The following is a 46,067-nucleotide window of genomic DNA, read 5'->3' as shown; positions in this document are numbered from 1 at the left end:
GTCTTCTCGCTGCGGGATCTTTTTCCCGAGTGGCTCCGCCACGAGGGAAAAAGCTGTCCTCGCGAGAAGACGACTGAGAACCCGCTGCGGTGCCGGTTGCGTGCTGGGTCGCTGCTCAGCGGCTTCGCCGCTGACAGGACGAGGGTTGCGGGGGTTGTTCGGGCGGGGCGGTGAGTTCACGGGTTTGGGTTCGCGTTGATGAGGGACGGATACGAGGGACGCCATGCGAGATCTAGTGAGCGGGGGCGCGATGGGGCTGGACTTCAACCGGCGGCTCAAGACTGCTCTGACCGGGGATTCGGGGACGCCGCTGGTGTTCCTGGGGAACTTCGAGGTCGAACAGCGGTGGGCTCTCGGTGAGCTCGGGCTGCCCCGGTTCTCGGCGCCCGGCGGGACCGCGGTGGTCAACCGCATGGACGAGTTCGCGCTGCTGCCGGCGAGCGCCGCGGACCACGTGCTGGTCAAAGCGCCGCCGGACCCGGACCACCTGGACCACCTGCGCGAGCTGGGATTGCCGGTGCCGACGGTGCACGCGGTCGCGCGGCAGGACGCGCAGCGGATCGTCACCGAGGACGTGCTCGACGACCCGGCGCTGCTGGACGTGCTGCGCGAGCTCGCGGCTGCAGGCGCGCGGCTCGCCCCGCACGGCGTCTCCGAACTTGAAGAACGGCTCTGCGACGTGACCGGGCTGCCGCTGGCGGCCCCGGGAGCGGCGTTGTGCAAAGCGGTGAACAGCAAGGTCTACAGCCGGATCGCCGCCGACGAGCTCGGCCTGCGCCAGCCGCGCGGCTGGACCTGCGAGACCGTCGCCGAACTGGACGCTGCCGTCGCCGCGGCCCGTGAACTGGTCGAAGCGGGCACCAAGGTCGTGGTGAAGGAAGCCTTCGGCGTCTCCGGCAAGGGGATCGCGGTGGTGGACTCGGTCCGCCGCCTGGACCGGCTGCACCGGATGCTCGCCGAGAAGGCCGGGAACTCCGGGGGCCGGATGGCCTTCGTGATCGAGCAGTGGGTCGCCAAGCGCGCCGACCTGAACTACCAGTTCACCGTGCACCGCGACGCAACGGTGCGGTTCGACTTCGTCAAGGAAGCGCTCACCGACGGTGGAGTCCACAAAGGACACCGATTCCCGGCCGCGCTGGACGCCGACCAGCTCGCGGTCGTGGAGAAGTCCGCCGCGCTGATCGGCTCCCGGCTCGCCGCCGACGGCTACTACGGGGTGGTCGGAGTGGACGCGCTGGTCGAGCCGAACGGCGAGCTGTTCCCGCTGCTGGAGATCAACGCCCGGAACAACATGTCCACCTACCAGCTGCCGCTGCAGGAGCGGTTCACCGGCGCCGGCCAGGTCGCGCTCGCCCGGCACCACGCGCTGCGGCTCACCCGGCCGCTGCCGTTCGCCGAGGTCCGGGCCGCGCTCGACGACCTGCTCTGGAAGGACGGCACCGGGCTGGTGGTGGACAACTTCGCCACAGCCAACGCCGCCGCCGGATCCGGTGAGCCCTTCGACGGCAGGCTCTACGGCTTCCTGGTGGCGGACTCGACCGACCGGCTCGGCGCGCTCGACGCCGAGATCAGCGCCCGCCTGGCGGGGATGGAGGCGACCGCATGAGCGAGTTCACCGTGCAGGGCAACGGGATCACCGAACTGGCGGCCGAATTCGGCACGCCGATGTACCTCTACGACGGCGACGAGCTGGCGGGCGGCCTGACCGCGCTGCGCGAGCGGCTGCACCCGGCGCTGGAAGTGTTCTTCTCGCTCAAGGCGAACCCGAACGTCGCGATCTGCCGGTTGCTGCACGAGAACGGGGCGCGCGCCGAGGTCTCCTCGATGGCGGAGCTGCTCACCGCCCGCCGAGCCGGGGTCGAACCCCGCGACATCCTGTTCCTCGGGCCGGGCAAGAGCCGCGCGGAGATCGAAGCCTGCCTGGACGAGGACATCTGCGCGATCATCTGCGAGTCCTTCCCGGAACTCGCGGTCATCGACGAGCTCGCCGCGCGGCGCGGCCGGGCCGCGCGGGTCGTGCTGCGGGTGAACCCGAACTTCTCGGTGAAGGGCTCCGGCCTGACGATGGGCGGCAAACCCCGCCAGTTCGGCTTCGACGAGGACCAGCTGCTCGCCGACCCGGAACTGGCCGCCCGCCACCCGCACGTGCGGCTGATGGGGGTCCAGGTCTACATGGGCACCCGGATCCTGTCCGAGGACAGCGTCGCGGAGAACACCCGGCAGATCCTGGAGGTCGCCGACCGGCTCACCGCGCACCTGGGGTTCGCACCCGAACTGGTGGACGTCGGCGGCGGACTCGGCGTTGCCTACTTCGACAACGAGTCCGACCTGGACGTGGACGTGCTCACCGGGCTGGTGAACCCGCTCATCGACGACTTCGCCGCGCGGCACCCCGGGACCAGGCTGGTGATGGAGCTGGGCCGGTTCCTCACCGCGAACGCCGGTACCTACGTCACCCGCGTGCAGTACGTGAAGACCTCGCACGGGGAGCGATTCGCCGTCGCCGACGGCGGCACCAACCACCACATGGCCGCGGTGGGCATCGGGTCCTTCGTGAAGCGGAACTTCCCGATCCGGGTGCTGGACCGCTGGGACGAGCCCGCGAGCGAGACCTGGAACATCACCGGACCGCTGTGCACCCCGAACGACGTGATCGGCAAGAAGGTCGAGCTGCCGCCGCTGCGGGCGGGCGACCTGATCGGGGTGCTGCGCTCCGGCGCCTACGGGCCCAGCGCCTCCCCGGTGCTGTTCCTCAGCCACGGCCACCCGGCCGAAGTGCTCGTCCACGACGGTCGCGCGCGGCTGGTGCGCCGCCGCGACGAGCCCGCGGACCTGCTGCGGGCGCAGGAACCGGAGGACGCGCCCGCCGAGCCGGTGCGCTCCTGACCGACGACAACCCACCTGGAGAGGGCGATCCCATGCCGCAGAACACCACCACCCCCGACCGCGCGACGACGGTGACGAGCGTGATCACCGAGCTCAAGGCGGTGCTGGACTACGAGCTGCCCGAGCTCACCGAGCAGTCGAAGATCTTCGAGGAACTGGGCCTGGACTCCACCGGCGTCTTCGAACTGATGATGCGGCTGGAGGAGGCGCTGGACATCGAGTTCGACACCGACAGCCTGGAGATGGGCCACTTCGAGACGGTGGGCACGCTGACCGATTTCGTCCTGGGCGAGTCGGGGAGCTGACCGTGTACCGGACTTCGGCGGCGCCCGCGCCGCACGGGACCAGCTCCCCGGTGCTGGGGCTGCGCAGCATCGTGCACCGCCGCTTCCCGGCCGGGGAGCACCGGATCGACGACGAGTTCTCGCTGCGCCACTTCCAAGACCTCACCGCCGCCTACGGGGTGGCGCACCGGCCGGACCTGGCCGACCGCGGCAACCCGTTCGCGGCGATGGCCGCCGCGCTGATCACCGAGCACGACCTGGTGGCCGAGCCGGTGCAGCTGGGCGTCGTCGCGCACGCGACGCCGGACCTGGACTGCCGGCTCGCGGCGCCGACCTACCTGTCCGAGGTGCTGGTGCCGGACGGGCTGACGTTCACGCTCACCGACAACGGGGTGTGCGCCCCGTTCGCCGCGCTGCGGCTGGCGTCCTGCTACGCGCAGCGGCACGGCTACGAGCGCGTGCTGGTGGTGCTGGCCGACCAGGCCGCGCTGCCCTACGAACCGGAGTGCACCCCGGCGGCGGCCGCCCGCGGCGACGCCGCGGTGGTGCTGCTGCTGGAACGCGACCGGGGACGGCCGCCGCTCGCGGTGCGGGAGCAGCCCGGCGTGGCGCGCGCGGACGTGCCCGCCGTCGCCGAATCCCTGCTCGCCGAGCTGTGCGGCCCGCAGCGGCCGGTGATCGTGGCCGGTCCGGCGCTCGATCCGGAGCGCGACCTGCCCGGCCGCGAGGTGCGGAGGGTGGCACCGGGCCTGCCGTGCACCGGCGTGTGGGCGGAGCTGGCCGACGGCACCGGCCCGCTGGCGCTGGTGGACTACGACGAGACCACCCGCGACCTGGGGGTCTGCGTGCTCGCGGGGCCGCGATGACGGGCCGGATCCGGGAGCTCGGCCCGCTGCTGCGCGGGCGCGCGCGGCAGGAGGGCCTGGTCCCGGCTCTGGCCGGGCTGCACGCGGCGCTGAGCCCGCGAGCGCCGCACCACGGGCCCACCGGGTTCGCGGTGGCGCCCGCGGAACTCGCCGACGGCGGCGCGGAGCGCACCGAGCGGTTGCCCGGCGGCGAGGTCGTGGTGCTGCGCGGGGAACCCGGCGCCGAACCGGAGGACTGGGGCGAGGCCGTGGTGTGGCTGCGGCTCGGGTGCTCCGAAGCGCTGCGCGAGACCGCCGTCGGCCACCTCGGCGAGCGCGTCTCCGGGGGTTCCGCGCTGCTGCACCGGCAACTGGTGCGGGCGCAGCTCGCCGACGCGCTCACCGGGCAGCTGGAGGTCCGGGCCGTGCTGGACCGGCCCGAGCCGCGCACCGCCGCCGACCTCGCCCACGCGCACGACCGGCTCAGCGCCGCCGACCGCGGCTTGGCGCGGCTGCTCGGCGCGAGCGGCTACCTGCTCGGCGGGCCGGGGCACGTCGCGGACGTCTCCGCGCTGCTCGCCGCCGCTTACGCGCACCCGGAGGAGCCATGACCGACCGCTGGTACCGGGAGCTGCGGCAGCGCTTCCGGGAGCTGGGCGCGGACCTGCGCCCGCACGCGCTGGAGCTGGACCGCGATCCGGAGGCGATCCGGGCGCACTTCGACCTGCCCGCCGTGCGCTACCTGGCCGCGATGGGCGTTCCGGCGGAGTACGGCCACGATCCGGAGCCGATCGCGGGCAGGCCCTGCCACGGCGCGCTGGCCCGCGAACGCGTCGTGATCATGGAGGAGCTGGCCGCCGCCGACGCCGGCATGCTGGTGGCCGCGCCGGGTCCGCTGCTGGCCGGGGTGCTGGTCGGCCTGGTCGCCGACGAGCGGCAGCGCGAGCTGTTCTACGGCCGGATGCTGCAACGTCCGCTGTGGACGTTCTTCGCGCTCACCGAACCGGACCGCGGCTCCGACGCCGCCGGGCTCACCACCTCGTTGCGGCCCGCCGACGACGGCGGATACCTGCTCACCGGGGCGAAGCGCTACGTCGGCAACGCGTGCCGCGCGCAGCTCGGCGTGGTCTTCGCCCGCACCGGGCCCGGCCCGCTGGGCATCGTGCCGGTGCTGCTGGAGACCCCGGCCGAGGGCTTCACCGCCGAACCGCTGCCCAGCATCGGGTTGCGCGGGGCGCGGATCAGCGCCATCGAGCTCGACGAGGTGCGGGTGCCGGAGGAGAACGTGCTCGGGCGGCACCTGTCGCCGACCCGGCGCGGCATGTGGGCGTTCGTGCAGACCTTCAACCTGCTGCGCCCCGGCGTCGCGGCGATCGGCGTGGGCATGGCGCGCGCCGCCCACGAGTACGTGCTCGCGCACCGCCGCGCACCGTCCAAGGACGAGCGGCACCGGATCGACGCGCTGGGCAGGCGCATCGACGGCGCCCGCGCGCTGACCGAGCGGGCGGCCGAGGCGGTGGACGCGCGCACCTCCGACGGGCACCTCGCCTCGGCCGCGAAGCTGCGCGCCGGGAACCTCGCCGAGGAGGCCGCGCTGCTGGCCTGCGAGTTCTTCGGCCCCGCGGCCCGGCTGGAGCACCCGCTGCTGGACAAGCTGGTGCGGGACGCGAAGTCCCTGGAGTTCATCGAGGGCACCACCCACGTGCAGCAGCTCAACCTCGCCCAAGGACTCGTCTCGGGGAAGGTCGACGGCACCCGGCGTTCCGCGTAGCGGGCGCGGCCGTGCTTTCCCGTGCGGCGGCCCTGGAACCGCGGGGGCTCGTCAGCTCGAAGTCAGCCTGGTGTCAGCGGGCAGGAGCAGCATCGGGAGAGCCGGTGCGGGACGGCGGTCGCGAGACCGGAATTCCGCGTCGCAGCGGGAGATCCCCGGCACCGGCGGAGCGCGCCGCGAGGCCGCCCGCAGCCACGCCGGCCCAGCCGGGCCGCCCGAGCAGCAACGGAGACCCCATGCCCGAGAGACCGACGTTCGCGGTGGTGCCCGGCGCGCAGGTGCACGAGGTGCTCAGCGGCCGGGAGCGCGAGCTGGTGGACCTGGTCGCCGACACCTACCGGCTGCACGGCGCCGGGGACACGGTGAACCCGCCGTCCTACTTCCTGCGCTTCCCGGACCGGCCGGAGTCGCGGATCATCGCGCTGCCGGCCTCGGTCGGCGGAGCCGTCGCGGTGGACGGCATCAAGTGGATCTCCAGCTTCCCGCGCAACATCGACTCCGGGCTGCCGCGCGCCTCGGCGGTGCTGGTGCTCAACGATCCGGCCACCGGATATCCGCTGGCGTGCCTGGAGAGCTCCATCATCAGCGCCGTGCGCACCGCGGCCTCGGCGGCGCTGGCCGCCGACCGGCTCAGCGCGCAGGGCCGCAGGCCGCGCCGGGTCGGGTTCGTGGGCACCGGCCTGATCGCCCGCTACATCCACACCTACCTGCTCGGCTCGGGATGGGACTTCGACGAGGTCGGGGTGCACGACCTCGACGCCGAGCACGCCGAGGGGTTCCGGTCCTACCTGGAGACCACCGGTTCCGCGGGCCGGGTCAAGGTGCACGGCGGCTGCGAGGACCTGGTGCGCGCCAGCGACCTCGTCGTGTTCGCCACCGTCGCCGGGACCCCGCACGTGTCCGAGCCCGCCTGGTTCGAGCACGCGCCGCTGGTGCTGCACGTGTCGCTGCGCGACCTGTCGCCGGAAGTGGTGCTGGCCGCGCAGAACGTGGTGGACGACGTGGAGCACTGCCTCAAGGCGAACACCTCGGTGCACCTGGCCGAGCAGCGCACCGGCGGGCGCGACTTCCTCGACGGCACCCTCGCCGAGGTGATGGACGGCCGCGTCCGGCTGGACGCCGAGCGGCCGGTGGTGTTCTCGCCGTTCGGGCTGGGCGTGCTGGACCTCGCGGTGGGCAAGTACGTCCACGACGAGCTGGCCCGCGGCGGCGAGTTGCGGGTGGTCGAGGACTTCTTCTACGAGCTGGATCGCTACGGGAAGCGCTGAGCCTCGGCTCGGCGTGGGCGGGAGACGTCGCGTGCCTGTCATCACGAGACCGCACGAGTTCAACGTGGACGACCTCTACGTGGACCTGCTGCGGGCGACCGGCCACAGGTTGTTCCTCAAGTGCGAGGGGTTCAACTTCGCCGGTTCCATCAAGCTGAAGGCGGCCGCCGAGATGATCGCCGCGGCCGAACGAGCGGGGCAGCTGACCCCCGGGACGATGCTGGTCGAGAGCTCGTCCGGGAACCTCGGCGTCGCGCTGAGCGTGGTCGCCGCCAGCCGCGGCTACCGGTTCGTCTGCGTCACCGACGCGCGCTGCAACCTGGGCGCCCGGCAGCTGATGCAGTCGCTGGGCGCCGAGGTGCAGGTGATCGGCGAACCGGACGCGGAGGGCGGTCTGCTCGGCGCGCGGCTGCGTCGGGTGAAGCGGATCTGCGCGGAGAACGAGGGCAGCGTCTGGCTCAACCAGTACGCGAACCCGGCGAACTGGCTCGCGCACTACCGCGCGACCGGTCCCGAGGTGCTGCGCGACTTCCCCGACCTGGACGTGCTGTTCGTCGGCGCCGGCACCACCGGGACGTTGATGGGCTGCGCGCGCTACCTGCGCGAGGTGCGGCCCGCGGTGCGGGTGGTGGCGATCGACTCGGAAGGTTCGGTCACCTTCGGCACCCCGCCCGCGCCGCGCATGATCCCCGGGCTGGGCACCGGGGTCCGCCCGCAGCTGCTCGACGAGTCCTTCGTGGACGACGTGGTGCACGTGGCGGAGGTGGACACGGTGCGCACGGCGCGGCGGCTGGTGGCCGACGGATTCGTGTTCGGCGGCTCCACCGGAACCGTGGTGTGCGGCGCGGCCCGCTGGCTGGAGCGCAACGGCGCCGGGCCGGAGACGACCGCCGTGGCGCTCGCCCCGGACCTGGGGGAGCGGTACCTGGACACGGTGCACAACGAGCAGTGGGTCAGCGACATCTACGGCGCGGACGCGATCGCCTCGGCCGATCTCGGCGGAGGGGTGACCGGGGCGTGAGGTCTTCGAGGAGAGTGCGATGACGGCGGTCGAGACACCGAGCCTGCCGCTTTCGGCGGGACAGCGCGACATCTGGTTCGACGAGGTGGCGGCGGCGAGCGCCCCGGGCGAGTCCGGCGGGAGCGACTCCGGCGGGAGCGCCGCGTGCAACTCCGGCGGGAGCGCCGCTTACAACACCGCCGGGTACCTGGACATCTCCGGGCCGTTGGACGTGGAGCTGTTCACCCGCGCGGTCGCCGGGCTGGTGGCCGAAGCCGAGTGCATGCGCTGCCGCTTCACCGAGGTCGACGGCGAACCCCGGCAGTGCGTGGAACCGCTGCCCGAGCCGCCGCTGCAGCTGCGCGACTTCAGCGGCGAGACCGACCCGGCCGCCGCCGCGCGGGACTGGATCACCGAGGAGCTGGGCCGTCCCTTCGCGCTCACCGAGTTCCCGCTGTTCCGGCTGGCCCTGGTGCGGGTCGGGCCGGATCGGGTGTTCTTCTCGATGTGCATCCACCACCTGCTGTGCGACGGGTTCAGCCAGGTGGTGTTCTGGCGCAGGCTGGGCGAGCTCTACGACGCGCTGCGCACCGGTGAGTCCGCTGTGGACGGTGCGCTGCCGCCGCTGCGCGAGCTGATCGACGCCGAGGCCTCCTACGCGGTGTCCGGGCAGGCCGGCCGGGACCGCGAGTTCTGGGCGAAGCGCTTCCCGCGGACTCCCGACCTGGTCACGCTCTCCCGCACGGACGCCGCGCCCGCGCAGCGCTTCCACCGCGCCACCGAGGTGGTGGGCCACCGCGTGCTGGAACGGGTGCGGGCCGCCGCGCGCGAGGCGAAGGTGACCGTGCCGACCGTGCTGCTGGCCGCTTTCGGCCTCTACACCCAGCGGATGACCGGCGGCCCGGACGTGCTGCTGTCGATGCCGGTGACCGCGCGGGTGAACCGCCGGATGCGCGCGATCCCCGGCATGGTGAACAACTACGTGCCGCTGCGGCTGCGGGTGCACCCCGAGATGTCCCGCGCGGAACTGCTCAAGCAGCTCTCCGGCGAGCTCGCCGGGGCGATCAAGCACCAGCGGCACCGGGTCAGCCGCATCCGGCAGGGCATGGGCCTGGCCAGCGACGACAACCGGCCGTTCGGCCCGTTCGTGAACGTGCTGCCGCAGGAGACCCGGCCGAGCCTCGGCGACTGCGAGGTCGTCGTGCACAACCTGTCCACCGGGCTCGTCGACGACGTGGAGGTCACCGTCGTCGACGCCCCCGACGGCGGGGTGGAGGTGCACCTGAGCGCGAACCGCGCCCGGTACTCCGAGCAGGAGACCCGGGAGCACTCGGCCCGGTTCTGCGCGTTCCTGCGCCGGTTCGCCGAGCTGGACCCGGGTGGCAGGCTCGCGCAGCTGGAGCTGGTCGGCGAGCACGAGCGGCAGCGGCTGCTGCGCGCCGGCACCGGGCCGGACGGACCGGTGGACCCGGTGGACGTCGTCGTCCGGGTGCGCGAGCGCGCCGCGCGCACCCCGGACGCGGTCGCGGTCGCCGACGACGCGGGCGAGGTGAGCTACGCGGAGCTGGTGGCTCGGGCGAGCGCAGTCTCCCGCCGGGTGCCGTCGGGCGTGGTCGGGGTGCTGGCCGCGCCGGGCACCGGGTTCGTCACGGCGGTGCTGGGCGTGCTCGGTTCGGGCGCGGCGTTCCTGCCGCTGGACGTGCACGCGCCCGCGGGGCGCACCGCGGGGCTGATCGCGGACGCGGGCTGCGCCTGCCTGATCACCGATGCCGCGCACCGCGAGCTCGCCGCCGAGGTGGCCGGCTCGGCGGACGTGCTGGTGCTGGACGGCGCCGCCGACGCGGAGCTGCTGCCCGTGGCGGGCGCGGACGACGACCTCGGGTACGTGATCTTCACGTCGGGCTCCACCGGTCGCCCGAAGGGCGCGATGGTGCACCGCCGCGGCATGACCAACCACCTGCTCGCGAAGGTGGAGGACCTGTCCTTGGTCGAGGGCGATGTGCTCGTGCACAACGCGCCGGTGACCTTCGACATCGCGGTGTGGCAAATGCTCGCGGGCCTGCTCACCGGCGCTCGGGTCCGGGTGGTGCGGCGGGACGTGGCCGCCGACCCGGACTCGCTGTTCCCGCTGGCGGCGGCGGAATCCGTGACGGTGCTGGAGGTGGTGCCCTCGCTGCTGCGGGCCGCGCTGGACGGCTGGGACGCCGGGCTCGCGGTGCCCGCGCTGAGCGCGCTGCGCCTGCTGGTCGTCACCGGCGAACCGCTGCCGCCGGACCTGTGCACCCGCTGGTTCGCCCGGTTCCCGGGCATCCCGCTGGTGAACGCCTACGGGCCCACCGAGTGCTCCGACGACGTCACCCACGGCAGGTTCGCCGCCGGGGAGCAGGAGTTCGGCGTGCGGGTGCCGATCGGGCGTCCGGTGCGCCGCACCAGCCTCTACGTGCTCGGCGACCAGCTGCGCCCGGTGCCGGAGGGCGTGCCGGGGGAGCTCTACGTCGGTGGCACCGGCGTCGGCCGCGGTTACCTCGGTGATCCGGCGAAGACGGCGCTCGCGTTCCTGCCGGACCCGTTCGCCGCCGACGGCTCCCGGATGTACCGCACCGGGGACCGCGTGGTGCTGCGCCCCGACGGGCAGCTGGAGTTCCTGGAGCGCCGCGACTTCCAGGTGAAGATCCGCGGCCACCGCATCGAGCTCGGCGAGATCGAAGTCGCCCTGCGCCAGGTCGAAGGCGTGGCCGACGCCGCCGTCGCGGTGGTGCCGGACCAGGCCGGGCACAAGCGGCTCGTCGCCCACCTGGTGCCGACCGAGCCGGGAACGCCGCTGGACACCGCGCGGGTGCGCGCGGATCTCGGCGCCGCGCTGCCGTCGTACATGGTCCCGGCGGTGGCGATGACCTTGGACCGGTTGCCGTTGACGGGGAATGGAAAAGTGGATCGCACAGCGCTGCCCAAGCCGGAACTCACCGCCGCCTCGGCCACCCGCTCGCGGACGCCGCAGGAGGAGGTGCTGTGCACCGTGCTCGCCGAGGTGCTGGGCCTGCCCTCGGTGGACGTGGACGACAACTTCTTCGCCATCGGCGGCGACAGCATCAGCTCCATCCAGGTGGTCGCCCGCGCCCGCGGCGCCGGACTGGCGCTCACCCCGCGCGAGATCTTCCGCTGCAAGACGGTCGCCGAGCTGGCGAAGGTCGTGCAGCCGATCGGCGCCCGCGCGCTGCCGAGCGCGGCCGACGGCGTCGGCGCGGTCGAGCTGACCCCGATCGCCGAGCAGCTGCGCGAGGACGCGGGCACCCGCACCGAGCAGGTCCGCGAGTTCAGCCAGCACGTGGTGCTCGCGCTGCCGGACGGGGTGACCGCCGACTCGCTGGTCCCCGCGCTGCAGGCCGTGCTCGACCACCACGACGCGCTGCGCCTGGTGCTGCACGTGCCCGCCGAGGGCTTCTGGGCGCTGGAGACCGCGCCCGCCGGCTCGGTCGACGCGGCCGAGCTGCTGCGCACCGCCGACGCCGCCGGGGACGCGGACGCCGAGTGCGCCCGGCTGGTCCGCGAGGCCCGCGCCGAGCTCGCCCCGCAGGACGGGAAGGTGCTGCGCGCGGTCCTGGTGCGCACCGGTGCGGGCCGCCGCGACCGGCTGGTGCTGGTGGTGCACCACCTCGCCGTGGACGGGGTGTCCTGGCGGGTGCTGGTGCCGGACCTGGCCGCCGCCTGGCGGGCGGTGGACTCCGGCGATCCCGTGGAGCTGGGCGCGGTGGGCACCTCGCTGCGCCGCTGGGCGCAGGTCCTCGGGGAGCAGGCCCGTTCCACGGCGCGGATGCGGGAGCTGCCGGTGTGGACCGAGCAGCTGCGCGACTGCGGTCCGCTGGGGGATCGCCCGCTGGACCCGGCCCGCGACGTGCGCGGCACCGCCCGCTCGCTGCGGGTGGAGCTGTCGGCGGAGACCACCGGCGCGCTGCTCACCGAGGTGCCCGCCGCGTTCCACGCCGAGATCAACCCGGTGCTGCTGACCGGGCTCGCGATCGCGCTGGCCGACCGGCGCCACCGGCGCGGGCTCGCGGGCACCGCCTCCCGGATCGAGCTGGAGGGCCACGGCCGCACCGGTCTGTCCGAGGACCTGGACCCGAGCCGGACGGTGGGCTGGTTCGCCTCCGCGTTCCCGGTGCGGCTGGACCCCGGCGAGCTCGACGCGGCGGAGGTCTTCGCCGGTGGACCGGCGATCGCCGAGGCGTTCAAGCCGGTGAAGGAGCAACTGCGCGCGCTGCCGGACGACGGGCTGGGCTACGGCCTGCTGCGCTACGTCAACCCGCAGACCCGCGCCGCGCTCGCCGCCGCCGGGCGGCCCGAGATCGGCTTCAACTACCTCGGCCGCTTCGGCGTGGACGAGGAGGCGGAGTGGTCGTTCACCGGCGGCGGGGAGGCCGTCGGCGTGGGCGAGCACCCGGACATGCCGCTGCGCTACGCGGTGGAGTTCGCCTCGCTCACGGAGGACCGCGCCGACGGGCCGCACCTGGTGGTGGACTGCACCTGGGCGGGCGAGCTGCTGTCCGAACAGGACGCTCGCGAACTCACCGAGGGCTGGTTGCGGGCGCTGGAGGCGCTGGCCCGCCACGCCGCCACCCCCGGCGCCGGCGGTCGCACGCCCTCGGACTTCCCGCTGCTGGCGTTGCCGCAGCAGGAGATCACCGGTCTGGAGCGCGAGCTCGGCCCGATCGAGGACCTGCTGCCGCCGACCCCGCTGCAGAAGGGGCTGCTGCTGCAGGCCGAGCGGGACCAGGACGGCCTGGACGTCTACACGCTCCAGGTGACCGTGGACCTGGAAGGTCCGCTGGACACCGACGCCGTCCGCGCCGCCGGGCAGGCCCTGCTGCGCAGGCATCCCGCGCTGCGCTCCGGTTTCCGCCACCTCCGCTCCGGCGAGCCGGTGCAGGTGGTGCTGCCGGAGGTCGAGCTGCCCTGGCAGGAGACCGACCTGTCGCACCTGCCCGCGGACGAGCGCGCCGCTGAACTGGAACGGCTCACCGAGCAGGAGTGGGCCCGCCGCTTCGACCTCGCCCGGCCGCCGCTGGTGCGCCTAGGTGTGGTGCGCACCGGGCCCGACCGCTTCCGTCTCATGTGGACGGTGCACCACGTGGTGCTGGACGGCTGGTCCAACCCGATCTTCGGCCGGGAGCTGTTCGAGCTCACCGCCAACGGCGGGGACGCGGGCGCGCTGCCCGAGGTGGCGCGCTACTCCGGCTACCTGGAATGGCTGGCCCGCCAGGACGTCGAGGCCGCCCGGGAGGCGTGGAGCGCGGCGCTGGGCACCGCGGACGAGCCGACGCTGCTGGCCCCCGGCGCGGCCGGGCACGCCCCGGAACTGCCCGAGGCGCTGGTGGTGGACCTGCCGGACGGGCTCACCGGGCGGCTCGACGAGTTCGCCCGCGCCCACCGGCTCACGCCGAACACCGTGGTCCAGGGCGTGTGGGCGATCCTGCTGGGTCAGCTCACCGGCCGCCGCGACGTCGTGTTCGGCGCGGTGCACTCCGGCCGCCCGGCGGAGCTGCCCGGCGTGGAGGCGGTGCTGGGCTCGTTCCTGACCACGCTGCCCGTCCGGGTCGACGCCACGCCGGGCCGCCCGGTCGCCGCGCTGCTCGCCGAGCTCCAGGAGCAGCAGTTCGCGCTGGACCCGCACCGGCACCTGGGCCTGCCCGAGGTGCAGCGGACCGCGGGCACGAGCGCCGCCCTGTTCGACACGGTGCTGAGCTTCCACAACTACCCGATGTCCGACGCCCGCGAGCTCAGCGGCATCGTCCCCGGCGTGCGGGCCCTCGGCGGCCTCGCCAGGGTCGTCGCCGAATACCCGCTCGCGCTGGGCGTCTACCCCGGCGAACCGATGCGGCTGGAGGCGCAGTTCCAGCCCGCGCTGCTGGACGCCGCCACCGCCGCCGGGATCGTGGACCGCTTCGTGCGGCTGCTGCGCGCCGTGCTCGCCGAGCCCGACGTGCGGGTGGGAGCGCTGGAGTCGCTCACCCCGCAGCAGCGGCTGGAGGTCGAGCGCTTCGGTGGCACCATCACCGAGGCCCCGCGCGCGGTCGCCCCGGACCTGCTGGCCGAGCAGGCCCGCGCGCGCCCGGAGCACGAGGCCGTGGTGTTCGGCGCGGACTCCCGCAGCTACGGCGAGCTGGCCGGGCGCGCGAACCGGCTGGCCCGCTGGCTCATCGCGCGCGGCGCCGAGCCGGAAGGCCTGGTCGCGCTGGTGCTGCCGCGCTCGCACCTGATGGTGGAGGCGGTGGCCGGCGTGCTGGCCAGCGGCGCGGCCTACCTGCCGGTGGACCCGAAGCTGCCCGCCGAGCGCATCGAGCACATGCTCGCCGACGCCCGCCCCGCGCTCGTGCTGGGCACCGGCGGCACCCTCGCCGGGCTGTCCGATGTGGACGTTCCGGTGGTGGCGCTGGACGGCGTGCGGGACGAGCTCGCCGCGTTCGACGACGCCCCGGTGACCGACGCGGAGCGGGCCCGGCCGCTGCTGCCCGAGCACCCGGCCTACGTCATCTACACCTCCGGCTCCACCGGCCGCCCCAAGGGCGTCGTGGTCCCGCACGGGTCGCTGTGCGCGATGATCGCCAGCCACGGCGAGCGGTTCGGCCTGGACCGCGACAGCCGGATGCTGCTGTTCGCCTCGTTCAGCTTCGACGCCTCCGTGTGGGAGATCGGCCTCGCGCTGCTGCGCGGCGGCACCCTGGTGCTCACCGACGACGAGACCCGGATGCCGGGCGAGCCGCTGGTGGACCTGATCTCCGCCGCGGGCATCACGCACCTCGGCATCCCGCCGGTGGTCGCCGCCTCGCTGCCCGCGGGCAGCGCACTGCCCGCCGGGCTCACCGTGGTGGTCGCGGGCGAGGCCTGCTCCGCCGAAGTGGTGGCCCGCTGGGCCGACCGGGTCCGGCTGTTCAACGGCTACGGGCCCACCGAGGCCGTGGTCGGCGCCACGATCAGCGGACCGCTCTCAGGCGACCAGCGCCCGCCGATCGGCGAACCCACCACCGCGCACCAGGTGCACGTGCTCGACGCGGCGCTGCGGCCCGTTCCGGTCGGCGCCGTCGGCGAGATCTACCTCAGCGGCGGGCTCGCCCGCGGCTACCTGGACCGGCCGGGCCTCACCGCCGAGCGGTTCGTGGCCGACCCGTTCCGGGACGGTGGCGAACGGATGTACCGCACCGGCGACCTCGGGCGATGGCGCCCGGACGGGCAGCTGGACTACGCGGGCCGCTCCGACGACCAGGTGCAGCTGCGCGGATTCCGCATCGAACTCGGCGAAGTCGAATCGGTGCTCGGGGCGCACCCCGAGGTGGAGCAGGCCGTGGTCGTGGTCCGCGAAGACGACTCGGGCGACAAGCGGCTCATCGGCTACGCCGTCACCGCCGGCGGCGACGGCGTGCTCCCGCGCGGCCTGCGCGAGCACCTCGCCGACTCGCTGCCGGACTACATGGTCCCGGCCGCGCTGGTGGCGCTCGGCTCCTTCCCGCTGACCTCGCAGGGCAAGGTCGACCGGGCCGCGCTGCCGGAACCCGAGTCCGCGCCGCAGGCGGGCCGCGCACCGCGCACCCCGGTGGAGGAGATCCTCTGCCACGTCTTCGCCGACGTGCTCGGCGTCCCGCAGGTGAGCATCGACGACGACTTCTTCGCCGCAGGCGGGCATTCGCTGCTGGCGACCCGCGTGGTGGGCCGGGCGCGCTCGGCGCTGAACGTGGAGCTGCCGATCAAGGACCTGTTCGAGGCGCGCACCGTCGCCGCGCTCGCCGAGCGGGTCGGCGGGGCCGAGCGCGCGCGGCGGTCGCTGGAACCGGCCGACCGCTCGGGCCGGCTCCCGCTGTCCTACGCGCAGCGCAGGCTCTGGTTCCTCAACCGGCTGGAAGCGGCGAGCACCGGCACCTACACCGTGCCGCTCGCGCTGCGGCTGACCGGGGAGCTCGACGTGGCGGCGATGCGCGCGGCGCTCGGCGACCTCGTCGACCGGCACGAGAGCCTGCGCACCGTCATCCCGGACGACGACGGCCTGCCGCACCAGCGGGTGCTGCCCGCGGCCGTCGCACGACCGGACCTGCCGGTGCGCGACCTCGACGAGGCCGAGCTGGGTGCGCGGCTGACCGCGGAGGCCGACCGCGGCTTCGACCTGAGCGCCGAAGCGCCGCTGCGCGCCCAGGTGTTCCGGCTCGACGCCCGCGAGCACGTGCTGCTGCTGGTGCTGCACCACACCGCGTTCGACGGCTGGTCCATCGCGCCGCTGACCCGCGACCTCACGTCGGCCTACCGGGCGCGCTGCGCGGGGAAGGCGCCGCGCTGGACACCGCTCCCGGTGCAGTACACCGACTACGCGGTCTGGCAGCGCGACGTGCTGGGCGCCCCGGACGACCCGGACAGCGCGCTCGCACGGCAGCTGGAGCACTGGACCCGTGCGCTCGCCGGGCTGCCCGAGGAACTGGCGCTGCCCACCGACTTCCCGCGTCCCGCCGTCGGCGGCAACCACGGCGACGAGGTCGAGTTCGTCGTGGAACCCGAGCTGTACGGGGGGCTGCTGGCGGTCGCGCGGGAAACCGGGGTCACCGCGTTCATGGTGTTCCAGGCCGCGCTGGCGGTGCTGCTGACCAAGCTCGGCGCCGGGACGGACATCCCGGTGGGCAGCCCGATCGCGGGCCGCACCGACGAGGCCACCGACGACCTGGTGGGCTTCTTCGTCAACACCATCGTGCTGCGCACCGACACCTCCGGGGACCCGGAGTTCGGCGAGCTGCTGCACCGGGTGCGGGAGGCCGACCTCGGCGCCTACGCCCACCAGGAGGTGCCGTTCGAGCAGGTCGTGGAGGCGTTGAACCCGCGCCGCTCGCTGTCCCGGCACCCGCTGTTCCAGGTGATGCTGGTGCTGCAGAACGACCAGGACGAGCCGGCCGCGCTGCCGGGCCTGGACGCGCGGGTGCAGCCGGTGGTCTCGCCGCGCGCCAAGTTCGACCTCACGGTGCAGCTCGACGAGCTGCACGCGGGCGGCGCGCCGGACCGCGTGCGGGGCGCGCTGGAGTACAGCACCGACCTGTTCCGTCGGGAGACGGTGGCCGCGCTGGCGCAGCGGTTCCTGCGGGTGCTCGCCGCGATCGCCGAGGACCCGTACCGGCGGCTCAGCGAGCTGGACGTGCTGCTGCCCGGCGAGGAAGCGGAGCTGCGCGGCACCGGCACCGGAGCGGTCGTCGCCGACGCCGCGGACGGCGTGGTGGAGCGGGTGCGCGAGCGCGCCGCCCGCACCCCGGACGCGATCGCCGTCGCCGACGACACCGGCGAGGTGAGCTACGCGGCGCTGGTCGCGCGGGCGAGCGCGCTGTCCCGGCGATTGCCGGGCGCGGGCCCGGTCGGCGTGCTGGCCGCGCCCGGAGCCGGTTTCGTCACCAGCGTGCTGGGCGTGCTCGGCGCCGGTGGCGCGTTCGTCCCGCTCGACGTGCACGCCCCGCGTCCGCGCCTCGCCGCGCTGCTCACCGACAGCGGCGCCCGGCACGTGGTGGCGGACGCGGCGCACGCGGAGCTCGCCGGGGAGGTCGTCGCGGACTCCGGCACGGCGGTCGAGGTGGTGGTGCTCGACGGCGTGGAGGACGCGGAGCTCGCCCCACCGCTGGGCTCCGATCCGGACCTCGGCTACGTGATCTTCACATCGGGTTCGACGGGTCGTCCGAAGGGCGCGATGGTGCACCGGCGCGGCATGGTCAACCACCTGCTGGCGAAGGTGGAGGACCTGGCGCTGGTGGAGGGCGACGTGCTGGTGCACAACGCGCCGGTGACCTTCGACATCGCGGTGTGGCAGATGCTCGCGGGCCTGCTCACCGGCGCCCGGACCCGGGTCGTTGCCCGCGAGGTCGCCGCGAACCCGGACGCGCTGTTCGCGCTGATCGGCTCCGACGGCGTGAGCGTGCTGGAGGTGGTGCCCACGCTGCTGCGGGCCGCCCTCGACTCCTGGGACACCGGGACGGCACCGGACCTGGCGGGGCTGCGCTGGCTCGTCGTCACCGGCGAAGCGCTGCCACCGGACCTGTGCGCCCGCTGGTTCGCCCGCTTCCCGGAGATCCCGCTGCTCAACGCCTACGGGCCCACCGAGTGCTCCGACGACGTCACGCACGCGGTGCTCACCGCCTCCGACGTGATCGGCGGCAGCCGCGCCCCGATCGGCCGGCCGGTGCGCAACACCCGGCTGCACGTGCTCGACGACCACCTGCGGCCGGTGCCCGCCGGGATCGTCGGGGAGCTCTACGTCGGCGGCACCGGAGTCGGCCGCGGCTACCTGGACGACCCGGCCAAGACCGCGCAGACCTTCCTGCCCGACCCGTTCGCGGCCGACGGATCGCGGATGTACCGCACCGGCGACCGGGTGCTGCAGCGGCCCGACGGGCAGCTGGAGTTCCTGGAACGGCGGGACTTCCAGGTGAAGATCCGCGGCCACCGCATCGAGCTCGGCGAGATCGAGGTCGCCCTGCGCGACCTGGACCGGGTCGGCGACGCCGTGGTGGACGTGGTCGTCGACCCCGGCGGGCACAAGCGGCTCGTCGGCTACCTGGTCGCCGCCGACGCGGACGGCGTCGAGGTCGAGCAGGTCCGCGACCGGCTCGCCCGCGTGCTCCCCGAGTACATGGTGCCGTCGGCGTGGGCAGTGCTCGCGGCGATGCCGACCACCGCGCACGGCAAGGTCGACCGCGCCGCGCTGCCCGCCCCCGAGATCACCGGCGAGGCCCGCGGCAGAGAACCGAGCGGCCCGGTGGAGGAAGCGCTGTGCGGCATCCTCGCCGACGTGCTCGGGCTGCCCGGAGTCGGCGCGGAGGAGAACTTCTTCGCCGTCGGCGGCGACAGCATCACCTCGATCCAGGTGGTCAGCCGCGCCCGCGCGGCCGGAATCCCGCTGGTGGTGGCCGACCTGTTCGTGCACCAGAACGTCGCCGCGCTCGCCCTCATCGCGCGGCAGCGCGAGCAGGAAGCGGGCGAGGACGCGGTCGAGGCGATGGGCCGGGTCTTCGACGAGGTCCGCGACACCGAAGGCACCGACCCGTTCGGCACCGTGCTCGCGATGCGCCCGGACCGCCCGCTCACGCCGGTGTTCTGCCTGCACAGCGGGGTCGGATTCAGCCTCCCGTACGTGGGCCTGACCGCGCACCTGGGCGACCGCCCGATCTACGGCCTGCAAGCGCCGGGGATCACCGAGCTCGCCGAGATCCCGGAGACGCTGCCCGAACTGGCCGCCGACTACGCCCGCCGGATCCGGGACATCCACCCGGACGGCCCGTACCACCTGCTCGGCTGGTCCTTCGGCGGCGTGCTCGCGCACGAGATCGCGGTGCGGCTGCAGGCCGACGGCGCCGAAGTCGGCGTGGTCGCCGACCTCGACGCCTACCCGCCGGAACCCGACGAGGGCGACGACGACGAGCAGGCGATGCTCGGCTGGGTCTGGGAGCTGATCGGGCACGAGCGGGCCGAGCTCACCGGCGACCGGCTCACCGACGACCGCATCGCCGACACCCTGGAGCAGGACGGCAACCCGCTCGCCGAGATGGGCCGCGACCGGGTGCTGGCGATGCTGCGGGTGATGCGCGCCCACTCGCGGATGTCGGTGCGCCACCGGCCCGGAGTGCTGCGCGGCTCGATGCTGCTGTTCACCGCCACCGGCGGGCTCTCCGAGCAGGAGATCGAGGCGAAGGCCCTGCGATGGGCGCCGCACGTGGACGGTGCCGTGCGCGCGCACCGGATCGACTGCGGGCACGACGACATGATGGACGCGGAACCGCTGGCCCGGATCGGTGTCGTGGTGGCCGCCGAGCTCGACCGGGTGGACCGGTCGCAGTCGGGAGGGGAACGATCGTGAGCGCAACAGCCGGCATCGCGGTGCCGGGCGGACCCGGTGCCGTGCTCATCGAAGTGGCCGCGGTGGCCGGCCGGAGGCTGCGCCACCTGCGCCGAGCCCCCGGCCGGTTCATCGGGATCACGCTGAACCCGCTGGTGTCGATCCTGGTGCTGGGCTACCTGTTCCAGAGCTCGATCACCATCCCGGGCGGCGGCGACTACCAGGAGTACCTGTTCGCGGGAGCCGCGCTGCAGGTCGGTCTGGCGGGGGTGGGGCCGACCGCGATCGCGGTCGCCTCGGACCGGCAGGGCGGGCTGATCGACCGGTTCCGCTCGCTGCCGATCTCCCGCGCGTCCGTCCTGTTCGGACACACCTGCGCGGACTTCCTGGTGGGGCTGGTCGGTCTGGTGGTCGTCACCGCGGTGGGCCTGCTGCTGGGCTGGCGCCCGCACGCCGGACCGCTGCAGGTGCTCGCCGGATTCGGGCTGCTGGCGGCGTTCCTCTACGTGATGCTCTGGGTCGGCGTGCTGCTGGGCATGGTGCTGCACAGCCTGGAGTCCATCGACTCGCTCGCACCGCTGATCGCCGTGGTGTTCCCGTTCCTGTCCAACGCCTTCCTGTCCGAGCAGAACCTGCCGGGCTGGCTGGTGCCGGTGGCCGCGTGGAACCCGATCAGCGCCGTCGCCACCGCGTGCAGGCAGCTGTGGGGCAATCCGGTCACCACCGGCACCGGATTTCCCTCCGAGCACCCGGGAATCGTGGTGCTGGTGACCCTGGCAGCCCTGTTCGCAGCGACCACCTGGATCAGCCTGCGCCGCTATCGCGATGCTTCTTGATGGGCTGTTGGCCGGTTGCTGACGTGGTCAGGTGGCGGAACCTCAGCCGCCTTCTCGCTGCGGGATCTTTTTCCCCAATGGCTCCGCCACGAGGGAAAAAGCTGTCCTCGCGAGAAGGCGGCTGAGAACCCGCGGGTGGTCTTCTTGCTCTGGTGGTCGCTGCTCAGCGGCTTCGCCGCTGACAGGACGAGGGCGAGATCGCGGGCGCCGAGAACCCGCTGTCGACCGGAATGGGAAGAGTGGACATGACTCGACGAGTTGAAGGACGGGCAGTGCGCCGATGAATCCGATTCCCGCGGATCTGACCGAGATCGACCTGACCGATCCGCAGACGTTCCTGGACCTGGATCCGATCGACATGTGGCGGCGGTTCCGCGCCGAGCGGCCGGTGCACCGGCACCGCGCGATCGGCGGGGCGCCCGGGTTCTGGGCGGTCACCCGGCACGCCGACCTGATGTCGGTCTACCGGGACAACAAGCGGTTCACCTCCGAGCGCGGCAACGTGCTGGCCACGCTGCTGCAGGGCCACGATTCCGCCGCGGGCAAGATGATGGCGGTCACCGACGGCCCGCGGCACAAGGCGATCCGCAAGCTGGTGCTGGAGTCCTTCTCGCCCCGGGTGCTCAAGCACGTCGTCGGCGGCATCCACGAACGCACCCGCGCGCTGCTGGACCAGGCGCTGGAACTGGGCCGCTTCGACTTCGCCACCGACGTCGCCGACCACGTGCCGATCGGCACCATCGGCGACCTGATGGACATCCCGCAAGCCGACCGGCCGCCGCTGGTGCGGTGGAACACCCTCACCTTGAGCAGGCACAGCTCGGACGAGGCCGCCGAGGACGAGCTGATGGCCCGCAACGAGATCCTGATGTACTTCTCCGACCTGGCGCGCCGCAGGCGCCGCAAGCCCGGCGAGGACGTGATCAGCGCGCTGGCCACCGGTCTCGTCGACGGAGAACCGCTGAGCGAGGACGAGATCGTCTTCAACTGCTACAGCCTCATCCTCGGCGGCGACGAGTCCAGCCGGATGTCCTCGATCGGCGCGGTGAAGGCGTTCTCGGAGTTCCCCGAGCAGTGGCGCGCGCTCAAGGCGGGGGAGGCCGACGTGGAGAGCGCGACCGAGGAGGTGCTGCGCTGGACCACCCCGGCGATGCACTTCGGCCGCCGCGCGCTGCAGGACGTGCCCGTCGGCGACCAGATCGTCGAGGCGGGCGACGTCGTGACGCTGTGGAACTCCTCGGCGAACTTCGACGAGGCCGTCTACACCGAGCCGGAGCGCTTCGACCTGGCGCGGGAGTCCAACAAGCACCTCGCGTTCGGCTTCGGCCCGCACTTCTGCATCGGAGCGTTCCTGGGGCGCGCGCACGTCGGCGCGATGCTGGAAGGCCTTCGCGACCGCGTCGCCGACGTTCAGGTGGCCGGGGAACCGAAGCGCCTCTACTCCAACTTCGTCCACGGCTTCAGCAGCCTCCCGGTCGAGTTCACGGCCTGACGGCCACCCGCGGCGGACCCCGTCAGGGATTCGTCAGCGGGGCGTCAGCCCGGGTGGTGAGCATGGCAGGGCGGCCCGCGCGCGGAGCCGTCGCCGGGAGCGAGCAGAGGAGCGTTCGAGATGACGAACCCTTTCGACGACCAGGACGGCACGTTCGCGGTGCTGGTCAACGACGAGGAGCAGCACAGCCTGTGGCCGTCCTTCGCCGCGGTGCCCGCCGGCTGGCGGGTCGCGCTGGACGGGGCGAGCAGGCAGGCCGCGCTGGACTACGTCGCGGAGCACTGGACCGACCTGCGGCCCCGGAGCCTCCGCGAGCAGGCGGGTACCTCCGCCCGGTGACCCCGGGCGGTCCTTCGAACAGCGGGACCGCGGTGGCGCGGCGACCGCGTGGGAGTGCGCGTGGACATGGGGATCGAGGCCGAAGGCCTCCGCAAGCGCTACCGGGGGCACGAGGCGCTGCGCGGCGTGGACCTCGCGGTGCCGCCCGGATCGGTGCTGGGGTTGCTCGGGCCGAACGGCGCGGGCAAGACCACGGCGGTGCGGACGCTGGCGACGCTGCTGGAACCCGATGGCGGCCGGGCGCGCGTCGCGGGCCACGACATCGCCAGGGAACCGAACGAGGTGCGCAGGCGGATCGGGCTCGCCGGCCAGCACGCGGCGGTGGACGAGCTGCTGACCGGCAGGGAGAACCTGGTCCTGATCGGCAGGCTGCTGCACCTGGGGCGCCGTCGCGCCCGCGCGCGGGCCGCCGAGCTGCTGGAGCGGTTCGAGCTGACCGAGGCCGCCGACCGCCCGCTGGGCACCTACTCCGGCGGGATGCGCCGCCGCCTGGACCTGGCGAGCTGCCTGGTCGGTGATCCGGCGGTGCTGTTCCTGGACGAACCGACCACCGGCCTCGACCCGGCCAGCCGGGCGACGCTGTGGGAGATGGTGCGGGAGCTGGTGCGCGACGGGGTCGCGGTGCTGCTGACCACCCAGTACCTGGAGGAGGCGGATCAGCTCGCGGACCGGATCGCGGTGATCTCCGCCGGTGAGGTCGTCGCCGACGGCACTCCCGACGAGCTCAAGCGCAAGGTCGGCGGCGAGTGGCTGGAGGTCGTCGTGTCCGCGCCGGAGCGGGCGGACGCAGCGCTGGCCGTGCTGCGGCCGGTGGCGGTGGAGGCTCCGCTGCTCGACGACGCGGACGGCCGGATCCGGCTGCGGCTGCGCGACGGGGTCGCGGGCCTGGAGCGGGCGGCGGGCGCGCTGCGGACCGCGGGGGTGGAGGTCAGCGACTTCGCGCTGCGCCGGCCGACGCTGGACGACGTGTTCTTCGACCTGGTGGGGCGCTCGGCGAAGTGATCCCGGTGCCCGACGGCGCCCTGGCGGTGTATCCGCCGGGGCGCCGTTTCGCGTTGCGCGGCAAGGAAAAGGCCTGATCAGGAGCGGTCCGGGGGAGTCGGGGAGACCCGCCTTTGACAGCGGCTAGGTCACGTGTCAGTCTGTTCTTACAGATGAAGCACTGGGGATGATCGAAACTTCCCGGGACGAGTGCGACCGGCACGGACTGCGGGAGCGCTCCTCGTCCCGGTGAGCACCGCCGCGCCCCGCTCGGTGGCGCCCGTCGAACGACCGGCGCCGAGCACGTGAACACCGGGCGGAGCGCAGCGGAAAGAGCCCCGGACAGAGAAGGGATCCCGGTATGGTCGGCGCCTTGATCGTGCTGGTGGTCGTGGGGGGAATCTCGGTGAGCCTGGTGTCGTACTTCCGGTTGCAAGCGCACCGGGTCGACGCCGTGGCCAACGCCCACTACCGCACCTTCGTCGAACGATCCGTGGCGGAGCAGGCCGGGCTGCGGTTCCGGTTGGGTGAGCTCTCCGCCCGGGTGGAATCCGTGGAGCAGTTGTTGAGGAGCTACGAATGACCGCCGCAGGCAGCGCGCACCGGACGCACGGCAATCCCCTCCGGATGTTCTTCTCACCCGCCCCCTGGGCGGCGACCGGATACCTCGCCACCTACATCGTCACCGGCACCCTGCTGTTCTCCGTCGCGCTGACCGTGGTGCTCACCGCGGGCGTGCTGAGCATCGTCTGGGTCGGGCTCCCGCTGCTGGTGGCCGCCGCGGTCGTGGTGCGCGGCAGCGCCAACGTGGAGCGCTTCCGCGCGGCCCTGGTCACCGAGCCGATCCCGGCCGCCTACCGGGAGGTCGTCGGCAGCGGGCTGTTCGCCCAGCTCAAGACCCGCTGGGCGGACCCGGCGACGCTGCGGGACCTGGTCTACCTGGTGCTGCTCTACGTTCCGCTGCTGGTGCTGGACACCGTGGTGCTCGCGGTGTGGCTCGCCTTCGTCGGCATGATCACCGTGCCGCTGTGGTTCTGGTCGATCCCGCAGGACTTCGACGGCGGCACCACCGCCCACGGCGTGATGATCGGCTACCTGGAGCAGCCGCGGAATTCCTTCGGTGGCGGCGAATTCGGCATCTGGGTCGGCGACCTGCCGACCGCGCTCGGCGTCGCCGCGGTGTTCTTCGTGCTCAGCCTCGCGCTGTCCTACGTGGTCACCGGCGCGGCCCGGCTGCACGCCGGGATCGCCCGCGCCCTGCTCGCCCCGTACACCGACCCGCTGGCCCCGGCCAAGCGGACGCTCGACGAGGCCGGGCCGCTCTCCCGCTCGGCCGTCGACTGATCCGGCGCCGGGGGCAGACCCCCGGCGCACCCCCTCTCCGAGAACCGAACCGAGATCCGCCCCGCATGCGCCGAACCGCGGCGCACGCGCGGGGAGACGTGTCCGCGCAACATCCCGACCGGAGTGATGACGCGACCGCTCCGGCAGCTCGCCGGATAGGAGTTGAGCAACGTGCAGAAGCGATCCGTGACAGTGCGGATGGCCCGATGGAGCGCCACCCATCCGTGGAAGGCGATCGTCGGCTGGGTGGTCTTCGTGGCCGTCTGCGTCGTCGGCAGCGGCATCGCGGGAACGGTCGACGCCACCAGCGCCGACTACCGCATCGGCGAGGCCGGCCGTGCCGAGGCGCTGCTGGCCGAGGGCGGCATGACCGACCCCGTCGTGGAGAAGGTGCTGATCACCTCGCCGTCCGGCGGGCTCCCGCCCGAGGCCGGCGCGGCGGCGCGCGAGGTCTCCGACCGGATGCGGGCGCTGCCCGCGGTCGCCGAGGTCGGCGAACCGGCCCCCGCCCCCAGCGGCGACGCGCTGCTGGTCCAGGTGCGGATGCACGGCGACGACAAGCAGGCCCTGCCCGAGGTCGGCGCGCTGCTGGAGCAGACCGCCGCCGTGCAGCAGGCCCACCCGGACCTCAAGGTCGAGCAGACCGGCCAGGTCTCCATCGACCAGGGCATCGACGAGCAGCTAGGCGAGGACCTGGCGCTCGGCGAGAAGATCACCCTGCCGGTCACGGTGATCATCCTGCTGATGGTGTTCGGCTCGCTGCTCGGCGCCGGGGTGCCGGTGCTGCTGGCGCTGTCCTGCGTGGTCACGGCCATGTCGTTGTCCGCGCTGACCTCGCACCTCATCCCCGACGTGGGGACCGTCAAGAACATCATCCTGCTGCTCGGCATGGCCGTCGGCGTCGACTACTCGTTGTTCTACATCAAGCGGGAGCGCGAGGAACGGGCCCGCTCGGGCGGCAGGCTCTCGCACTTCGCGGCGATCGAGGTGGCGGCGGCGACCTCCGGGCACACCGTGGTCGTGTCCGGCATCGCGGTGATGGTGTCGATGGCCAGCCTCTACCTGGCCGGTGACGTCGTTTTCGCTTCGCTGGCAACGGGTTCGATCGCGGTGGTGCTGGTCGCGGTGATCAGCTCGCTGACCGTGCTGCCCGCGGTGCTGGCGAAGCTCGGACCGCGCATCGACCGCCCCAAGGTGCCGTTCTTCGGCAAGCTCGCCGAGCGGCAGGGCCCCGGCAAGTTCTGGCCCGCGATGCTGCGCCCGTCGATGCAGCGCCCCGGAGTGACCCTCGCGGTCTCCGCGCTGGCGATGCTGCTGCTGGCCGCCCCGGCGCTGACCATGCAGCTGGGCCTGCCGGGCAACAACACGCTGCCCAAGGGCATCCCCGGGATCCAGGTGAACGAGCGCCTGGTCCAGGAGTTCCCGGCCGAGGGCGCCTCGAACTTCGTCGCCGTCCGCTCCGACCCCGCGCACGCGGCGGCGGCCGGGCAGGCGCTGGGGCGGCTGGCCGAGCAGGCCCAGCAGGACCCGGCGATCACCCGCGCGACCGACGCCCAGGTGCGCACCTCCGCCGACGGGCTCGTGCACACCGTGCAGCTCGGCATCCCGTACGCGACGGACTCCCCGGAGGCCGCGAACTCGCTGCAGCGGCTGCGCGAACTCGCCCCCGCCGAGCTCGGCGGTGTGCCGGGCACCGAGTTCGCCGTCGGCGGCGGCGTGGCCCGCAACGTCGACACCGCCGGGCACCAGTCCGAGACGCTGCCCGGCGTGGTCGCCTTCGTGCTGCTGCTGACCTTCGTGATGATGCTGATCTCGTTCCGCTCGGCGGTGCTGGCGGCGATGTCGATCGTGCTGAACCTGCTGTCCGCGGGCGCCACCTTCGGCGTGCTGGTGCTGGTCTTCCAGAGCAGCTGGGCGGAGGGGCTGCTGGGCTTCGAGTCCGGCGGGTTCATCGTCTCGCGGGTGCCGCTGTTCCTGTTCGTGATCCTGTTCGGACTGTCGATGGACTACCACGTCTTCGTGGTCAGCCGGATCAGGGAAGCGGTGCGGCGCGGCCTGCCGACCTCGAAGGCGGTGCACGAGGGGATCACGTCCTCCGCGGGGGTCGTCACCAGCGCGGCGATCGTGATGGTCTCGGTGTTCCTGAGCTTCGTGTTCACCGGCCTGCCGGAGATGAAGCAGCTCGGGCTCGGACTGGCCGTGGCCGTCCTGCTGGACGCCTTCGTGATCCGCGTGCTGGTGCTGCCCTCGCTGATGGTGCTGCTCGGCGAGCGCACCTGGTGGCCCGCCCGGATCCGGTCGCCGCGCGGCGGTCGCGACCAGGACCGGGAAGCGGTCTCCGCCGCGGCGAGGTGAGGCCGGGCGGTGCCCCGGCGAACGCGCCGGGGCACCGCGTCCGCCGCGCAGGGCGGATGCGGCGAATCACGTATCTTGGCGTCGCCGGGATCGATGTCCGAAAGTGAGGAGGAGGGGTCGTGAACAGCGAAGAACTGCTGGCCCTGCTCTCCGCGATCGGGCACACCCAGCGGCTGCGGATCATCGCCGGGTTGTCGGACGGGCGGGTGCACGTGAGCGAACTCGCCCGCAGGCTCCGGCTGTCCCGCCCGCTGCTCTACATGCACCTGGAACGTCTGGAAGGTGCGGGCTTGGTCACCGGTAAGCTCGAACTCTCCTCGGACGGCAAGGCGATGAAGTACTTCGAGCTGGTGCCGTTCGAGCTGGACTTGACGGTGGACACGGTCCTCGCCGCGCTCCGCGCGGACGAGGGAGAGGACCACTGACCGCTCGCCCGCAGGCGCGAGCGGTCGACCCTGGGGAGGAAATCTCGACATGTCCGGAGCGTTCGTGGCCATCCTGATCGTGCTGATCGTCGTGGTCGGCATCACGGTCAGCGTCAGCGCGTACTTCCGCCTGCAACGGCATCGCGCCGACGCCGTGGCGATGGCCGCGTACCGGAAGCTCGCCGAGGAGGCCGTGGCGAAGCAGGATTCGCTGCGGGAGGAGATCGCTGAGCTCAGCGGGCGGATCGCGGAGGTCGAGCGGCTGCTCAAGAGCATCGACTGACCCGGTCACCGCCGGCGACGAGTCCGCCGCCCGGCCGTTCCCGGAATTCGGGCGCGGCCGGGCGGTTTCGCGTTTCCGGGGCTCGATCAGGCGCTCTCGGCCGCGGCCGCGCGGCCCGCCTGCCTGCCGGAGAACAGGCAGCCGCCGAGGAACGTCCCTTCCAGGGCGCGGTAGCCGTGGAAACCTCCGCCGCCGAAGCCGGACACCTCGCCCGCCGCGTAGAGGCCCGGGATCGGCCGCCCCGCCGAGTCGAGGACGCGACCGGACAGATCCGTCTGCAGCCCGCCGAGGGTCTTGCGGGTGAGGATGTTCATCCGGATCGCGATCAGCGGTCCCGCCGCCGGGTCGAGGATCTTGTGCAGCGGCGTGGTCCGGGCGAGGCTGTCGCCGGAGTACGCCAGCGAGTTGCGGATGCCCATCACCTGGGTGTCCTTGGTGAACGGGTTGTCGACCTGCTGGTCCCGGGCGGTGATCTGCCTGCCGAGGGCGTCCGCGTCGACCAGGTCCGAGCCCACCAGCGCGTTCATGCCCTTGACGAGCTCGGCGAGGTCGTCGGCGATGACGAAGTCCTCCCCGTCGTCCATGAACGCCTTGACCGGGGGCGGGGTGTCGTGGAACAGGCGCCCGGCCAGGTAGGCGGCGAGGTCCTTGCGGGTGAGCTCCGGGTTCTGCTCCGAACCGGAGAGGACGAACTCCTTGTCGATGATCCGCTTGTTCAGCACGAACCAGGAGTGGTCGTGCCCGGTGCGCGTGATCATTTCGAGGGTGCCGAGCGTGTCGTAGCTCGGGATGCCCGGATTGGGGAAGCGGCTTCCCTCGGCGTCGAACCACATCGAGGACGGGGCGGCGAGGACGCGGATCCCGTGGTCGGGCCAGATCGGCGAGTGGTTGATCAGGCCCTCGGTGTAGTGCCACATGCGGTCGCGGTTGACCAGGCGGGCGCCCGCGGCCTCGGTGATGCCGAGCATCCGCCCGTCCACGTGCGCGGGCACCCCCGTGATGAGGCGGGCCGGTGGTTTCCCGAGGTAGGACGGCCAGTTCTCGCGCACGAGGTCGTGGTTGGCGCCGATGCCGCCCGCGGTGACGATGACGATGGGGGCGCGCAGCTCGAAGTCGCCCACCTTGGTGCGCGAGCTCGGCGTGCCGCGCTCGGCGTCGCTGGGTTCCAGCACGCTGCCGCGCACCCCGTCGACGACGCCGCCGGCCGTGCTGAGCGAGTCGACCTGGTGGCGGAACCGGAACGCGACCTTCCCGGCTTCGGCCGCCTCGCGCACGAGCTTCTCGAACGGTTCCATGACGCCGGGCCCGGTGCCCAGGGTCAGGTGGAAGCGGGGCACGGAGTTGCCCGGACCGTCGGCCATCTGCCCGCCGCGTTCCGCCCAGCCGACGATCGGCACCCAGGTCATGCCCAAGCCGGACAGCCAGGACCGCTTCTCCTCCGCGGCGAACTGCAGGTACGCCTCCGCCCAGCGCGCTCCCCAGTGGTCCTCGCCCAGCGGGTCGTCGACGCCGCGGTCGAAACCGGCGTTGGAGAACCAGTCGGCCCGCGCCAGCTCCAAGGAGTCCTTGATGCCCGCGGCGCGCTGTTCGACGGAGTCGATGAAGAACAGCCCGCCCAGCGACCAGAACGCCTGCCCGCCCAGGCTCGCCTCGGGTTCCTGGTCCACCAGCAGCACCCGCCGTCCCGCGGCGACCAGCTCCGAGGTCGCCACCAGCCCGGCGAGGCCTGCTCCGACGACGATGGCGTCGGCCTCGGTGCCGGCGGCGGCACCGGCGGAGCCGGGGGACATGCCGAGGCCGGCCACCGCTCCGGTCGCGGCGAACGCGCTCCCGGCGGCCAGGACGTCGCGACGGCTGATACCTCGGTCTTCTGACGAACTCATCGTCGAGTCCTCCACATCGGCGTGAACGGGCTCCCGCGTGCGATCACGACGCCCCGCGGCAGGCTCCGCACCGCCTCGTCGGAGTGCGGGCGAGCGCGGCCACCGGGGTCGGACGCGACGCCGGCTCCCACTTGCTACTGGAAAGTAGCAATCTTCGGCGGGCCGGTGCGTCTGCTGAATGGCGGGACCGCGCGCTGCTCCCGCGGCGCCGGTCAGCGCTCCGGGGCGAGGCCGCGGTGCGGTGCGGCGGCGTCCAGCCGTGCGTAGGCCTCGTGCGACGCGGTGAGCAGCGACTCGGTCGGCAGCAGCGCCGGGCGGATCTCGCCCGCCGCCAGCTCGTAGGCCTCGTGCAGCTCGACCAGCGCGCCGCGCAGCGCGGGCGGGTGGACCGGCTCCGCCGCGCTGAGCGTGCGCACGCGGGCCAGCGCCGTGTGCACCCGGGAGAGCCACGCGCGGTTCGGCAGCAGCCAGGAGATGCCGACGGCCACCGCCGCGCCCAGCAACGTCGCCCAGAACCGGTGGGAGGCGAGCACCGCCGGATCCGCCGGGGCGCCCAGCGCGCTCACGAGCAGCGCGACCGGCGTCGCGAACAGCAGGCCCAGCGCGTAGTTGAGGGTCACCGTCATCTCCGCGCCCCACTGCAGCAGCACCAGCGCGACCAGCAGCACCCACACCGCCGGGTGCGAGGAGAGCACGGCCACCCCGATCAGCACGCCGGCCACCGTGCCGGACACGCGCTGCACCATGCGCGGCACGGACGTCGCGGTGCTCGTCGCCTGCAGCACCGACACCGCGGACACCGCCGCCCAGTAGGCGTGGCCGATGCCGAGCAGGTCGGCGACGCCACCGGCGAGCAGCGCGGCCACGAAGACGCGGGCGGCGTAGGGCAGCAGCCACGAACCGGCGCGCCGCGGGCGCACGGCCGCGCGCAGCACCTCGCGGATGATCCGCCAGCGGGACGCCGGGATGGGGGCGCGGACGTCGGCCGAACCCGCCGGGCGCAGCTCGGGGACCGCATCGCCCGCGCGGATCGCGGTCGCGGCGGTGCGCACGTCCTCGGCGGTGATCGCGGGAGCGTCCGGGCCGAGCAGCACCTCGCTCGCGTCCACGGCGCGGACCAGGCCCCGGTGCGCGGGGGAGTCGCGGTGCCGCCTGCCGACGAGCGCGACGCTGTGCCACGCCGACTCCACCGCCACCGCGGCCTGGTGCCGCGCCGCCAGGTCGGAGCGAGCCACCAGCGCGGTCGCGGTCGCGTCCAGCGCCGCCGCCACCGCCCGGCGCTGTGGCGCCAGGCCGATGACCGCCGCTCCGGTGACGTTGACGATCCAGGCGAACGCCGCGCACAGCGCCGCCGCCGCGAGGTGCGGCCCGAGGTCGGCGGCGACCAGCGGCAGGTGCGCGCACGCGCCGACGGCGAATGCGAAGATCAGCCCGCCGGGCGGACCGACCTTGACGGCCGCGCAGAGCACGGTGGCCGCGGCGCCGACCAGCGCGGTGGCCGCCAGCGCCACCGCCTCGTGCCACGGGGTGCCACCCGCGAACACGGCGATCACGTCGCCCACGGCCACGGCGAGCACCATGCCGACCGCCACCGCGCCCAGCGTCCTGGCGTGCCGGTAGTAGGGCTCGGTGCGGCCGTAGACGCTGCTCAACGCGCCGAACACGGCGCCGGGCAGCAGGTCTAGCCGGTCGATGAGCAGCAGCACGGCCAGCGGGACCGCCAGTGCCAGCAGGGCGCGGGCGGCGGGCCAGAGGAAGGGGCCGTTCCGGCGGAGCCGGAACGTGTCCCGAAGGTTGCGGGTCAGGACGGTTCCGGTCACCTGGGCAGTGTAGAGAAAATAGTTTACTAGTGAAACGATGGTGAGATGAAGCGGACACCGGATCTCATCGACGCGGCCCGGTCGCAGTGGGGCGAGGCGCGCCCGGACGTGGACACGACCAGCATCGACGTGATCGGGCGGGTGCTGCGCGCGGCGGCGGTGCTGCGGCGGCGGCTGGACGCGACGATCGCCGAGGGCGGCCTCAACCGCGCGGAGTTCGACCTGCTGTGCGCGTTGCGCCGCGGCGGTACGGCGGTCACCCCGGGGCGGCTCAACGAGCTGACCGTCTCCTCCGGCGCGGCGACCACGAAGCGGCTCCGCGAGCTCACCGAGCGCGGGCTGCTGGAGCGCTCCACGGATCAGCGCGATCGGCGCAGCGCGCGAGTGCAGCTCACCGAGCGGGGGGAGCGGCTCATCGACGGGTTGTTCCCGCAGGTCATGGATGCCGAGCAGGCACTGCTGTCCGGGTTGACCGCTCGGCAGCGGGAGTCGCTGGCGGGCGGGCTCGCCGACCTGCTGCGCGCGATGGAGGGTCCGGGCGAAGCGCGCTGACCGCCGCTATTGCGGACGATCCGGGACGTGCGCACCGTCAGCGAAAGAAAATCTTTCGTGAAGACCGGCATCTGGAGGAAAAATATTGTGATCTTGTCCGTGTGATGGTCATAATTTTTCGTGAACAGTGACGGCGCCACCGCGACCGCACTACGCACGAGGAGGCTGACATGACCGCACAGCAGGAAGCCGTTCTCGACCAGCCCACCACCGCGACCACCGAGGCCGAGCAGGCGGTGCCCGCGCTCCGCGCGCAGGTCACCGGTGACCTGCTGGACATCGTCGTCGACCTCGACTCCGGGCACGGCTGCCGCCTGCGCGACCTGCGCGACGGCACCGAATACCTCGACATGACGATGTTCTTCAGCTCCGCGCCGCTCGGCCACGGCCACCCCGGCCTGCGCGAACCCGAGTTCGAGGCCGCGCTGGTGCGGACCTCGCGGGTCAAGCCGGCCAACCCGGACTTCGCCACCGTCGAACAAGCCCGGTTCGCCGAGACCTTCCGCCGCGTCGCGGGCGTGCCGGAGCTGCCGCTGCTGTTCCTCATCGACGGCGGCACGCTCGCCGTGGAGAACGCGCTCAAGGTCGCCTTCGACTGGAAGACCAAGCACAACGCCCGCCAGGGCATCGGCGTCCGCGGCAGCAAGGTCCTGCACCTGGAGCGCGCCTTCCACGGCCGCAGCGGATACACGTTGTCGCTGACCAACACCGATCCGGCGAAGATCCGCGACTACCCGATGTTCGACTGGCCGCGCATCCCCAGCCCCGCGATCGAACCCGGCCCGCGCTGGGACGACCCGGAGCTGCTGGCGGAGGAGCGCGTCGCGCTCGACGCCGCCGAGGCCGCGCTGCGCCGGTACGGAGCCGAGATCGCCTGCTTCGTGTACGAGCCGATCCAGGGCGAGGGTGGTGACCGGCACCTGCGGCCGCGATTCCTCACCGCCGTGCAGGAGCTCTGCCGCGAGCACGACGTGCTCACCGTCGCCGACGAGGTGCAGACCGGCGCGCTGACCGGCGCGGTGTGGGCGCACCGGGAACTCGGGCTGGAACCGGACCTGGTGGCGTTCGGCAAGCGGCTGCAGGTGTGCGGGGTCATGGGCGGGCGCCGGGTGCTCGACATCGCCGACAACGCGTTCCGCGAGCCGAGCCGGATCAGCTCCACCTGGGGCGGATCGCTGGTGGACATGGTGCGGGCCACCCGGATCCTGGAGATCGTCGAACAGGACGGCTTGTTCGAGCACAGCCGCCGGATGGGCGAGCTGCTGCTCGGCGAGCTCGGCGCGCTCGCCGCCGAGTTCCCGGAGGTGATCCGCTCGGCGCGCGGACGCGGCCTGATGTGCGCGGTGAGCTTCCTCGAACCGGCTCGGCGGGACGCGGCGCTCGCCGTGGCGCGGGATCGGCACCGGACGCTGTTCCTGCCGTCCGGCCCCGACTCGCTGCGCTTCCGCCCGTCCCTGTCGGTGTCGCCGGAGGAGATCACCGAAGCCGTGGCCGCCCTGCGCGCCACGCTGACCGAACTCTCCTGACCCGCACCGCGACGACGTGCGCGGACCGCCCGGCCGCCGGGCGGTCCGCTGCACGCTCAGCCGGGGCGGGTCAACGCCAGGAGGGGAGCCAGAGCTCCGCCTGCCAGTGCTCCTGGGTGATCAGCGCGCCGTTCAGGATCGGCCACAGCCACACGAAGTTCGCCACCACGATGCCCACGTACAGCGCGACCACCAGCAACCCCGTTTTGCGGCGCTCGGTGTGCTCCTGGGCCGCGCCGAGGATCTCCCCCAGGACGAGCACGATCCCCAGCACCAGGAACGGCGCCATCGGCGTCGCGTAGAAGTAGTACATCTGCCGGTCCAGGTTGATGAACCACGGCAGGTACCCGGCGCCGTACGCGACGAGCACCGCCGTGTAGCGCCAGTCCAGCCGGCTCGTCGCGCGCCACACGGCCCACGCCGCCACCGGCAGCGCGAGCCACCACATGGCGGGCGTGCCCAGCAGCATCGTGGCCTGCACGCAATTGGACTCGCCGCAGCCGGTCAGCCCCGACTCGTAGTAGTAGAGCATCGGGCGCATGCCCATCGGCCACGCCCACGGCTTGGACTCCCACGGGTGCGGGTTGTTGCCGGTGTCCAGGTGGGTGTGGAAGTCCAGCACGTTGAGCTGGTAGAACAGCAGCGATCGCAGCGGATCGGGCAGGAAGTTCAGCCCCACGTCCTCGGAGATGATCGCCGCGTGCCGGTCCGTCGCCGTCTCGCTGGCGAACCAGTTCGCCCACGTCGCGAAGTACACCGCGATCGGCAGCACCAGCAGCGAGCCCAGTGCGGGCACCGTGTCCCGCAGCAGCGCGCCGACCCACGGCCGCTCCACCCCGGCGGTGCGCCGGGACAGCGCGTCCCAGAGCACGCTGAGCAGGCCGAAGGCCATGATGTAGTAGATGCCGTTCCACTTGACCCCGCAGGTCAGGCCCAGCGACAACCCGGCGGCGAAGCGCCACCAGCGAAAGCCCATCCGCGGGCCCCACCTGCTGTCGCCGATGCGTCCTTCGGCGACGACCACGGCCAGCCGGGCCCGCATCTGATCGCGGTCGACCAGCAGCAGCGCGAACGCCGCCAGCACGAACAGCGCCTGGAAGATGTCGAGCATCCCGACGCGCGACTGCACGTGGCTGAGCCCGTCGCAGATCAGCAGCACCCCGGCGAGCGCGCCGAGCAGCGTGGACCGGGTGAGCCTGCGCGCGATGCGCACCATCAGCACCACCATGACCGTGCCCGCCAGCGCCGCCGCGATGCGCCAGCTCCACGGGCTGTAGCCGAAGATCCACTCGCCGAGGGCGATCAGCTGCTTGCCGACCGGGGGGTGCGCGACGACCTCGTAGCCGGGGTTGTCCTCGTAGCCGCCGTTGCGCAGCATCTGCCACGCCTGGATGGCGTAGTACTTCTCGTCGAAGACCGGAGTGCCCTTGTCCGTGGCGCGCCCGAGGTCCCAGATCCGGACCACGCCCGCGATCAGCCCGATGACCAAGGTGATGATCCAGCTGCGCAGCCGGTCCGACGGCATCTTCGGGGCGAGCAGCGCCCGGGGGTCCCAGGAGCCGGGTTCGGCGGCGGGGGGAGTGCGGCCGGGCCCGACCATGTTCTCGGCTTGGCCGCCGGCGGAGTTCGGCACGAGCACGCTCACACCTGAATCGTAGGGTTGAGCTCATGGACCTCGAATCCGGATCGGGCACGTTGGTGCTCGCCGCGACTCCGCTCGGCGACGCCCGCGACGCGTCGGCTCGGTTGATCGACGCCTTGGGCTCGGCCGCGATCATCGCCGCCGAGGACACCCGCCGGGTGCGTGCGCTGGCGACTTCGCTGGGGGTGAGCCCGTCCGGGAAGATCGTGAGCTACTACGAGGACGTCGAGGCGGCCCGCACCCCGCGACTGCTGGAGGCGCTCCGGGACGGCCGCGACGTGCTGCTGGTGACCGACGCGGGCATGCCGAGCGTGTCCGACCCCGGCTACCGGCTCGTGTCGGCCTGCGCGGCCGACGGGCTCGCGGTGACCTGCCTGCCCGGCCCGTCCGCGGTGACGACGGCGCTCGCGGTGTCCGGGCTGGCCTCGGACCGGTTCTGCTTCGAAGGCTTCCCGCCGCGCAAGTCCGGGGAGCGGCGCCGCTGGTTCGGGCGCCTCGTGGCCGAGCAGCGGACCTGCGTGTTCTTCGAATCGCCGCGCAGGCTCGGCGACACCCTGGCGGACGCGGTGGAGGTGCTCGGCGCGGATCGCGCGGCCGTGGTGTGCCGGGAGCTGACGAAGACCTACGAGGAGGTGCGCCGCGGCGACCTCGGGTCGCTGGCGGAGTGGGCGACCGGCGAAGTGCGCGGCGAGATCACCGTGGTCGTCGCGGGCGCGGTGCCCGTCTCGCAGGACCCGGCCGACCTCGTTCCGCAGGTGGAGGAGCGCGCGGCGGACGGCATGCGCTTGAAGGACGCCGTCGCCGAGGTCGCCGAACTCAGCGGAGCCCGCAAGAACGACCTGTACACAGCAGTCCTCGCCTCCCGGCAGTGAGTTCTTGGTCCCGGCCTGCGTAGGGGTCGGGTGGCGGAACCTCAGCTGCTTCCTCGCTGCGGGATCATTTTTCCAAGTGGCTCCGCCACGAGGAAAAATGCTGTCCTCGCGAGGAAGCAGCTGAGAACCCGCGGGTGGTCACCTTGCTCAAGCCGGTCACTGCTCAGCGGCTTCGCCGCTGACAAGACACGAGAGACACGTGGGACGTGGGTGTTGCTCGGGGTGGATGAGCGCACCGGGTGGGGCCGGAGAACGTAGCGTTTCGGGCATGGTTCGGGTCATCGGGACTACCAAGCTGGCGGCGATCACGGGGGCGGAGTCGCGGAACGCGGGCTCCGGGGTCACCGCGACCGATCTCGGCATCCTGTGGGACGACGGGCGCGGTGGCGTGCTGGCCGCGTTCGGCGACACCTACGGCGACCGCTGGGGCGGCAACGGCGCGGGGCCGAAGCGCGCGGACTGGCGGTACAACGTGCTCGCCCGGTCCGCCGACACCGATCTCGACTCCGGTCTCGCCTTCGACTGGGTCGTGCGGCGCGCGGACGGCTCGGCGGGCCAGTTCCTGCCCGGCGACCGCACCGGGACGCGCGAGCACACCGTGATCCCCACCGCGGGCATCGCCATCGGACGGCGCAACTACGTGCACTACATGTCCGTGCGGCGCTGGGGGATGCCCGGTGTGTGGCACACCAACTACGGCGCGCTGGCCTACTCCGACGACGGCGGGCGGAGCTGGACGAAGTCGCCCACGGCGGTCTGGCGCAACCACGGGCAGCGGTTCCTGAGCCGGTTCCGCCGCCGCGACCAGGGCGGGCACCCGTTCCAGCTGATCGCGTTCGCCGGAGTCGTCGACGGTCGCGTGCACCTGCTGGGGACGCCGAGCGGGCGCTTCGGCGCCGGGCAGCTCGCGCGGGTCGGCGCGGACGACCTGCTGGAGCCGGCGGCCTACGAGTACTGGACGGCGCGGGGCTGGGCCGCGGATCCGCACGAGGCGCTGCCCGTGCTCGGCGCCCCCGTCGCGGAGCTGTCCGTGCAGTTCAACGAGCACTTCGGCCGCTGGTTCGCGGTGCACCTGGACGAGCGTCGCGCCGCGATCGTGCTGCGCACCGCGGATCGGCTCACCGGGCCGTGGTCGGCCGGGCAGGTGCTGGCGGCGGGCTCGCGGTTCCCGGCGCTCTACGGCGGATTCCAGCACCCGTGGGCGGCGGACCGCGCTGCGGTCTACTTCACGATGACCCAGTGGCGGCCGTACAACGTGTCCTTCCTGCGCGCCGACCTGGCGTGATGCCCGTTCCCGGAGGCCTCTCGCGGGGACCGTAGGCTCGGAATCGCCGGTGGCGGCGCCCGGCCGGGACCGCGTCGGCAGGAGTGCGGCACGGAACGGGGCCCGCGCGGCCCGCGAGGGGTGAACGGTGAGCAAGAAGGACAAGAAGGAACGACCGCCGATGCCGGAGGCGCTGCCCGCGCCCGCGGTGGACGCGCACACCCACCTCGACGCGTGCGGCGCGAAGACGGCCGAGGACGTGCGGGAACTGGTGGATCGCGCGCACGCGGCCGGGATCACCAGGGTGGTCACGGTCGCCGACGACATCGAAGCCGCGAACTGGGCCGCCGAAGCGGCCACGTGGGACGACCGGGTGTTCGCGGCGGTCGCGCTGCACCCGACCAGGGCCAAGGACTTCACCGACGCGGACCGGCGAGTGCTGGAGGAACTGGCGGAGCGGCCCCGGGTCGTCGCCATCGGCGAGACCGGGCTGGACTACTACTGGGACTTCTCGCCGCCGGAACCGCAGCACGAGGCGTTCCGCTGGCACATCGACCTCGCCAAGCGCACCGGCAAGCCGCTGATGATCCACGACCGGGACGCGCACGAGGACATCCTGCGCATCCTGACCGAGGAGGGCTCCCCGGAGACGGTGATCTTCCACTGCTTCTCCGGCGACGCCGAGTTCGCCCGCGCCTGCGTGGACCGCGGCTACGTGCTCTCGTTCGCCGGCACCGCGACCTTCCGCAACGCCAACGCCGTCGGCCTGCGCGAAGCGGCCCGGCTGGTCCCGGTGGAGCAGATGCTGATCGAGACCGACGCGCCGTTCCTCACCCCGCACCCGTTCCGCGGCCGGCCGAACGAGCCGTACTGCGCCAATTACACCCTTCGGGACCTGGCGGAGCTGCGCGGCGCGGATCTCGCTGAACTGATCGTGGCCACGACCGCCACGGCCGAGCGGGTCTTTCGCCTCGATCAGGTAGCAGCCTCCTGACCTGCTCTGACTGAGCGTGTTGTGTTATTGCGCCGAACACGCGCACTGACTTGCGGTCACCTCCCGGCGACCTAGCGTCCCCTCCGGAAGCCGGGAGGGGACGCACTCGGCGATCGGCCACAGTGGACCGGGAGGTTCGCGGCGAGGCCGGGGCCTCTGCCCGGAAGCACGGCAGTCAGGACCTGTATGCGCATCCGTGGCATCACCAGGATCGGAATCGCCGCTGTGATCACGTTGTGCGGCGCTCCACTCGCCACCGCCGCTCCCGCGGCGAACGGCCCGGGACTCGAGCCGGAGACTCGTTCCGGCTCGGTGTGGGACCGGCTCGCGCACTGCGAATCCGGCGGCGACTGGGCCACCAACAGCGGCAACGGCTACTACGGAGGTCTCCAGTTCGACCGCCGCACGTGGTCCGCGTACGGCGGCGGAGCCTTCGCCGGCCTCCCGCACCAGGCGTCGCGCGATCAGCAGATCTCGGTGGCGAGCTCGCTGCGCGAGGACCGCGGCGGCTACGGCGCTTGGCCGTCCTGCGCCCGCAAGCTCGGGCTGCCGCGCTGAGCGGTGCGCCACCCCGGCCCCGAGACCGCTCGACAGTGTGAGCAAGTGACGTTCGTCATCACCCTGCGCATCCGAGTGGCCGGTGTCGACCCCGACGCGGACGGCGGGAGATGACCGCGCTCTTCCGCCGTCCGTGCCCCAACCCCCCGTCGACGAGGTCGATCAGGCCCCGAGATCCCCTGGCCCCGTGATCCGCTCACCAGGAACGACGGTGATGTCCACATCGGACTGATCCGTGGATTTGCATGATCGGCTGAGAAACCGTTGGGGTAGTGGGAAAATGGGGATCGGACCGCGCCGGATCTCACCGTTCGATCACTGACGGTGCTCGGTTGCGCGGCATTTCGGCGTAACCCAGGCCACAGAGCAGGGTGGCCCCTTGGCGGGCCCGCTCGATCACGCTAGAGTCTCGGCCTCGTAACCGATGACAACGAAGTCACGGAAACGCCCGCTAGTCGCCGCCGGGTACGTCGGGGAAGTCGGTGCCACCGATCGGGCTGGGAACGAGACCAGCACGCATCAGGTATCGGCTGAAAAGGCGCTTGGCTACGGGAGTCGGATACGGAAACGAAGCACGAAGTCGCGTAGCGGCAGGTGAAGGAGTTCGTGGACAGGCATGTTCGGCGAACTCCCCATGATCACCCGCGCGCTGCGGGCGGCTTCTCGCTTTCGAGAGGTAGCGACCCTGTGAACGGACGAGGCATCCCCGGTGCCCACGGCAGTACTGCTTACAGCGATCGATCGCTGGGCGGTGCAGGCCAGGATCACGGCTATTGGGCCGAATCCTTCAACGCGTCAACGGACTGGTTCAGCCCGGTGAGCTCGGAGCAGCAGACCGCGGTCGGCCTGCTCGATCGCGAGAGCGACACCGAGATCACGGCGGAGCAGCCGTTCGCCCCCATCACCGGCCGGTACCCGGCCCAGGACCACCCGAGCTTCCCGCCCGGCGCGCTGGAGATCACGCCGGACGACGTGCTCGAGGCGCTCGGTCCGCAGGCCGACGAGATGCTCGCGACGGCCGACATCGACGTCGAGGAGCTCATCCGGCTCGTCAACGCCGAGACCGTGGTGATGCCGCCGCTGGTCCTGCCGGACGAGCCCGAGGGCGCGACCGCACCGTCCCCCGAGGTCGTCGAGGCGATCACCACGTGGAAGCAGCGCTTCCTCAAGGGCGCGGTCGCCGCGGTCATCCTCACCCTGACCGGCACCGGCGGCGCCGCGGCGGCGATGGACAAGTCCGTCACCGTCGAGGTCGACGGCAAGGAACGCCAGGTCAACACCTACGAGTCGACCGTCGGCGAAGTCCTCGAGGACGAGGGCATCAGCATCGGCGAGCACGACGCGCTGAGCCCCTCCCCGCAGTCCAAGGTCGGGCACAACGACACGATCACCCTCGACCGCGGGCGTCTGCTGAAGATGACCGTCGACGGTGAGCAGCGCGAGGAATGGGTCCGGTCGGTGACCGTCGGCCAGGCGCTGCGCCAGCTCGGCGTCGCCGACGACGGCGCCTGGGTCTCCTCGGCGCGCAGCATGGCCGTGCCCGAGCAGGGCATGGACCTCACGGTCAAGACCGCCAAGGACATCACCATCACCGATGGTGCCGGTGAGCCGCGGCAGCTGACCACCACCGCGGTGACCGTCGACGAGCTGGCCAAGGAGCAGAACCTCCAGCTCGGGCCGGAAGACCACATCACGCCCGGCGGCGACCAGAAGATCACCAGCGGCGCGCAGGTCCAGATCGTCCGCACCGGCAGCACCGTGGTGAACGTGACCATGCCGATCGAGCCACCGGTCAAGGAGATCGAGGACGACTCGATGCTCAAGGGCGAGGAGAAGGTCGAGGACCCGGGCGCGCCCGGCGAGAAGATCGTCTTCACTCGCGTGAGCACTCGCAACGGCGAGGAGACCGGCCGCGAAGCGGTGGGCGAGAAGGTCACCAAGGAAGCCAAGGAGAAGGTCGTCCGGGTCGGCACCAAGCAGCCGCCGAACGGCGCCGTCTGGGACAAGCTGGTCCAGTGCGAGGCCGGCGGCAACTGGGCGATCAACACCGGCAACGGCTACTACGGCGGCCTGCAGTTCGACAAGAGCACCTGGGACGCCTACGGCGGCGACCAGTACGCGGCCTACCCGCACCAGGCCAGCCGCGAGCAGCAGATCTCGGTCGCGACCAAGGTCCGCGACGCCCGCGGCGGCAGCTACGGCGCCTGGCCGGGCTGCTCCTCGAAGCTCGGCCTCTGATCCAAGAGACCCCCCCGATCGGCCACCGGCACCCCACCGGTGGCCGATCGTCTTTTAGCCCCAGGCAGCCGTGGGCGGCGAAGCCGTGCCGTGGGCTGCGAAGCAAGCCTGCCTTGCGGCCGAAGGCCGTGCCTGTATGTGCGAAGCACATAGCCCACGTCGAAAAGACGACCACCGGCGGGTTCTCAGGTGTCTTCTCGCGAGGACGGCTTTTTCCCTCGTGGCGGAGCCACTTGGGAAAAAGATCCCGCAGCGAGAAGACACCTGAGGTTCCGCTACCCGCCCCACTACGCAGCTCAAGCGGAAGCCCCGAGTAACTTCTCACCCGTGGAACAGCACGCGAATAGGGCGCGGTTGCTTGGGCCGGCCGATGTTCGCCGGCTGGCCGAGGAGCTGGGGATCCGCCCGACGAAACGACTCGGGCAGAACTTCGTGCACGACCCGAACACGGTCCGCCGCATCGTGGGCGCCGCCGAGCTCACCGCCGATGACGTGGTGCTGGAGGTCGGTCCGGGGCTGGGGTCGTTGACGCTGGCGCTGTTGCCCGCGGCGGCGGGCGTGGTCGCGGTGGAGATCGATCCGGTGCTGGCGGAGCGGTTGCCGCGTACCGCCGCCGAGTTCGCCCCGGACCACCAGGGCGAGTTGCGGGTGCTGGAGGCCGACGCGCTGCGCGTGCGCGGCGCGGACTTCGCGGAGCGTCCGCCGACGGCGCTGGTCGCGAACCTGCCGTACAACGTGGCGGTGCCGGTGGTGCTGCACCTGCTGGCCGAGCTGCCGTCGTTGCGCACCGGTCTGGTGATGGTGCAGTCGGAGGTCGCGGATCGGCTGGCGGCGAAACCCGGCAACCGGACTTACGGCGTGCCGAGCGCGAAGGCCGCGTGGTTCGCCGACGTGCGCCGCGCGGGGCCGGTGCCGCGCACCGTGTTCTGGCCGGTGCCGAACGTGGATTCCGGGCTGGTGTCGTTCACCCGGATCGATCCGCCGTCGGCGGCGCCGCGCGCGCAGGTGTTCGCGGCGATCGACGCCGCGTTCGCGCAGCGGCGCAAGACGCTGCGGGCGGCGCTGTCCGGCTGGGCCGGGTCGGCGGCGCGTGCGGAGCAGGTGCTGCGGGCTGCCGGGGTGGAGCCGACGACGCGGGGCGAGCAGCTCTCGGTGGCGGATTTCGCCCGGGTGGCCGATGCCGCCGCCCAGCTGGTGCGCTGAGTTCGCACCTGAACGCGCGGCGTTGCCCGAGCTTCGACCGAACGGGTCCAAAAGCGTTGCGATGCTCACATATGGTCACTGGAATAGTTGGGTTGATCAAGAATCCCTGCTCGTGAGGGGGATGTGATTTGTCAAACGATTCCACATGGTGACCGTCCGCAGCTTGCATTCGCCGACACCCCTGCGTTCTACTATGCGGGAAATCCATCCCGAGCGGCTGAGAGACCTGGCTCCACGACGCCGCAGCAACCACTCCACGAGTGAGCAGGTGCTAACGCCAGGGTCGATGGAGTTGTGGTGTCTGAAACTCTGCTCGAAGGCGAACGCGCGCCCCGGACCAGCCGTCGGCGTGCCCGCGGTGGTCGCGCCCGGACCGGATCCGGCCCGCACGGCCTCGCGCTGACCCAACGCCGAGTGATCGATCACGGACGCCGCACCACGACGGCCTGTCGCCGCGTCCGCTGACGACCGAAGTCGTCGCAGCCCCTTCCCCAGCCTTTCTGTTCCTCCTTCCCGGCCGATGCGGCATGCCCGCCGGTCCGGCGTGAGCTGATGCGGAGCGATCGTGATCACAGTCGAGAACCTCACCAAATCCTTCCGGCACGACCAGTCGAGTCGAGCCGACGTCGTCGCGCTCGACAACGTCTCGCTGGAGGTCCCCGCCGGTGCCGTGTGCGGCGTCGTCGGCCCCAGCGGAGCCGGCAAGTCCACCCTCGCCCGCTGCATCGCGCTGCTGGAGAAGCCCGACCGCGGCGCCATCCGCGTCGACGGCACCGACCTCGTGGCGCTCGAAGGCGCCGCGCTGCGTGCGGCGCGCCGCCACATCGGGGTCGTGCCGCAGGGGGATTCGCTGCTGCGCCAGCGCACCGCCGCGGGCAACGTGGCGCTGCCGCTGGAGGCGGCCGGGATGGCCGCGCCGCAGCGCCGCAGCCGCGTCGCCGAGCTGCTCGACCTCGTCGGGCTCACCGACAAGGCGCCGGTCTACCCGGACCGGCTCTCCGGCGGGCAGCGGCAGCGGATCGCGGTCGCCCGCGCCCTCGCGGCCAAGCCTTCGGTGCTGCTCGCCGACGAACCGACCTCCGCGCTGGACCCGAGCACCACGGACTCGGTGCTCACGGTGCTCGACCGCGCCCGCTCCGAACTCGGCGTCACGGTGCTCGTGGTCACCCACGACATGACCGTGGTGCGCCGCATCGCCGATGACGTCGCGGTCCTCGAAGACGGCCGCGTCGCCGAACACGGCAAGGTGCTCGACCTGGTCGCCGATCCCGGCAGCCGCGTCAGCACCAGCCTGCTGCCCGAGACCGACCAGGCGTCCGCCGTGCCCGGTGTGCGCCACGACGTGGTCGCCGAAGTGGTGCTCGTCGGCTTCGCCGCCGTCGGCGCGCTGCTGCCGGAGGCGTCGAGCCGCTTCGGGGTGGAGCTGTCCATCCTCGGCGGCGGCCTGACCCGGCTCGGCGACACGCCGGTCGCGAAGTTCCGCATCGGACTCACCGGTGAGCGCTCGGAGCAGGCGCTGAAATGGATGGTCGACCGCGACGCGCACGTGCGGCGCGCCCCGGTCAGCGTTGATGGAGTAGCTGCGTGAGTGATCCGACCCCTTGGGCGGAAGTCGTGGAGATGCTCGGTGAGGCCACCGGCGAAACGCTCTACATGGTGGTGGTGGCCACCGTGCTGGCAGTGCTCGGTGGCCTGCCGCTCGGCGTGTTCCTGCACTTGAGCTCGCCGGTCGGGCTGGACCCGCGGCCGACGCTGCACCGGATCCTCGGTGTGGTCGTCGACGTGGTCCGGTCCGTGCCGTTCGTGGTGCTGCTGGTGGTCCTCGCCTCCTTCACGCGGCTGCTGGTGGGCACTTCCATCGGCAGCACCGCGGTGATCGTGCCGCTGACCATCGGTGCGGTGCCGTTCTTCGCGCGGCTGACCCAGAACGCGTTGCGCGAAGTGAGCTTCACCGTCGTCGAAGCGGCTATCACCACCGGCTCCGGCCGGTGGCGGATCGTGTGGACGGTCCTGATCGGCGAGGCGCGCGCCGCGCTGGTCGGGGCCGTCGGCGTCACCGCGGTGGCGCTCATCGGCTACGCCGCGATGGCGGGCGCGATCGGTGGCGGCGGGTTGGGGACCACCGCCATCCAGGACGGCTACCAGGCCTACGACGAGCGGGTGCTCTACGGCTCGGTGGTGGTGCTCGCGGTGCTGGCCTTCGCGATGCAGCTGCTCACCGACTTCACGGCGAAGGCCGTGGACCGCCGTCGCACCGCGACCGGCTAGTCGCCACCGCACTTCAGTCGAATCGGCCGACGGCAGGGGTCCCCGCGGACCCGCTGCCGGTACCGGTGCGCGTCACCGGACGGCCTCCATTCCAGAAAGGACGCACTGATGCGTATTCGTTCCCTGGCGGTCGTGCTCACGGCCGCTTCGCTGGCGCTGGCGGGTTGCGGTGGTAGCGGCACGGAAGCCGCGCAGGACCCGAACGCTCCGCTGACCATCGGCGTGAGCCCGCAGCCGCACGGCGAGATCCTCAAGTACGTCGACGAGAACCTCGCTCCGAAGGCGGGCATCGACCTGGAGATCGAGCAGTTCGACGACTACAACCGGCCGAACGAGGCCGTCGCCAACGGCGAGCTGGACGCGAACTACTACCAGCACAAGCCGTACCTGGCGGAGTACCAGGCGCAGCGCGGCGGTGAGTTCGAGTGGGTGCAGACGGTGCACCTGGAGCCGCTGTCGATCTACTCCAAGAAGGTCAAGTCCCTCCAGGAGCTGCCGGACGGCGCGCGGATCGCGCTGCCCAACGACCCGTCGAACCTGACCCGCAGCCTGAAGCTGCTGCAGGACAACGGCGTGATCAAGCTCAAGCCGGGCGCCGAGCAGGGCGCCGGGGTGCGCGACGTCGCGGAGAACCCGAAGAAGATCGAGTTCCAGGAGCTCTCCAGCGACCAGCTGCCCCGCGCGGTCGACGACGCCGACGCGGCGATCGTGAACGGCAACTACGCCCTCAAGGCCGGTTTGAAGGACCCGCTCGTCGTGGAGAAGGCGGAGAACAACCCGTACGCGAACGGCCTGGTCGCGTCCCCGGCGATGGCCAAGGACCCCCGCATCCAGAAGCTCGCCGAACTCCTGCGCTCTCCCGAGGTCAAGGACTACATCAACAAGACCTACGGCGGAGTCTCGGTAATCCCGGCTTCCTGACCCGAAGGCCGTGAGGCAGAACGGCGAAAGCCCCAGCCTCACGGCCAAAGGCCGCGCCTGACGGCGAAGCCGTGCAGTGGGGCGGGCGAAGCCACGCCTGCCCTGCGGCCAAAGGCCGTGCTTCGCGGCGAAGCCGTGCCTGGGACGAGCGAAGCGAAGTCTGCCTTGCGGCGTAGCCGTGCCTGTATTCGCGCAGCGAATAGCCCACGCCCAAAAGCCGACCACCGGCGGGTTCTCAGTCGGTCTCTCGCGAGGACAGCTTTTTCCCTCGTGGCGGAGCCACTCGGCGCCACGGCTGCAGCCGTATGCCGACCACTCGGCGTTCCTGCGCGGATCCGGCGACCGTTCCAGCACCGTGACCCGGTACCCGTGCCG

At 72.6% G+C, this 46,067-nt stretch carries 31 protein-coding genes, 1 pseudogene and 1 riboswitch; of the genes and pseudogenes, 29 read left to right on the top strand and 3 right to left on the bottom strand.

Features of this window, described 5'->3' with window-relative positions; genetic code table 11:
- The first annotated feature begins 223 nt into the window (after positions 1-223).
- From ACWD38_RS21975 to ACWD38_RS21890, 18 genes are all read left to right on the top strand, one after another.
- Entirely contained in the window at positions 224-1,606 is a 1,383-nt protein-coding gene (locus ACWD38_RS21975; RefSeq protein WP_450124796.1) for a preATP grasp domain-containing protein, read from the top strand.
- Positions 1,603-2,886, top strand: coding sequence for a type III PLP-dependent enzyme (locus ACWD38_RS21970; RefSeq protein ID WP_450124795.1), 1,284 nt, complete (start codon positions 1,603-1,605; stop codon positions 2,884-2,886). The genes ACWD38_RS21975 and ACWD38_RS21970 overlap by 4 nt, the downstream gene beginning before the upstream one ends.
- A 32-nt stretch (positions 2,887-2,918) precedes the next feature.
- Positions 2,919-3,191, top strand: a complete 273-nt coding sequence (locus tag ACWD38_RS21965; protein WP_184476628.1) for an acyl carrier protein — start codon at positions 2,919-2,921, stop codon at positions 3,189-3,191.
- A gap of 2 nt (positions 3,192-3,193) precedes the next feature.
- Positions 3,194-4,036: a hypothetical protein gene (locus ACWD38_RS21960; RefSeq protein WP_450124794.1), complete on the top strand. Its 843-nt coding sequence runs from the start codon at positions 3,194-3,196 to the stop codon at positions 4,034-4,036.
- Positions 4,033-4,626, top strand: coding sequence for a DUF2786 domain-containing protein (locus ACWD38_RS21955; protein ID WP_450124793.1), 594 nt, complete (start codon positions 4,033-4,035; stop codon positions 4,624-4,626). The genes ACWD38_RS21960 and ACWD38_RS21955 overlap by 4 nt, the downstream gene beginning before the upstream one ends.
- Positions 4,623-5,786, top strand: a complete 1,164-nt coding sequence (locus ACWD38_RS21950) for an acyl-CoA dehydrogenase family protein (RefSeq protein ID WP_450124792.1) — start codon at positions 4,623-4,625, stop codon at positions 5,784-5,786. The genes ACWD38_RS21955 and ACWD38_RS21950 overlap by 4 nt, the downstream gene beginning before the upstream one ends.
- A 236-nt stretch (positions 5,787-6,022) precedes the next feature.
- On the top strand, positions 6,023-7,054 hold the full coding sequence (gene sbnB, locus ACWD38_RS21945; RefSeq protein ID WP_450124791.1) for a 2,3-diaminopropionate biosynthesis protein SbnB: 1,032 nt from the start codon (positions 6,023-6,025) through the stop codon (positions 7,052-7,054).
- A 31-nt stretch (positions 7,055-7,085) separates the two neighbouring features.
- Positions 7,086-8,075, top strand: a complete 990-nt coding sequence (gene sbnA / locus ACWD38_RS21940) for a 2,3-diaminopropionate biosynthesis protein SbnA (RefSeq protein ID WP_184476638.1) — start codon at positions 7,086-7,088, stop codon at positions 8,073-8,075.
- A 19-nt stretch (positions 8,076-8,094) separates the two neighbouring features.
- Positions 8,095-19,917, top strand: coding sequence for an amino acid adenylation domain-containing protein (locus tag ACWD38_RS21935; protein ID WP_450124790.1), 11,823 nt, complete (start codon positions 8,095-8,097; stop codon positions 19,915-19,917).
- Complete coding sequence (locus ACWD38_RS21930) at positions 19,914-20,732, top strand: ABC transporter permease (RefSeq protein WP_450124789.1); 819 nt, start codon at positions 19,914-19,916, stop codon at positions 20,730-20,732. The genes ACWD38_RS21935 and ACWD38_RS21930 overlap by 4 nt, the downstream gene beginning before the upstream one ends.
- Positions 20,733-21,012: 280 nt before the next feature.
- Positions 21,013-22,224: a cytochrome P450 gene (locus ACWD38_RS21925; protein WP_450124788.1), complete on the top strand. Its 1,212-nt coding sequence runs from the start codon at positions 21,013-21,015 to the stop codon at positions 22,222-22,224.
- 120 nt (positions 22,225-22,344) lie between these two features.
- Entirely contained in the window at positions 22,345-22,563 is a 219-nt protein-coding gene (locus ACWD38_RS21920; RefSeq protein ID WP_184476644.1) for an MbtH family protein, read from the top strand.
- Between the two features lie 66 nt (positions 22,564-22,629).
- Positions 22,630-23,565, top strand: a complete 936-nt coding sequence (locus tag ACWD38_RS21915; RefSeq protein ID WP_184484628.1) for an ATP-binding cassette domain-containing protein — start codon at positions 22,630-22,632, stop codon at positions 23,563-23,565.
- A 340-nt stretch (positions 23,566-23,905) separates the two neighbouring features.
- Positions 23,906-24,127 (top strand): hypothetical protein, encoded by a 222-nt coding sequence (locus tag ACWD38_RS21910; protein ID WP_184476646.1) that lies wholly within the window; start codon positions 23,906-23,908, stop codon positions 24,125-24,127.
- A complete protein-coding gene (locus tag ACWD38_RS21905; RefSeq protein ID WP_184476648.1) occupies positions 24,124-24,888 on the top strand; it encodes a sensor domain-containing protein in 765 nt (254 codons plus the stop codon). Before ACWD38_RS21910 ends, ACWD38_RS21905 begins: the two co-directional genes overlap by 4 nt.
- A 171-nt stretch (positions 24,889-25,059) precedes the next feature.
- Complete coding sequence (locus tag ACWD38_RS21900) at positions 25,060-27,243, top strand: MMPL family transporter (RefSeq protein ID WP_450124787.1); 2,184 nt, start codon at positions 25,060-25,062, stop codon at positions 27,241-27,243.
- Between the two features lie 119 nt (positions 27,244-27,362).
- Entirely contained in the window at positions 27,363-27,668 is a 306-nt protein-coding gene (locus tag ACWD38_RS21895; RefSeq protein ID WP_450124786.1) for an ArsR/SmtB family transcription factor, read from the top strand.
- A 49-nt stretch (positions 27,669-27,717) separates the two neighbouring features.
- Positions 27,718-27,951 (top strand): hypothetical protein, encoded by a 234-nt coding sequence (locus tag ACWD38_RS21890; RefSeq protein WP_184476652.1) that lies wholly within the window; start codon positions 27,718-27,720, stop codon positions 27,949-27,951.
- Positions 27,952-28,037: 86 nt separating this feature from the next.
- On the opposite strand, the gene ACWD38_RS21885 is transcribed toward ACWD38_RS21890, so the two are convergent.
- Positions 28,038-29,741, bottom strand: a complete 1,704-nt coding sequence (locus ACWD38_RS21885) for an FAD-binding dehydrogenase (RefSeq protein ID WP_450124797.1) — start codon at positions 29,739-29,741, stop codon at positions 28,038-28,040.
- Positions 29,742-30,046: 305 nt separating this feature from the next.
- Positions 30,047-31,654: an FUSC family protein gene (locus tag ACWD38_RS21880; RefSeq protein ID WP_450124785.1), complete on the bottom strand. Its 1,608-nt coding sequence runs from the start codon at positions 31,652-31,654 to the stop codon at positions 30,047-30,049.
- A 45-nt stretch (positions 31,655-31,699) separates the two neighbouring features.
- On the opposite strand from ACWD38_RS21880, the gene ACWD38_RS21875 reads away from it, so the two are divergent.
- Together ACWD38_RS21875 and lat are read left to right on the top strand one after the other, a co-directional pair.
- The gene (locus ACWD38_RS21875; protein ID WP_450124784.1) at positions 31,700-32,206 is read left to right on the top strand and encodes a MarR family winged helix-turn-helix transcriptional regulator; all 507 of its coding nucleotides are present in this window, start codon (positions 31,700-31,702) and stop codon (positions 32,204-32,206) included.
- Between the two features lie 170 nt (positions 32,207-32,376).
- Positions 32,377-33,732, top strand: a complete 1,356-nt coding sequence (gene lat / locus ACWD38_RS21870; RefSeq protein ID WP_184476661.1) for an L-lysine 6-transaminase — start codon at positions 32,377-32,379, stop codon at positions 33,730-33,732.
- A gap of 70 nt (positions 33,733-33,802) precedes the next feature.
- Here the strand turns inward: lat and ACWD38_RS21865 are convergent, their stop codons facing one another.
- On the bottom strand, positions 33,803-35,377 hold the full coding sequence (locus ACWD38_RS21865; RefSeq protein ID WP_450124783.1) for a dolichyl-phosphate-mannose--protein mannosyltransferase: 1,575 nt from the start codon (positions 35,375-35,377) through the stop codon (positions 33,803-33,805).
- Positions 35,378-35,400: 23 nt separating this feature from the next.
- On the opposite strand from ACWD38_RS21865, the gene rsmI reads away from it, so the two are divergent.
- The 9 genes and pseudogenes from rsmI to ACWD38_RS21820 all read left to right on the top strand — a co-directional run bounded on the left by rsmI (position 35,401) and on the right by ACWD38_RS21820 (position 45,692).
- Positions 35,401-36,246: a 16S rRNA (cytidine(1402)-2'-O)-methyltransferase gene (gene rsmI, locus ACWD38_RS21860; RefSeq protein ID WP_184476663.1), complete on the top strand. Its 846-nt coding sequence runs from the start codon at positions 35,401-35,403 to the stop codon at positions 36,244-36,246.
- 268 nt (positions 36,247-36,514) lie between these two features.
- Positions 36,515-37,531: a DUF4185 domain-containing protein gene (locus ACWD38_RS21855; RefSeq protein ID WP_450124782.1), complete on the top strand. Its 1,017-nt coding sequence runs from the start codon at positions 36,515-36,517 to the stop codon at positions 37,529-37,531.
- 160 nt (positions 37,532-37,691) lie between these two features.
- Positions 37,692-38,504 (top strand): TatD family hydrolase, encoded by an 813-nt coding sequence (locus ACWD38_RS21850; protein WP_184484634.1) that lies wholly within the window; start codon positions 37,692-37,694, stop codon positions 38,502-38,504.
- Between the two features lie 291 nt (positions 38,505-38,795).
- Positions 38,796-39,062 (top strand): annotated as a pseudogene (locus ACWD38_RS21845) (transglycosylase family protein); the annotation flags it as partial.
- 687 nt (positions 39,063-39,749) lie between these two features.
- Entirely contained in the window at positions 39,750-41,300 is a 1,551-nt protein-coding gene (locus tag ACWD38_RS21840; RefSeq protein ID WP_425503513.1) for a transglycosylase family protein, read from the top strand.
- Between the two features lie 327 nt (positions 41,301-41,627).
- The gene (rsmA, locus tag ACWD38_RS21835; protein WP_184476669.1) at positions 41,628-42,503 is read left to right on the top strand and encodes a 16S rRNA (adenine(1518)-N(6)/adenine(1519)-N(6))-dimethyltransferase RsmA; all 876 of its coding nucleotides are present in this window, start codon (positions 41,628-41,630) and stop codon (positions 42,501-42,503) included.
- A 201-nt stretch (positions 42,504-42,704) separates the two neighbouring features.
- Positions 42,705-42,796, top strand: a riboswitch (SAM riboswitch).
- Between the two features lie 272 nt (positions 42,797-43,068).
- Positions 43,069-44,091 carry an ATP-binding cassette domain-containing protein gene (locus ACWD38_RS21830; protein ID WP_184476671.1) on the top strand — a complete coding sequence of 341 codons (1,023 nt, stop codon included), beginning with the start codon at positions 43,069-43,071 and terminating at the stop codon, positions 44,089-44,091.
- Positions 44,088-44,771 carry an ABC transporter permease subunit gene (locus ACWD38_RS21825; protein WP_184476673.1) on the top strand — a complete coding sequence of 228 codons (684 nt, stop codon included), beginning with the start codon at positions 44,088-44,090 and terminating at the stop codon, positions 44,769-44,771. The genes ACWD38_RS21830 and ACWD38_RS21825 overlap by 4 nt, the downstream gene beginning before the upstream one ends.
- 108 nt (positions 44,772-44,879) lie before the next feature.
- Positions 44,880-45,692 carry a MetQ/NlpA family ABC transporter substrate-binding protein gene (locus ACWD38_RS21820; RefSeq protein ID WP_450124781.1) on the top strand — a complete coding sequence of 271 codons (813 nt, stop codon included), beginning with the start codon at positions 44,880-44,882 and terminating at the stop codon, positions 45,690-45,692.
- The last annotated feature ends 375 nt before the right edge of the window (positions 45,693-46,067 follow it).

This window comes from Saccharopolyspora sp. NPDC002578, assembly GCF_053592695.1.
This window is presented reverse-complemented; position numbering and strand designations above follow the sequence as displayed.

Coding starts and splice junctions, on each gene's coding strand:
- ACWD38_RS21935 (WP_450124790.1), top strand. CDS start 8,095: ATGACGGCGGTCGAGACACCGAGCCTGCCGCTTTCGGCGGGACAGCGC.
- ACWD38_RS21850 (WP_184484634.1), top strand. CDS start 37,692: ATGCCGGAGGCGCTGCCCGCGCCCGCGGTGGACGCGCACACCCACCTC.
- ACWD38_RS21820 (WP_450124781.1), top strand. CDS start 44,880: ATGCGTATTCGTTCCCTGGCGGTCGTGCTCACGGCCGCTTCGCTGGCG.
- ACWD38_RS21925 (WP_450124788.1), top strand. CDS start 21,013: ATGAATCCGATTCCCGCGGATCTGACCGAGATCGACCTGACCGATCCG.
- ACWD38_RS21905 (WP_184476648.1), top strand. CDS start 24,124: ATGACCGCCGCAGGCAGCGCGCACCGGACGCACGGCAATCCCCTCCGG.
- ACWD38_RS21855 (WP_450124782.1), top strand. CDS start 36,515: ATGGTTCGGGTCATCGGGACTACCAAGCTGGCGGCGATCACGGGGGCG.
- lat (WP_184476661.1), top strand. CDS start 32,377: ATGACCGCACAGCAGGAAGCCGTTCTCGACCAGCCCACCACCGCGACC.
- ACWD38_RS21875 (WP_450124784.1), top strand. CDS start 31,700: ATGAAGCGGACACCGGATCTCATCGACGCGGCCCGGTCGCAGTGGGGC.
- ACWD38_RS21965 (WP_184476628.1), top strand. CDS start 2,919: ATGCCGCAGAACACCACCACCCCCGACCGCGCGACGACGGTGACGAGC.
- ACWD38_RS21890 (WP_184476652.1), top strand. CDS start 27,718: ATGTCCGGAGCGTTCGTGGCCATCCTGATCGTGCTGATCGTCGTGGTC.
- ACWD38_RS21975 (WP_450124796.1), top strand. CDS start 224: ATGCGAGATCTAGTGAGCGGGGGCGCGATGGGGCTGGACTTCAACCGG.
- sbnB (WP_450124791.1), top strand. CDS start 6,023: ATGCCCGAGAGACCGACGTTCGCGGTGGTGCCCGGCGCGCAGGTGCAC.
- ACWD38_RS21910 (WP_184476646.1), top strand. CDS start 23,906: ATGGTCGGCGCCTTGATCGTGCTGGTGGTCGTGGGGGGAATCTCGGTG.
- ACWD38_RS21915 (WP_184484628.1), top strand. CDS start 22,630: ATGGGGATCGAGGCCGAAGGCCTCCGCAAGCGCTACCGGGGGCACGAG.
- ACWD38_RS21920 (WP_184476644.1), top strand. CDS start 22,345: ATGACGAACCCTTTCGACGACCAGGACGGCACGTTCGCGGTGCTGGTC.
- ACWD38_RS21950 (WP_450124792.1), top strand. CDS start 4,623: ATGACCGACCGCTGGTACCGGGAGCTGCGGCAGCGCTTCCGGGAGCTG.
- rsmI (WP_184476663.1), top strand. CDS start 35,401: ATGGACCTCGAATCCGGATCGGGCACGTTGGTGCTCGCCGCGACTCCG.
- ACWD38_RS21970 (WP_450124795.1), top strand. CDS start 1,603: ATGAGCGAGTTCACCGTGCAGGGCAACGGGATCACCGAACTGGCGGCC.
- ACWD38_RS21955 (WP_450124793.1), top strand. CDS start 4,033: ATGACGGGCCGGATCCGGGAGCTCGGCCCGCTGCTGCGCGGGCGCGCG.
- ACWD38_RS21885 (WP_450124797.1), bottom strand. CDS start 29,741: ATGTCCCCCGGCTCCGCCGGTGCCGCCGCCGGCACCGAGGCCGACGCC.